This window comes from Pseudomonas sp. AP3_22 TE3818 (genome assembly GCF_053628995.1).
In genome coordinates this window covers 890607-946077 of record NZ_JBRJHL010000001.1, presented here as the reverse complement: position 1 = coordinate 946077, position 55471 = coordinate 890607, and the positions used below count along the sequence as shown (strand labels likewise).

Here is a 55471-nt window from a genome sequence, read left to right as displayed (position 1 = left end):
TGCCATCTAAAACCCATTGGGTTAGAATGCCCCCCTTTTCCGCCCCCGATCCTTGAGGACCGCCATGTTCAGCCGTGATTTGACTATTGCCAAGTACGACGCCGATCTCTTTGCCGCCATGGAGCAAGAAGCTCAGCGCCAGGAAGAGCACATTGAGCTGATCGCTTCGGAAAACTACACCAGCCCTGCTGTGATGGAAGCTCAAGGCTCGGTACTGACCAACAAGTACGCCGAAGGCTACCCGGGCAAGCGCTACTACGGTGGTTGCGAGTACGTCGACATCGTCGAGCAGCTTGCTATTGATCGAGCCAAAGAGCTGTTCGGTGCCGACTACGCCAACGTTCAGCCGCATGCCGGCTCGCAAGCCAACAGCGCCGTTTACCTGGCCCTGCTGTCCGCTGGCGACACCATCCTGGGCATGAGCCTGGCCCATGGCGGTCACCTGACCCACGGTGCCAGCGTTTCGTCCTCGGGCAAGCTGTACAACGCCATCCAGTACGGCATCGACGCCAATGGCCTGATCGACTACGACGAAGTCGAGCGCCTGGCCGTTGAGCACAAGCCGAAAATGATCGTGGCCGGTTTCTCTGCCTACTCGCAGATCCTCGACTTCCCGCGCTTCCGTGCAATCGCCGACAAGGTTGGCGCGTACCTGTTCGTCGACATGGCCCACGTGGCCGGTCTGGTCGCCGCTGGCGTCTACCCGAACCCGGTTCCATTCGCTGACGTCGTGACCACCACCACCCACAAGACCCTGCGCGGTCCACGTGGTGGCCTGATCCTCGCTCGCGCCAACGCCGACATCGAGAAGAAACTGAACTCCGCGGTATTCCCGGGCGCCCAGGGCGGCCCGCTGGAGCACGTGATCGCAGCCAAGGCGATCTGCTTCAAGGAAGCGCTGCAGCCTGAGTTCAAGGCATACCAGCAACAAGTGGTGAAAAACGCCAAGGCCATGGCCAGCGTATTCATCGAGCGCGGTTTCGACGTGGTTTCCGGCGGTACTGAAAACCACCTGTTCCTGCTGTCGCTGATCAAGCAGGAAATCTCCGGTAAAGACGCCGACGCCGCTCTGGGCAAGGCGTTCATCACCGTGAACAAGAACTCCGTGCCAAACGATCCACGCTCCCCGTTCGTCACCTCCGGCCTGCGCTTCGGCACTCCGGCTGTGACCACTCGTGGCTTCAAGGAAGCAGAGTGCAAGGAACTGGCCGGCTGGATCTGCGACATCCTGGCTGACCTGAACAACGAAGCGGTGATCGACGCCGTACGTGAGAAGGTCAAGGCCATCTGCAAGAAGCTGCCGGTGTACGGCGCTTAATCAGCCCCGTTCCATCGCATTTAAAAAACCGGCACTTGTGCCGGTTTTTTTACGCCTGTCGTTTCAATTACCCCTATTATTTTGCAATACACATAACACATTAATTAAAAAACCCCATGATAATCTCCCCCTTGAGGCTATTTACGAAACAACCAACATCAAGGAAGAGATAAATCGTGAAAAATACAGATGAAACTCAATCATTCATCGCTCAACTTTTCGTCAACAACAACGCAGTAGCGCTAGCTGACGAAGTCATTCAACAAATGCTCAAGTCCCCAGACATCTCAGAAAAGGACAAGGAAGTTCTCCGAAAAAAATCAGAACTGTACGCAAGCACCCTGCTAAGTCATGGAGAGAATGCAGCTGCCGAAACATTCCTCTTCGCTTATCACGACGATGTCTACACCATCAAGATCAAAGATGAATACGGTCAATTCAGCAAAACCGCAAGCATGGAGGGTGAACTGCGAAACCTGTCCGTCTTCGAGGGGGATGATCCTACTTACTTCCGCATCATCAATAACATGGGTGAAAGCGTGAAACTGAATGACCTGCCGGAGGAAATCACCAACGTTCGTCTGCATACCGGGCCACAACGCCGGGAAGTTCACACCTACGGCAGCTGGCCCAATCTCCCTGTCCTTACCGACTACGAAAAGCGTGGTGGACGACTGGTGTTTTTCGATCTGAAAATCATCCAGCGCAATATCTCTGCTGCATCCTGAATACACTGCAAGTTAAACAACCTAACCAAAAATATCCAATAACGATAGAAATCAAACTCTCATGGAAGAGATTCAGACCATGCAAGACCCAGCCAAACAACAGTCCTTCACTGCTAAACTTTTTGTCGGTGGCAAACCAGTAGCAGAAGTCCGAAAGGTCATATATAAGCTGCTCGAAGACCCCGAAATTGGAAGTGAGTGGCACGAGCATCATGAAAATATACTTAACGACGACCCTCAATATCTGAGCTATAGGGAAGGTGTCATTCCCGAGATTTTCTTATTCACCTATCACGACGATGTGTACACCATCAGGATTAAAGGAGAAGACGGACAATTCACTAGAACTGCAAGCATGGAAGGGTCGCCTCGCAATTTAAGCATGTTCACAGGAGATGACCCAACTTACTTCCGTATCGTTAACAGTGACGGTGTTGTTGTGAAACTGGATGAAATTCCAGACGACGTCAGTGAAGTCTATCTCGAAACCGGGCCGCAACGCCGTCCGGTTCACACTTATGCCGGTCCGCCCACCTTTCCAGTTTTCACTGATGACCAAAACCGCGGCGGGAGTCTTGTATCTTTCAGACTGCAGATTATTGAGCGCAACGTTCCCGGTATACGTTGAGCAAACGTGCAATACGTCAGGCAATAAACCTCCCGCTGTGAACCCTCTCTCAAAGGTCCAGCAGTGACACCCGATGCCAGTCCGCCCAGCCGACTGGCATTTTTTCATATGAGAAGGCTCAGGGTCGGGGCTTTCCACGCAACTGGTAAGACCGGTAATGCCAGCCCTGTAATTTTCGCTTGCGAATTCCACAAAACAGCGCCTAGACTGCGCCTGCACTGGACATACCGGTAAGACCACAATAATTAAGTCCTGAATCTGATGTGCCCCGCACACGGCAGCCAGGACACCGACCAGGATTCCTCCCATGCTCAGATGGTGCTCGCGTTCAATCTTCCTCCAAGTGGTTCTCGGACTGGTGCTCGGCATCGTCTGCGGGCTGACCCTTCCCGAATACGCCGCCCAACTCAAACCCCTCGGCGACGGTTTCATCAAGCTGATCAAGATGCTCATCGGCTTGATCGTGTTCTGCGTGGTGGTCAGCGGCATCAGCGGTGCCGGCGACCTGAAAAAGGTCGGGCGCATCGGTCTGAAATCGGTGATCTACTTCGAAGTGCTGACCACCATCGCCCTGGTGATTGGCCTGGTGTTCGCCTTCAGCACCGGTATCGGCAGCGGCGCGAACATTCACCTGGAGCAGCTTTCCGCAGCCGACATGGGCGATATTGCCCAGCGCAGTCAGCACATGCACACCACTACGCAGTTCTTGATGGACCTGATCCCGACTTCGGTGATCGGTGCCTTTGCCGATAACAATATCCTGCAGGTCCTGCTGTTTTCAGTGTTGTTCGGCAGTGCCCTGAATCTGGTGGGCGAGGCGGCATCGGGTATTTCGCGGCTGATCAATGAACTCAGCCACGTGATCTTCCGCATCATGGGCATGATCGTGCGACTGGCACCGATCGGTGTATTCGGTGCGATCGCCTTCACCACCAGTAAATATGGCCTTGACTCGCTGCAACACCTGGGCAGTCTGGTCGGCCTCTTCTACCTGACCTGTGTTGTCTTCGTGGCCCTGATTCTCGGCCTGGTGATGCGCCTTTCCGGCTTGAAGATGTGGCCGTTGCTCAAGTACCTGCGCGAAGAACTGCTGATCGTCATGGGCACCGCTTCGTCCGACGCGGTGCTGCCACAAATCATGCGCAAGCTTGAGCACCTGGGCATCGGCAGTTCGACGGTCGGGTTGGTGATACCAACGGGTTACTCGTTCAACCTCGACGGCTTCTCGATCTACCTGACCCTGGCCATCGTGTTCATCGCCAACGCAACCGGTACGCCGTTAGCCATGACGGACCTGCTGACCATTTTGCTGGTGTCGCTGATCACATCCAAAGGCGCCCACGGCATTCCCGGCTCGGCGCTGGTGATTCTGGCGGCCACCCTGACAGCCATTCCGGCAATTCCGGTGGTGGGTCTGGTGCTGGTGCTGGCCGTGGACTGGTTCATGGGCATCGGCCGGGCGCTGACCAACCTGATTGGCAACTGCGTGGCGACCGTGGCCATCGCGCGCTGGGAAAAGGACATCGATGTGCAGCGGGCGAACAAGGTACTTTCCGGCCAGGCCGGTTATACCTTTCAGCCGAGAAAACCGGTTGCTCAAGCGGCAGCCAAAGAATTCTGAATGACCACCGTGCCTGCCGACCGCAGGCACGGCTCATGGAGCGAACAAGTGATTACCTCATCAACCGTCGTCAACTCTGTGGTAGAAAAACTTCGGGCCGCTTTGGCCCGAGGTCAGTGGCGCTCCGGCGAAATGTTGCCGGGCCAACGTGAACTGGCCGAACAACTGGGGATCAGCCGTCCGAGCCTGCGTGAAGCCGTCATCGTTCTGGAAACCCTCGGACTGGTGCGCTCGATGCCGGGCAAAGGCGTGGTGGTGCTCGAAGCCAATCTCGCCGACAGCCAGGCCCATGACAACGCGGTGGCCGCAGCGAGCCTGGAAGACGTGCTGCAACTGCGCTACACCCTTGAGCCATTCATCGTCGGCCTCGTTGCGCAGTCCATCAGCAGCAAGGAAGTCGGACAACTGCGCCTGACCCTGATGGACATGCGCGAGGCCCTGGAGGCCAATGACAGTGAAGCCGGCGTAAACGCCTACATCGCGTTCCACGAAGAACTGTTCACGCTGACGTCGAACCCGATCTTCCAGAGCGTGGTGCAGCAAACCAGCAATGCCCTCAAGCAAAGCGCCGAAGTGTTGCGCAACTCCCCGGAGCATCTGGCGGAGCGACTTGAAGAAAACGAAGCCGTGGTGCGCGCCATCCGCAGCAAGAACAGCGCCCAGGCCAGCGCCGAGATGCGCCGGCACATTCTGCGCGAAGGCCAACGCATGGGTATCGAACTGAACATCCCGGAAGACAACCTCGGCAGTTGAAACCTCTTCGAACTGGAGATCGGCCATGAACAGCCTCGCCTCGCCACAAACACTCGCCACCCTGCCCGTCCGCCCTTCAGTGGATGATCTGTATTCACAGGTCCTAGAGGCCATTTTCGAACAGCGCATCCATTCGGCCAGTCGCTTTACGGAAGAAAGCCTTGCACAGATGTTCGGTGCCCGGCGCAGCGACATGCGTGAGGTGCTGATGCGACTGTCCCATCAGCACATCATCCTCCTTCGCGCCAACCATCGTCCCCGGGTCACCGAGCCTGATGCCGAGCAGACTCGGCAGACACTGCATGCCCGTCGACTGGCCGAGATCATGCTGTTGCGGCTGGCCGCTCAGCGTGCGTGCGCGCAAGACTTGAAGCGCCTGCGGACACTGGTCGAAAACGAGCGTCAATGCGCCGAGCGTGGCCGGGCGATTCGTTTGTCGGGAGAGTTTCATTTGCAGTTGGCACAAATGGCGGGAAATGCACCGCTAGCGCATTTTCTTGAGAGCCTTGTCCCACTGACTTCGCTGGCGATTGCGCAGTGTGAGGAGCAGATGCACAGTTGTTGTGCCTGGCAGGATCATTTGGCGATTGTTGATGCTGTTGAACGTGGAAATACTGCGACAGCGACCATGCTGATTAACCGGCATCTGGATCATCTGGAACAGACACTGCTCAATACAACCCGTGAACATTGTGTTGCCGGCTAGATTGCATCGCGGGCAAGCCCGCTCCCACAGTGTTCGAGGATGAGCACAGACATTGTGTTCAACCAGAAACCTGTGGGAGCCGGGCTTGCCCGCGATGGCGTCCTCAAAGACGCCATAAAAACCTCAGACCGCCGCCACCCGTGCAAACCCCTCACGAATTTTCTCTTCCGGCAAATCGTCAGCAATGAACACGATCACGCTCTCGCGCACTTCGTCTTCAGCCCACTCGGTATCCCAGTCGAAACCATAAAGCTTCAGCACTCCCTGAAACACCATGCGCCGTGGTTCACCGAGGATGTTCAATACGCCTTTGTAACGCAGCAACTGCTTGCCATGCTCTTCCAGCAGTTCGTTCATGAACTCGCTGAGCTTGTCGATATCCAGCGGCTTTTCAGTGCGCAGGACCAGACTGGAAATACGATCGATGGACGGTGCCTGGCTGACCGGTCGCAAACTCACACCGCCACCGAGGTCGGCGTTGAGATTGAAACCGCGCACGTCAAGCAATTCGGCCAGGTCGATCTTGCCGTGGTCGACCACGCGGATCGGGGCGCGACGGTTGATGCGCGTCAGGCGCTCGCTCAACGCGGTGAATGTCGGCTCGTCTACCAGATCGCGCTTGCTCACCAGCAAGCGGTCGGCGAAACCGATCTGCGCCTGGGCGATGGTCTGGGTCAGGTGCGAGTCGGCATGTGCCGCGTCGACCAGCGTGATGATGCCGTCGAGGATGTAGCGCTCGCGCAGTTCCTCATCGATGAAGAAGGTTTGCGCCACGGGTGCAGGATCGGCCAGTCCGGTGCATTCGATCACCAGGCGGTCGAAGGCTATGTCGCCCTGGTCCAGACGCTCGAGCAACAGATAAAGCGCCTTGGTCAGGTCGGTATGGATGGTGCAGCAGACGCAGCCGTTGGAGAGTGTCATCACTTGGACCGGTTCATCACCCAACAATTGGGTGTCGATACCGGCGTCGCTGAATTCGTTCTCGATCACGGCGATTTTCAGGCCGTGCTCGGCCTTGAGCAGGTGGCGCAACAGGGTGGTCTTGCCGGCGCCGAGGAAGCCGCTGAGGATCGTGACCGGGATGGGGGAGGACAAACGGGATCTCCTTTTTCACAAGATGAAAACACAACACAGAACAAATGTGGGAGCGGGCTTGCTCGCGAAGGGGTTGTGTCAATCGACATGAATGTTGAATGACACACCGCTTTCGCGAGCAAGCCCGCTCCCACAGGGATTGCCGTTAATCCGAACGCCGGATCAACAGCACTTCGGCCCGCCCTTGCCACCGTAACGGGCTTCCTGACGTTCGCGGAAGAACATCTCGTAGCTCATCACCGGTTTGTCCGGGTGCTTGCTCTGCATGTGCTCGACGTAGTTGTCGTAGTCGGGCATGCCGACCATCAGGCGCGCGGCCTGACCGAGGTATTTACCCAGGCGACTCAAGTCATTGAACATGATGAAAATCCTCGATCACGCTTCCGGCAGAGCCTGGAATGGCGCTTCTTTATCCGTGCGCTCTTTGCTGCCCCAGGCGGAAATACCGACCTTGAGCGCATAGAACAGGATGCTGAACACCACGAACAGGAACAGCGCAGTCAGCGTTGCGTTGGTATAGGCGTTGAAGATCACGTGCTGCATCTGCGTGATGTCCTTGGCCGGGGCGAGGATCTGGCCGTTAGCCAATGCATCGCTGTATTTTTTCGCCAGAGACAGGAAGCCGATCGCCGGGTTGGCGTCGAACAGCTTGATGAAGCCGGCGGTGGTGGTGCAAATCAGCAACCACGTGGCTGGCACCAGGGTCACCCAAATGTAGCGCTGACGCTTCATCTTGATCAGCACCACGGTGCCGAGCATCAACGCAATACCGGCCAGCATCTGGTTGGAGATACCGAACAGCGGCCACAAGGTGTTGATGCCGCCCAGCGGATCGATCACGCCCTGGTACAGCAGATAACCCCACATGGCCACGCAACCGGCGGTGGCGATCAGGTTGGCGGTCCAGGATTCGGTGCGGCGCAGGGCCGGCACGAACGAGCCGAGCAGGTCCTGGAGCATGAAGCGTCCGGCACGGGTGCCAGCGTCGACCGCGGTCAGGATGAACAGCGCTTCGAACAGGATCGCGAAGTGGTACCAGAACGCCATGGTGTTCTCACCCGGCAGAACACTGTGCAGGATCTGCGCGATCCCCACCGCCAGGGTCGGCGCACCACCGGCACGGGCCAGGATGGTGGTTTCACCAATGTCATGGGCCACCGCTTGCAACGCTTCCGGGGTAATGGCGAAGCCCCAGTTACTGACGGCTGTCGCAACGGCCACCACATCACCGCCGACCACGGCCGCCGGACTGTTCATGGCGAAGTACACGCCCGGCTCGATCACCGACGCGGCGACTATTGCCATGATGGCCACGAAGGATTCCATCAGCATGCCGCCGTAACCGATGTAGCGGGCATTGGTTTCGTTATCCAGCAGTTTCGGTGTGGTCCCGGAGGAGATCAGCGCGTGGAACCCCGACACTGCGCCACAGGCGATGGTGATGAACAGGAACGGGAACAGACCGCCCTTCCACACCGGGCCGGTGCCGTCGATGAACTGGGTCAGGGCCGGCATTTTCAGCTCGGGCATGGTCACCAGGATGCCGATGGCCAGGGCGACGATGGTGCCGATTTTCAGGAAGGTCGACAGGTAGTCACGGGGCGCCAGGATCAGCCACACCGGCAACACCGCCGCGACAAAACCGTAACCGATCAGCATCCAGGTAATTTCTACACCAGTAAAGCTGAACGCCTTGGCCCACACCGGATCCGCGGCAATCTGCCCACCGAGCCAGATCGAACCGAGCAGCAACAGCACGCCGATCACCGAGATTTCACCGATGCGGCCCGGGCGGATGTAGCGCATGTAGATGCCCATGAACATCGCGATCGGGATGGTCGCCATTACCGTGAAAATGCCCCAAGGGCTCTCGGCCAGGGCCTTGACCACGATCAGCGCCAGCACCGCGAGGATGATGATCATGATCAGGAAGCAACCGAACAGCGCGATGGTGCCGGGGATGCGGCCCATCTCTTCACGGACCATGTCGCCCAGGGAGCGGCCGTTGCGGCGGGTGGACATGAACAGGACCATGAAATCCTGCACCGAGCCGGCCAGCACCACGCCGGCGATCAGCCACAGCGTACCGGGCAGGTAGCCCATCTGCGCCGCCAGCACCGGGCCGACCAACGGTCCCGCGCCAGCGATGGCCGCGAAGTGGTGACCGAAGAGGATGTGTTTATTGGTCGGAACGTAATCCAGACCGTCATTGTTGATCACGGCGGGAGTGGCCCGTCGCGCATCGAGTTGCATGACACTGTTGGCGATGAACAGACTGTAGTAGCGGTAGGCAACGAGGTAGATGGCCACGGCAGCGACCACAATCCACAAGGCATTGATTGCCTCGCCTCGGCGCAATGCCACGACACCCAGGGCGCACGCACCTACGATTGCCAGCACCAGCCAGGGCAGATGGCGTAGCGGGCTATTATTATTTTTCATTTTATTATTCCAGCCAGAGTGGACAAGAAAGACAGCCACCCCGAGTTTAGCGCTCCTGACGGCAAAGGCCATACCCCGACATAGGTCTGGACACCTGCCAGCGCTGGCAGCCTTGAAGAATGCAGGTCTATAGTCAGCGTACATCTACGAGGATCGTGCCATGAGCGAGCACCCTGCCGAACGTCGCCGCTTCAAACGTATTGCGTTCGATGCCCGAACCGACTTGAGTCAGGGCGAACTCACCTGGCCGGTGAAGTTGATTGACCTGTCGCTCAAGGGGTTGCTGATCGAGCGACCCGATCCGTGGCTGGGCAATCCGCAGCAGGATTTTCTGATCGACATTCATCTGAGCGAAGACGTCGACATCACCATGGATGCGCGACTGACCCACGATGACCATGGCCAACTCGGCTTTGTCTGCCTGCACATCAGTCTGGAATCCATAGAACGGCTGCGGCGGCTGATCGAGCTCAACCTGGCTGATCCAGAAGAGTTGGAGCGCGAACTGGGTGCCCTGATCGAAGTTTGACAGCCTGTCATCTATTCAATGTGGGTGCGGCGGTGTATTAACCCGAAACTATTCGAACAACGCATCGAGTGCCTGTTCCAGGCGAGTGACCGCAATAATCTGCAACCCTGCCGGCGCCTCTTTCGGCGCATTGCCCTTGGGCACGATGGCCCGCTTGAAGCCGTGCTTGGCAGCTTCTTTCAAACGCTCCTGACCGCTCGGCACCGGTCGCACCTCACCGGAAAGCCCCACTTCACCGAACACCAGCAGATCGTGAGGCAGCGGCCGGTTGCGCAAACTGGACATCACCGCTGCCATCAATGCCAGGTCGGACGCCGTTTCGAGCACCTTGACCCCGCCGACCACGTTGAGAAACACGTCCTGGTCGTGAGTCGGAATGCCACCATGACGGTGCAGCACCGCCAGCAACATCGCCAGCCGGTTTTGATCCAGCCCCAGCGTGACCCGCCGCGGGTTGGCCAAATGACTGTCGTCCACCAGCGCCTGTACCTCCACCAACATCGGCCGCGTGCCTTCCCATGTCGCCATGACCACACTGCCGGGCACTTCTTCCTGGGCGCGGGTCAGAAAAATCGCCGAAGGGTTGGAGACTTCTTTCAGGCCCTTGTCGGTCATGCCAAACACGCCCAGTTCATTGACTGCACCGAAACGGTTCTTCACCGCCCGCAGCAGACGCAGGCGCCCGTCGGACTCGCCTTCGAAATACAGCACAGTGTCGACCATGTGCTCCAGAACCCGAGGGCCCGCCAGCGCGCCTTCCTTGGTGACGTGACCCACCAGGAAAATCGCCGTACCGCTCTGCTTGGCATAACGCACCAGCAACGCCGCACTTTCACGCACCTGGGATACACCACCCGGTGCCGATTGCAGTTGCTCGGTAAAGATCGTCTGGATCGAGTCGATCACCATCACCCTGGGCTTTTCCTGACGGGCCGTGGCAATGATGGCTTCGATGCAGGTTTCGGTCATGACCCGCAGTTGATCCTGAGGCAACCCCAGGCGTCGTGCACGCATGGCCACTTGCTGCTGGGATTCTTCACCGGTGACGTACAGCGCCGGCATGCTCTTGGCGAGGTTGCACAATGTTTGCAACAGAATGGTCGACTTGCCGATGCCCGGATCGCCACCGATCAGCACCACCGAGCCATCCACCAGACCACCACCCAGAACCCGGTCGAGCTCGCTGGAAGCGGTGGAGAAGCGAGGAACTTCTTCGACACTGACTTCAGCCAGTGTCTTGATCTGCGCCTGCTGGCCGGCCCAGCCGGTACGACCGCTGGGGGCAGCTGCCCCGCCGCTTTCCACCATGGTTTCGGTGAGCGTGTTCCAGGCCCCGCATTCACCGCACTGGCCGGCCCATTTGGGGAAGGTTGAGCCGCACTCGGTGCAGCCGTACATGCGCTTGGCCTTGGCCATCGGAACTCCCGGAAAAAAACGCGATGATAGCTCAGCTGAGGCACGCGAGTGCGGCCAGATATTTTGCAGCCTCCTGGATGATTTCAAATAGCCATAATCCGTTCGTACTTTTTGAAGTACGACCGCGAAAAAAACCGTGTATAAGTTTTCACCCAGCACACTCAACAAACACTTGTAATGCGCTAACTACCCCCTTAAAAACCTATACAAGCTTTGTTCATTTATACACCCGATGCATAACTTCAAAAACGCCCAAACAAAACAGCCCCCAAACTAACGAAACAGTTAACAGCATTGCAACCTCAATCAATTTTCAATACAAATCTTTTTGTTAAAAAACCACTCGAACAATTTCAACACCCCAACTCAAGGATGGCCCTTCAATCTGATTCGCTCACACAGCGAAGTCATATTGCTTAAAAAAAGCCGAAAGCGAACCACCGCAGAAGGGCTGGCCGGCCCACAAATGAGATCAACCGATGAGTTCTCCATGACCACCCGGATCGATTGCTGGCAAGCACGACAGGCCGTTGATTCGAGCAGAATGCGATTGGCTGATTTACAATGCGTTCATCAACCTCATCTGTAACAAGGAAATAACCTATGGGCGTGCTAAACGAGTTCAAGGCCTTCGCGGTCAAAGGCAACGTGGTCGACATGGCCGTCGGCATCATCATCGGCGCAGCCTTCGGCAAGATCGTCACATCGTTTGTCGGTGACCTGGTCATGCCGCCAATCGGCATGCTGATCGGAGGCGTGGACTTCAGTGATCTGGCCATTACGCTCAAGGCAGCCGAGGGTGCGACTCCGCCGGTGGTGCTGGCCTATGGCAAATTCATCCAGACCATCATCGACTTCATCATCGTCGCCCTCGCGATCTTCGTGGGCGTCAAGGCCATCAACCGCCTGAAGCGCGAAGAGGCTGTGGCTCCGAGCCTGCCGCCGGTTCCCACCAAGGAAGAGGAGTTGCTGGGCGAGATCCGCGACTTGCTCAAGGCCCAGAACAACCGGCCTTGACCGCTCCCGCATAAAAACGGCGCCTTCGAGGCGCCGTTTTTTTTACCAGAAGTTTTCCACCGCCACCTGACCGGGTCGCCGGCTGAGGTTCAAGTGCATGTCCCGCTGTTTAAGCAGCTTGCGCGTGTCATCGATCATCTGCGGATTGCCGCACAGCATGACCCGTGAGTGTTCAGGCGTCAGCGCAACACCCGCGGTGCGCTCCAGTTCGCCGCTTTCAATCAGTGTGGTGATCCGCCCGTTCAATGAGCCAGGATGCTGTTCACGAGTGACCGTGGTGATGAATTGCAGTTTGTGCGCGTACTCGGCCAGATAGTCACGTTGCGTCAGCCCCGCGACCAGTTCCTGATAAGCCAGTTCCCGGGCTTCCCGAACGCTATAGACCAGGATAATCCGCTCGAATCGCTCCCAGACGTCGAAGTCCTGCAGTATCGACAGGAACGGCGCCACGCCGGTCCCGGTGGATAACAGCCATAGATCTCGCCCATCGATAAAACGGTCCGGCGTCAGGTAGCCAAAGGCCTGGCGGTCGACCAGCAATTTGTCTCCAACGACCAGCCGGCTGAGCTCGCTGGTGAACTCACCGCCCGGCACAACAATGGAAAAGAACTCGAGAAATTCGTCAAAGGGCGAGGACACCATGGAGTAGGCGCGCCATACCGTGCTGCCATCAGCCCTGGTGACGCCCAACCGGGCAAACTGCCCCGCCCGAAAACGAAACCCCGCATCCCGCGTGGCCCGCAGGGTAAACAGGTTCGGGGTCAACGGATGAACCTCGAGCAAGGTCTGACGGGTAAATTTTTCTTCGCTGACGGACATGGAAGGCTCCAATCAATAGATACCTCAGTGTCCCGCAAAGACGGCAGCATAAACACAGACATTTTGTAGTGTTATTGCATTTGTAACTTATTGATTATTCGATGTGAGAAACACCAGCCAACTTAAAATGACACATGGCATTTAATATTTCACACACGGTTTAAGAACCTGGCATACACTTTTTCAGCAGTCAAAAGAGCAAAATCGTCGAACTACAATTGTCGGATATGTCCTACACTCCGTCACGTGCCGGATCTCGGATCCAAAATCAGCCCCCTCCGAAAACACTGTTGGAGACCCCGTATATGGAAATCTGGAAGGAGTCACAGCTTCAACTGCTTTCTCAAACACAGGACATTAATACGGCCTATCGAATATCACTGAATTTCGTCAGGAACCTTGGATATAAATTTTGTGCCTTTTCAACCATTTCAGCCAACAGTCACACTGATTGCTGCCCCGTCAACCTGAACAACTATCCACACGACTGGAACACACAGTATGAACAAAACAATGCCCGCGAGATTGACCCCGTAGCGGCCTATTGCAATCACTCCATGCTACCCGTGCTCTGGAGCAAAGAGCTCTTCGGCGCAACCCCGTGGTTATGGCAACTGCTGCAACAGCAAGGCTTGGCGCATGGCTGGTCGCAAGCAATCCACGATGAAGAAAGCGGTCTGCGCAGCATTCTCAGCCTGGCCCGAAGTCATTGCCCGATTTCAGCCTATGAGCTGTACGAGAATCTTGGATTCTCGGTGTTCATCAGTCGCCACCTGCACGCGTTGGCGATCGGAATGCAACCGAAAAAACCGGCTCGCCTTCAGGTTCCCTCCTTGTCACGGCGGGAGCTCGAAGTCTTGAAACTGTCGGCCGATGGCAAGACGGCCTATGAAATTGCCAGGATCCTCAATTTGAGTGAACGCACGGTCAACTTTCATGTGCACAGGGCTATCGAAAAGCTCGGCGTCAACAACAAGATGGCGGCAGTCATGGCCGCGAACCGGTCCGGAGCCATCTGAAAGCGCCCGACTGCAGGAAAACCTGCGAGTAATCCGATCAAAAAAAACGTACCATTTGCGGTCCCTCCTGAGTGATGGCGTGTAGACCTTCACGACGCAGTACACTCGGACGGCTCCGCCCGCACCAACGCCTTAGGTCAGCGGGACATCCGTTGATTACCCAGAGCCCCGCCCCATGCCTTTGCTCGAAACATCCTTCGCCAGCCTCGACCTGATACGCCAGCCAGAACAGCAGAACGAACCGTTGCAAGCTTTCGACGCGGCTGATGAATACCTGCTCAATTATCTGGCCGAGCAGCAGCCAGCGGCCGAGATGCGGGTATTGGTGCTCAACGACAGTTTCGGCGCGTTGGCGGCCAGCCTGGCGGGCAAGGTGCGGGTGGTCAGCAGCGGTGATTCGTTCCTGGCCTTGCAGGGTCTGGAAAAGAACCTGGTGCGCAACGGCCTGGCGTTTGATGCGGTACCGAGCGTCCCCGCCAGCGAGGCCCCTGTCGGGCCATTCGACTGCGTGCTGATCCGCGTACCGAAAACCCTGGCATTGCTGGAAGAGCAACTGATCCGCCTGCAAGGGCAACTGGCACCTGGCGCCCAAGTGATTGCCGCGGCCATGATCAAGCACCTGCCCCGGGCGGCGGGCGACTTGCTGGAGCGCTACATCGGCCCCGTACAAGCCTCGCTGGCGGTGAAGAAGGCGCGTTTATTGATTGCCGCGGCAGAAGACAAAACCCCGGTTGTGTCGCCTTACCCGACGCGGTACAGACTCGACGAACCGGCTATCGAACTGCTCAACCACGCCAATGTGTTTTGCCGCGAAGGCCTGGACATCGGTACCCGGGCGTTTTTGCCACACCTGCCGAAAAACCTTGGCTCGGCGCGGGTCGCCGATCTCGGTTGCGGCAACGGTGTCCTGGCCATCGCCAGCGCTCTGCAAAACCCCGAGGCCCACTACACGCTGGTGGACGAATCGTTCATGGCCGTGCAATCGGCCGCCGAGAACTGGCACGCAGCGTTGGGTGAACGGGAAGTGATCGTGCGTGCCGGCGATGGCCTAGCCGGCCAGGAACCGCAATCGCTTGACGTGGTGCTGTGCAATCCGCCATTTCACCAGCAACAGGTCGTGGGCGACTTCCTGGCCTGGCGGATGTTCCAGCAAGCACGCGAAGCGCTGGTTGTGGGCGGCGCGCTGTACATCGTCGGCAATCGTCACCTGGGTTACCACAGCAAGCTGGCGCGTTTGTTCCGTGGCGTCGAGCAAGTGGCAGCCAATCCGAAATTCGTGATTCTCAAGGCGCGAAAGTAACAGGCAAAAAAAAACCCTCCGGTCGGAGGGTTGTAAATCCGCGCCTTGAGGCTGCGGGGGAGATGTCAGTGCGTCGTCAGGCCGGCCGCGTTCATGAACAGACGCATCAAGCTGGCGACGATGAACAAGGCGCCCACGCTGCCGACCCAGATCAGGGCCAACCAGCCAAGCCGCTGCCACAGCGGTTTTTTTTCGGCTTCTTCAATGTCGTGCAGGGAATGTTTGGCAGCCATAACGTCAATCCTCTTCAAGATTGATGGCGTCGCATCCGACGCCATCGCGAGCAAGCCCGCTCCCACAACAGGGCTAGTGGTAACCGTCTTCATGGGTGACCTTGCCGCGGAACACGTAGTAGCTCCAGAAGGTGTAGCCCAGGATGAACGGGATGATGAACAGCGTGCCCACCAGCATGAAACCCTGGCTTTGCGGCGGCGCGGCGGCATCCCAGATCGAGATCGACGGCGGGATGATGTTCGGCCACAGGCTGATGCCCAAGCCGCTGTAACCGAGGAAGATCAGCACCAGGGTCAACAGGAACGGCGTGTAGTGCGCGTTGCGGGCCACGGCGCGGATCAAGCCGTACATCGTCACCAGCACCAGAATCGGCACCGGCATGAACCAGAACAGATTCGGCATGCTGAACCAGCGTGCGGCAATTTCCGCGTGGGCCAACGGAGTCCAGATGCTGACGATGCCGATCACCGCCAGCAGTACAAAGGCCAATGGCCGTGCCAGGTCATGCATCTGCTCCTGCAACTTGCCTTCGGTCTTCATGATCAGCCAGGTGCAACCGAGCAACGCATAGGCCACCACCAGCGCCGCGCCACAGAACATCGTGAACGGTGTCAGCCAGTCCAGTGATCCACCGGCGAACTGCCGATTGACCACCGGCAGCCCATCGATGAACGCGCCGAGTGCTACACCCTGGAAGAACGTCGCGGTGACCGAGCCACCGATGAACGCCTTGTCCCACAGGTGGCGCTTGTCGTCCCTGGCCTTGAAGCGGAACTCGAAGGCTACGCCGCGGAAGATCAGCCCGATCAACATCAGGATCAGCGGCAGGTACAACGCCGAGAGCACCACCGAATAGGCCAGCGGAAATGCGCCGAACAACGCCGCGCCCCCCAACACCAGCCAGGTCTCGTTGCCGTCCCAGACCGGGGCGACGGTGTTCATCATCACATCGCGATCGGTCTTGCCCGGAATGAACGGGAAAAGAATGCCGATGCCCAGGTCAAAACCGTCCATGACCACGTACATCATGATGCCGAAGATGATGATCACGGCCCAGATCAGCGGAAGATCAATACCCATGATTCAAATCTCCTTGGTCAGGCTGTGGCCGGCATCGGTGTGATCATCGTCGGCGGCGGACAGCGGACGGGCCGGTGTGCGTTTCTGCCCGGGGCCACCGTCGTTGGTTTCCTTGCCTTCGTCGATCTTCGGCCCCTTGCGCACCAGGCGCATCATGTAGCCAAGTCCGGCGCCAAACAGGGCGAAATACACCACGACGAACAGGATCAGGGTGATGCTCATCTGCATGACGCTATGGTTGGACGACGCATCCGCCGTGCGCATCAGGCCGTAGACCACCCACGGCTGACGGCCGATTTCGGTGGTGAACCAGCCGGCGAGGATCGCAATCAGGCCTGACGGCCCCATCCACAACGCCAGGTACAGGAACGGCCGCGAGGTGTAGAGGGTGTCGCGCTTGCGCAGCCACAGGCTCCACAAGCCGGTGAAGACCATCAGCATGCCCAGGCCCACCATGATCCGGAACGACCAGAACACAATGCTCGAATTTGGCCGGTCTTCAGGCGGGAACTCCTTGAGCGCCGGGACTTGCTTGTCCAGCGAGTGAGTCAGGATCAGGCTGCCCAGGTACGGGATCTCGACGGCGAACTTGGTTTTTTCCTCCTTCATGTCCGGCCAACCGAACAGGATCAGCGGCGTTGCCTCGTTACCCTTGTTTTCCCAGTGCCCCTCGATCGCGGCGATTTTCGCCGGCTGATGCTCAAGTGTATTGAGGCCGTGGAAGTCGCCGATGACCGCCTGGATCGGCGCGACGATCAACGCCATCCACATCGCCATCGAGAGCATTTTGCGGATCGCCGGGTTGTCCTTGCCGCGCAGCAAATGCCAGGCCGCCGAGGCACCCACGAAGAAGGCCGTGGCTACGAACGCCGCCGTGGCCATGTGCATCAGGCGATACGGGAACGACGGGTTGAAGATCACTGCCAGCCAGTCGGTGGGTATGACTTGCCCGTTGACGATCTCGAAGCCCTGCGGGGTCTGCATCCAGCTGTTGGAGGCGAGAATCCAGAAGGTCGAGATCAACGTACCGATGGCCACCATCACGGTGGCGAAGAAGTGCAGGCCGCGCCCGACCTTGTTCCAGCCAAACAGCATAACCCCCAGGAACCCCGCCTCGAGGAAGAACGCCGTGAGCACTTCATAGGTCAGCAACGGCCCGGTAACCGATCCGGCGAAGTCCGAGAAGCGGCTCCAGTTAGTACCGAACTGATAGGCCATGACCAGGCCGGAAACCACGCCCATGCCGAAGTTGACGGCAAAGATCTTCGACCAGAAATGGTAGAGGTCACGGTAGGTGTCGTTATGGGTTTTCAACCACAGGCCTTCGAGTACCGCCAGGTAACTCGCCAGGCCGATGGTGATGGCCGGAAACAGGATGTGGAACGAGATGGTGAACGCGAACTGAATTCGGGCGAGATCAAGTGCCTCTAAACCGAACATAAGTCTTCCTCTGTCAGGTAGTACGGCTGCTGGCTGGAAGCCTGCACCCACGGCCCCCACGGATATGGAGTGTGGCGAATCTCTGTTTGTTCTTTTTTTGCACGCATCACAACGCAGGGAGTCTGGCCTTGCGGCCGCCGGATCAATTCCTTTTGTGGGTTTTGATCTGGATCAATCAACGTTGAAAGAGTAGTCCCAATTTCGGGGATGAACCGCGTGGTCTTTTGCCGCGTGACAAGTTGCCTCATGGCCTTGGTCACGAGCTGAAATACATTTCCTGTGGGAGCGGGCTTGCTCGCGAAGGCTGAGTGTCAGTCAACATTGATGTTGAAGCTGATGTCCCCTTCGCGAGCAAGCCCGCTCCCACAGGAAAATCGATGTCTGGCTAACTAAATTTTTTGTCATGGCAACCTTCTGTTACAGGTTGGTGATAATCTCGCTGCTCCCCTCTCCCCAGATTTCCCCGCAGATGCCCAGCCAAGAGCCCTTGCTGTTACGTCACCATCGCCCTTTTCTCGCGTTCTGGCTGGCCCGGATCTTTACCGCCAGCGGCTTCCAGATGCTCACCGTGGCCATCGGCTGGAACCTGTATCAATTGACCGGCAATGTGCTCGACCTGGGTCTGGTCGGCCTGGTCGAATTCGCCCCGCGCGTGCTGTTCATGCTGCACACCGGGCACGTCGCCGACCGCTATGACCGGCGCAAGGTCGCGGCGATCTGCCAGTCCCTGCAGGCATTGATCGCCCTGTCGCTGGCCATCGGCAGCGCGACCGACCATGTCACTCGGGAAATGATCTTTATCCTGGCCTTCCTGCTCGGTGCCGCGCGTTCCTTTGAAATGCCGACCACCCAGGCCCTGCTGCCCAGTATCGTGCCCAGCGCGCTGTTTCCCCGGGCCGTGGCCGCCGCACAATCGGCCCAGCAATCAGCCACCATCGTCGCCCCGGCCCTTGGCGGTTTGCTCTACGCCTTCGGCAGCGTCTGGGTGTATGGCCCGACGGTGCTGCTGTATGTCATCGCCTGTTCGCTGATGCTCAACCTGCCGGCCCGGCAGACGCCGCTGAACAAGGGCAAGGCCACGCTGGATTCACTGCTCGCAGGCATCCGCTTCATCCGCAGTCGTCCAGACATTCTCGGGGCGATCTCCCTCGATCTGTTCGCGGTGCTATTGGGGGGTGCCACGGCACTGCTGCCGGTGTTCGCCAAGGACATTCTGCTGACCGGACCGTGGGGGCTGGGCTTGTTGCGCTCCGCACCGGCAGTGGGTGCGCTGCTGATGTCGCTGTTCCTGGCGCGGTTTGCCGTGGAGCGCAACGTCGGGCGGGTGATGTTCACCGCCGTGGGCATCTTCGGCGTGGCAACCATCGCCTTCGGCCTGTCGACCTCGTTCTGGTTTTCCTTGGCGGTGTTGGTGGTGTTGGGCGCGGCAGACATGATCAGCATGGTGATCCGCGCCTCGTTCGTACAACTGGAAACCCCGGACGAAATGCGCGGCCGGGTCAGCGCCGTGAACGGTCTGTTCATCGGTGCCTCGAACCAGTTGGGCGAATTCGAATCGGGCCTGACGGCCCACTGGTTCGGCACCGTGCCAGCCGTGGTAATGGGCGGGATCGGCACGCTGGTGGTGACCGGGGTGTGGGTCAAACTGTTCCCGACCCTGGCCAGCCGCGATCGCATGCACGTGGCTAAAGATGAAGAGAAGCAAGAGGCGAAAGTCTAAGCGGGCTACACCAACAACTCCCCCGCCACCGCCGCACGTGTGGCTTTGCCGCAGAGTTGCTCCACCAGCGCCAGGGCAAATGCCAATGCGCCAGCCGAGCCCTGGGCGGTGATGCAGTTGCCATCGACCACTACCGGTTGATCGACGAAGTTACAGCCCAACAGTTGATGGCTGGCCGATGGCAGGCAGGTCATGCGCCTTTGACGCAAAACGCCAAAGGCTTGCAGCGCCACGGCGGGCGCTTCGGCGATGCCGGCGAACAAGCGACCGGCTGCCGCCTGATCCTTGATCAATTGTTGCAGGGGTTGGTGGGCGGCCAAGTGCTGCGCCCCCACCGCGCCACCCGGCAAGGCAATCAGGTCGAAAGGCTGCGCCAGCAAGTCCACCAGCATGGCATCGGACGTCAGCCGAGTGCCGCGGGCGCAAGTGAGCATGCGCCGCCCTTCGATACTGGCCACCACCACTTCTACCTTGGCGCGGCGCAGTACGTCGATCAGGGTCACGGTCTGCAGGTCATCGGTCCCCTCGGCGAGGGCAATCAAGGCTCTAAAGGTCATCGGGTACTGTCCACGGAGTGATCTTTTAAGCGTAGTCAGCTTTCCCGCGCCTTGTTCGAGACATGTGGCTACTGGATGTAAAGCTGTGTCGACATCGTATTGCCGGGCGCATTGATCGAGGTATTGCTGAAGGTCAGAGTGCCTTCCTGTTTGCCAGCCAGATCGAGTGCATACAAATAGCCGACGGTTTTTTCCCCGGGGGTGCAACTGGTCAGGTTGCCGTTCTTGAACGCGCAGACCGGCGTACGCGTACCGTTCACCTCAAAACCGTCGATGGCGACCTGGGCCTCACGCCCGTAACCCACTTCCAGCACGTACACCGTGATGTTCGGGCCATTGTGATCGCAGCGCGTCCGGGTTTGCCCTTCGTCGATGTTTTCAACGCCACAGGACGGCGAAGCGACTTTGAGCACTTTCAATTGACTCAATGGCGGGGCCGATGCCGCCGTGGCCGTTTGCGCCCCAAGAAGCAAGGCTATCAATACGCCGAACACGCTAACCAGACGCCTTTTCATGCAGTCCTTTCCCCCCCGAAAAACCAGCGCGCAGTATGGCGTACTTGGCTTTGTCGCAAAACATCGACGACGATCACCGCCATAAGCAGCCATATGCCCAAGCTACTGGTATGATGCGCGGCTTTTTCCGGCCCACAGTAATTTCCAGGCGCGTTCTGCTGCCTGTGCTTTGCTGTTGAGGTCGATACATTCACGGCGCCCGGCGCGCCACGGGGAGCAGACATGCTGGAAAGGCTGTTTCAACTCAAGGCACACAACACCAACGTGCGGACCGAGATTCTGGCGGGCGTCACGACCTTTTTGGCCATGGCCTACATTCTGTTCGTCAACCCGAGCATCCTCGGCGAGACCGGTATGGACAAGGGCGCGGTGTTTGTCGCCACCTGTCTGGCAGCTGCCATCGGCTCGACGACCATGGGCCTGATCGCCAACTACCCGATCGCCCTCGCACCGGGCATGGGCCTGAACGCCTTCTTTACCTACACCGTGGTCCTGCACATGGGCCATACCTGGCAAGTGGCGCTCGGCGCGGTGTTCATCTCGGCAGTGTGCTTCTTCCTGCTGTCGATCTTCCGCATCCGTGAATGGATCATCAACAGCATCCCGTTGCCACTGCGTTCGGCCATTGCTGCCGGTATCGGCCTGTTCCTGGCGCTGATCGCCCTGCACAACGCCGGTATCGTGGTCAGCAACCCGGCGACCATGGTCGGCCTCGGTGACCTGAAACAACCGGCTCCGATCCTCGCCACCCTCGGTTTTGCCCTGATCGTCGCGCTTGAAGCCCTTGCCGTGCGCGGCGCGGTGCTGATCGGCATTCTGGTGGTGACCATCGTTTCGATCGTGATGGGCTTCACCCCGTTCGGCGGCGTGATGTCGATGCCACCGTCGCTGGCCCCGACCTTCCTGCAACTGGATATCAAGGGTGCACTGGACATCGGTCTGGTCAGCGTGATCTTCGCCTTCCTGTTCGTCGACCTGTTCGATAACTCCGGAACTTTGATCGGCGTCGCCAAGCGCGCCGGCCTGATGGGCAAGGACGGCCACATGCCGAAAATGGGCCGTGCGCTGATCGCTGACAGCACCGCGGCCATGGCCGGTTCCCTGCTGGGCACCTCGACCACCACCAGCTACATCGAATCCGCCGCTGGCGTGAGTGCCGGTGGCCGCACCGGCCTGACCGCCGTTGTTGTCGCGATCCTGTTCCTGCTGGCGCTGTTCTTCTCGCCACTGGCCGCCAGTGTTCCTGCCTTCGCCACTGCACCGGCCCTGCTGTTCGTCGCCGTGCTGATGACATCCGGCCTGGCCGAAATAGACTGGGACGACATCACCGTTGCCGCGCCCGTGGTGATCACCGCGCTGGCGATGCCGTTCACCTATTCCATCGCCAATGGCATCGCCTTCGGTTTCATTTCCTGGACCGCCATCAAGTTGATGTCCGGTCGTGGCCGTGAGCTGAACCCGGCGCTGGTAATCCTGTCGATTCTGTTCGTGATCAAGCTGGGTTGGTTCAACGCATGACTTTTGATTCCCAGGCCTATGCCGTTCAACTCGAAGAAAAGGTCACGCGTTTGCGTGACCTGCTGGCCCCGTTCGATGCACCCGAGCCGGCCGTTTTCGATTCGCCGCTGAAAAACTTCCGCCTGCGCGCCGAGTTCCGCCTGTGGCGCGAGGCCGGCGAACGGCATTACGCGATGTTTTCCCAGGAAGACAAACGCACGCCCATCCTGATCGAAGAGTTCCCGATCGCCAGCCTGCGCATCAACCAGTTGATGCCGCAGCTCAAGGCAGCGTGGCAAGCCAGTGCGCCTCTGAGCCACAAGCTGTTCCAGGTGGAATTCCTGACCACGTTGGCCGGCGACGCAATGATCACTCTGTGCTATCACCGCCCGCTGGACGAGCACTGGCACGCGGCGGCTGCGAAACTGGCGACGGACCTGAACGTCAGCATCATCGGCCGCTCCAAGGGCAAGCGCGAAGTCATCGGTCACGATTACGTGGTCGAGCGACTGGACGTCGGCGGCCGCACCTTCAGCTACCGCCAGCCGGAAGGCGCGTTCACCCAGCCCAACGGTACGGTGAACCAGAAGATGCTCAACTGGGCATACGATGCGCTTGGCGATCGCTCCGATGATTTGCTGGAACTGTATTGCGGCAACGGCAACTTCACCCTGCCGCTCGCCACCCGCGTGCGCAAAGTGCTGGCCACCGAAATCAGCAAGACCTCGGTCAACGCGGCGCTGAGCAATCTCAGCGAAAACGCGGTGGATAACGTCACCCTTGTGCGCTTGTCCGCCGAAGAGCTGACCGAAGCCCTGAACGAAGTGCGTCCGTTCCGCCGCCTGCACGGCATCGACCTCAAGAGCTACGAGTTCGGCAGCGTGTTCGTCGACCCGCCCCGCGCCGGCATGGACCCGGACACCTGCGAGTTGACCCGACGCTTCGACAACATCCTGTACATCTCCTGCAATCCGCAGACCCTGGCTGCCAACATCGCCCAACTGCACGACACCCACCGCATCAGCCGGTGTGCGATGTTCGACCAGTTCCCGTGGACCCATCACATGGAATCCGGGGTGATGTTGACCCGGCGTTGATGGCATCTGCCAGGCACAAAAAAGCCGTCTTCACGACGGCTTTTTTGTGGGTACTGTCCCGTCCTGAATAAGGTTTACACCTTCTGACTTCTTTTCAGGAAGGTGCAATGGATACGGGTACGAAACGCAGTCAGCGTGATTACACGCTGGCTTTTAAATTATCGGTCGTCGACCAGGTCGAAAAAGGCGAGTTGAGTTATAAAGAGGCTCAGCGGCGCTATGGGATTCAGGGTCGGTCGACGGTGTTGGTTTGGTTACGCAAGCATGGTCGCCAGGACTGGAGCCAAGGCGCCTCCATTCGCTCCCAGAGGATCAGACCTATGGACGAGCCAACCTTGCCATTGACTCCCGAGCAAAGAATCAAAGAACTTGAGGAGCAGTTGGCGCTGGCGAATCAGAAAGCCCAATTTTTTGAAGCCGTGGTTGATGTTCTGAAGAACGACTACGGCGTATCTGTCGTAAAAAAGCGACCCGGCAAGTCGTTGCGCAAACCCAAACCCTGAGTGTCAGCAGGGCTTGCCAATTTATGGGAATAAGCCGTCAGGCCTATTACAAACGTAACCGGGTCTACAGGGCTCGGGCCGACCAGGATCGGCAGCTCATAGCGTTTGTACAGAAAATCCGTGTCCGCCAACCTTGCATCGGTACCCGGAAGCTGCACTCGATGATGCATGAGCAGCGCGAGCAACGGGAGCTTCATGTTGGCCGGGATCGTTTATTCGCGGTTTTGCGTGAAAGCCGCCAGTTGGTCCACAGAAAGCGAGCGTATCACAAGACGACCGACAGTCATCATCGCTTCCGCCGGCACCCCAATTTGCTGAAACCAAGCCCGGAACAAATAATCGCTAACGGCCCGGAACAGGTCTGGGTGGCCGATATTACGTACCTGCCTACCCGTGATGGCGTGGCCTATTTGAGTTTGGTGACGGATGCCTTTTCGAGAAAAATAGTCGGCTATCACGTGCATGAGAATCTGCACACCAACTCCGTGGTGCAAGCCTTTCGAATGGCTTTGAAGCGGCGTCGAAGCGGTCAGAAACTAGTCCATCACTCGGATCGAGGCGCCCAGTACTGCTCGGCCCTTTACCAAGAAGTGCACGCAAAACATGGCATTACTTGCTCGATGACTGATGGCTACGACTGCTACCAGAACGCCTTGGCAGAGCGGGTCAACGGCATCTTGAAAACAGAGTTCTTGATCCATCGACCAGCGGATTTGGCGCAGGCCACACAGATGGTGCAAGAGGCGGTCACGATCTACAACCAGGAGCGGCCGCACCTGTCTTTAAAATACAAAACGCCCGATGCGGTGCATCGGGCGTTAGGGTGAAACAGGTGTAAACCTATTTCAGGACTAGACATACTTACACGACAACATCGACCTTGCGCGGGCGCCCGCCTTTCCTGCCGTTGGCCCGCGCGGCTTCAGACTTTGCGGCGCTGCTCTGGCGACCATTGCGCGAAGCGACGACCGAGGCCGCCATGGCCATCAGCGGCTTGCTCGCAGAAATCATCCCGGCGATAGACACATGCAGGTCCTTGCCTTCATGGCACAGTGCATTCCCCGCATAGCCGACAGTCAGACTGGCGTAGTCCTCCAGCTCAAAATCATCGAACTCCGAATAGTCGGCCACGGGCAACAACACGCCGCTGCCGTCTTCGAAGAGCACTGCCAGACAGGGAGCCAGGTAGCTAACCGCTGTCGCTTGCAGGCTGTTTTTTCTACGTAATTCGCCCCGTTCAATGGCTTTGTCCAGGCTACTTTCCGTTACGGGATTATCGGCCTGAGCCTTGGCTTTTATCGTTTTCATAACTCGATCTCCACACCTTCCTGTGCACCGATCAGGGACAGTAATGTCTTGTTCGATTCAGGTACGTAGCAAGCCGATCCAATCATATTGGTCGTGCTGACAACCCTTTTCACTACAACGACTTCGTTGCTTTGCCAGTCCCACAGTTGATTATCAAGACAGGCCGTTTGTAGTTTTCGCCACCAGATGCCGCGGGCGCGTCGCAAATGGGCAGGTTGCTTGAGCGATTGGCGCAAACCCTCAAGCACCGCCAATGGTGGCCGACGCGATAGCGGAACGACATCCCAGAGCTCGACACCGTTGTGCCAAAAGCTGAACCTGAATCTGGCACTCCACGTCCCCGCGTCCACATGCGCATGAGGCGGACAATGCTCGTCTCGCAACATGATCACTACCGACAGTCCTTTGAAACTGCATACCTTCATGCTAACCCATCCGTTAGGTTTTTGAATCCGAAGATCCGACACTCCCTGGAAAATCCGACCGCTGGCATTGGCCGCCGAATCATTTCTTCCGTCCTCAGGCTAGCGTTCTGGTGCTTCCCGGACCTGCGTAACACCGCGCGAATTGGTAAGAAATCCTTTCTTTACAGCGCTGTCACCTGATAAATACTGATCCAGCTTCTTCATCTGATCCCTGGTGTAATCAATCATGCAGCGACAATTCGACGATCTTCAGTTGGGCAGCATTGAGCTGTTTTGCCTGGCCGCCGAGGCTGGCAGTTTTACTGCCGCGGCGCTGGTGGCAGGTGTCACGCCCGCTGCCGTGAGCCGATCGGTGTCGCGCATGGAAGAACGCCTGGGTGTGCGCCTTTTCGCGCGCACCACGCGTAGCGTGAAGCTCACTGACAGTGGTCGCCGTTATTACGAAGAATGTCGCCAGGCCCTTGCGCAACTGGTCGAGGCCCAGCGCGAGGTCATGGGCCAGCAGCAAGTGCCGTCCGGTACTTTGCGCATCAGTATTCCGACCACCTACGCGCATCATCGAATCCTGCCGCTGCTGCCCGAATTTCGGGCGCGCTATCCCGCGGTGAAAGTCGAGTCGCATATCAGCAATCGCAACATCGATTTCGTTGGCGAAGGCTACGACATGGCGATTCGCGTGCGAGCCATCCCGGATTCCGGTCTGATCGCCCGACAGTTGGAAGATGCCGCCCTGGTGCTGATCGCCAGCCCTGATTACCTGAAACAGGCCGGCATTCCGCAAACCCTCGACGACCTCGAACACCACGAATGCATTCAGTATGAATTGCCCAGCAGCGGCCGGCGCATTGCCTGGTTGTTCAACGATGAAGGTGTGCCCCGGGAGATTCTGGCCGAGGGCAACCTCAGTTGTTCCGATGATGTACTGGGCGGGGTGACGCTGGCCAAGCATGGGGCAGGGTTGTTTCAGACCTATCGTTTTATCGTGGAAAAGGAGCTGGCCGACGGCTCACTGGTGGAAGTGCTCAAGCCCTATGGCGGGCGCTCGCGACCATTCACCCTGTTGTACCCGCAAAGTCGGCATGTGCCGCTGCGCTTGAGGGCGTTCATTGATTTTCTGGTGGAGCATTTGCCACGGTGAACACAGATAGTGTCCGATCATCGCCCACAAACCGCCAGTGTGCCCTCTCTTCAATTGACCGAATTAACTAGTTAGTACAATTTATCTCCACAGGCTGAGAACCTTGGCCGAGTCCAACAATAATAAGTGGAGAGATTCCGATGTCCCCTATCGTTCTGGTGCTCAACGGCCCGAACCTGAACCTGCTCGGCACCCGTGAACCGGCGACTTACGGCCACGAAACCCTGGCAGACATTTCGGCCCTGTGCGGACGCGCCGCCGAAGAGTTCGGCCTGGCGGTGGAGTTTCGCCAGACCAACCATGAGGGCGAATTGCTCGACTGGATTCACGCGGCCCGCGGTCGCTGCGCCGGGATAATCATTAATCCCGCCGCATGGACTCACACCTCGGTCGCCATCCGCGACGCCCTGGTCGCTAGCGAGCTGCCGGTCATCGAAGTCCACCTGTCCAACGTGCACGCCCGCGAGCCCTTCCGCCACCACTCGTTCGTATCCGCTATTGCCACGGCGGTGATGGCCGGTTTCGGCAGTCACGGCTATCGCCTGGCGCTGGAACACTTCAGTCATCGTTTGAAGGGGTGATCGCCGTGACTCAGAACAACGTGGTACTGGCCGGGCTGATCGGCGCCGGCATCCAGGCTTCCCGCACACCGGCCTTGCACGAGCATGAAGGCGATGCCCAAGGGCTGCGCTACCTCTACCGCCTGATTGATCTTGATCAGTTGAAACTCGACAGCAACGCCCTGCCCGACCTGTTGATGGCCGCCGAGCGCATGAACTTCACCGGCTTGAACATCACCTTTCCCTGCAAGCAGGCAATCATCCCGCTGCTGGACGAACTCTCGCCGGAGGCCCGCGGTATCGGTGCAGTCAACACGGTGGTGCTCAAGGATGGCAAACGCATCGGCCACAACACCGATTGCCTGGGCTTTGCCGAAGGCTTCCGACGGGGTCTGAAAGGCGTTGCCGTTGAACGTGTCGTCCAGATGGGCGCCGGCGGCGCAGGGGCGGCGGTGGCCCACGCCTTGTTGAGCGAAGGCGTACAGCAATTGAGCATTTTTGACGTGGACATCCGCCGCGCCCAGGATCTGGCCGACAACCTCAATCAGCATTTCGGTGTCGCTCTGGCGGTGGCCGGGTATGACCTGTCAAACGCCTTGGCCCAGGCTGACGGCCTGGTGAACACCACGCCAATGGGCATGAAAAAACTGCCGGGCATGCCGGTGCCGGTCGAGTTGCTTCGAGCCGAGTTGTGGGTGGCGGAGATCGTTTACTTCCCGCTGGAAACCGAACTGCTGCGCAACGCCCGCGCTCTCGGTTGCCGGACGCTGGACGGCGGCAACATGGCCGTGTTTCAGGCGGTGAAGGCATTCGAGTTGTTCAGCGGCGTGGTGCCGGATGCCCAGAGAATGCTCGAACATTTCCAGGGCATGAATGACTGAAGATCAAAAGATCGCAGCCTTCGGCAGCTCCTACAAATCAATGCGATTGACGTAGGAGCTGCCGAAGGCTGCGATCTTTTCAAGCCTGCAAATAGCGCAGCACCGACTCGCAAATCATCTCCCGATGACGCTGCTTGATGCGCTCATCCGGCAAGTCGATCTGGAAAATCTCACCCACGGTATGGCGGTTCGAGACGCGATAAAAGCAGAACGAACTGATCAGCAGATGCACATCCAGCGGCACCAGGCCGGCGCGGAATACCCCCTCTTCAACGCCCCTACGCAGGATCACATCGAGGGAATCGAGAACGGTGTTGTTCATCGCCCTGATCGCATCGGAGCGCTTCACGTACTCGGCGTTGTGAATGTTTTCGATGCTGACGATGCGCACGAAATCGACGTTGCGATCGTGGTGATCGAATGTGAATTCAACCAGCCGCCGAATCGCTTCCACCGGTGCCAGTTCGGTCAGGTGCAAACGGCTTTCAGTGCTGCGGATATCGCCGTAAAGTTTTTCCAGGACCTCGACGTAGAGCTGCTCCTTGCTGCCGAAGTAGTAGTAGATCATGCGCTTGGAGGTGTGGATGCGCTCGGCAATGGCATCGACGCGAGCCCCGGAAAGCCCCTGCTGGACGAATTCGACAATCGCCTCCTGCAGGATGTTTTCGCGGGTCTTTTCCGGGTTGTTCTTGCGACTCTTGCGCGGCTCGGTACCGGGTTCTACGGAGGCTGCGGGGAGTTCTGAAGTCATTGTCATTGCGGGCTCACGGCCATCACTGCACAGGCTGGCGATTATGGGCTGCGCGGCACGGTGAAGGAAGCCGCGCGGCCTACGTTTAATCCCGCGTTTACGAATTTCCTACAACTTGGCCTGACGGATGGCTCCGCTTCGGGATTTGGCCATGGCCGCCAGCCGCACCGCCACGTTGGCCGCGCCGTAGCCGGCATACCCGTTTTTGCGCTGGATGATTTCAAAGAAGAACCGCCCCTCGAACGGCTCGGTATACACGTGAAACAGCTCCCCGCCCTGGGCGTCGCGGTCGTACAACACGTTGTAGTAGGCCAGCTCGCTGAGGAACTCATCGTCGAAATCGAAGCGCGCCGCCAAGTCATCATAGTAGTTGAGCGGAATATCCAACAACGGCACACCCGCCTCTTTTGCACGGCTGACCTGGGCAAAGATGTCATCACAGTCAAAGGCTATGTGATGCACTCCGGAGCCGCGATAACTCGACAGCGCGTGTGAGATCGCGGTGTTGCGGTTCTCGGAAATGTTCAGCGGCAAGCGGATCGAACTGTCGCGACTGCGCAAGGCTCGGCTCTTCACCAGACCATAAGGATCCGGCAGCACCACTTCATCGTCCGCCTCGAAATCCAGCAGGCTCTTGTAGAACAGCACCCAACTGTCGAGGCTGTCGGCCGGCAGCGCCATGGCCATGTGGTCAATGCGCTTGAGGCCGCCGCTGACCGGTGCTTGCGGGTACAGATTGAAGTCCGTGCCATAAACATCGGCGTGTTGATCCACCAGATAAATCAGGCTGCCATCCGGTGCACGCACCGCCGCCAGCTCCAGTTCGTTGGGGCCGACCAGCCCGCGATAGGGCTGGCCCTTGTAGGCTACGGCGCGGGCCAGTGCGCTGGCGCTGTCCTTGACCCGCACGGCCGTAGCGCACAGCGAAGGGCCGTGGGCTTCGAAAAAGCTGTGGCCGAAGGAGTACGGTTCGGAGTTGAGGATCAGGTTGATATCGCCCTGACGCAGCAGGCTGACGCTCTTGGAGCGATGCTGCCCGGCCTTGACGAAACCCAGTCGCTCCAGCCAATGGGAGAGCTTGGCGCCGAGGCTTTCATCCACGGCGAATTCGAGAAATTCGATGCCGTTGTACTCGCTGGCCTTCGGTGTTTCGAACAGAATCTCAGGACTGGCCATTGGCTTGGCTTCCCGAGCCAGACGCTCGCGGGTCTTCTCTTCCAGATACAACAACGAGCGCAAGCCGTCGGCGGCATTGGCTCGTGGCGGCGCGGCGCGGAAGCCGTCGTTGAAGATCTCCAGCGACAATGGCCCGGTGTAGCCGCTCTGGATGATCGGCGCGAGGAACCCCGGCAAGTCGAACTCCCCCTGCCCCGGGAAGCAGCGAAAATGCCGGCTCCACTCCAGCACGTCCATGGCCAGGATCGGTGCGTCGGCCATTTGCACGAAGAAGATCTTGTCGCCGGGAATCTCGGCGATAGCGCTCGGATCGCCCTTGAGCGACAGGGTGTGAAAGCTGTCCAACAACACGCCAAGGCTTGGATGATCGGCCTGACGCACGATGTTCCACACCTGTTGATACGTGTTCACATGCCGGCCCCAGGCCAGCGCTTCGTAACCGATGCGTAGACCACGGGCCCCGGCGTGCTCAGCCAGCAGGCGCAAATCGTCGACCAGAATCTGTTCATCACCGATGGAGTCGGCCGAGGCGTTGCTGCACACCAGCACCAGGTCGGTGCCCAGTTCCTGCATCAGGTCGAATTTGCGCTCGGCGCGTTCCAGATTGCGCGACAACCGATCACGCCGGCAGCCTTCGAAATCACGGAAAGGTTGAAACAGGGTGATGGCGATCCCGAGATCGGCGCACATCTGTTTAATTTCCCGTGGGCTGCCGTCGTAGTAGAGAAGGTCGTTCTCGAAAATCTCCACACCGTCGAACCCGGCGGCGGCAATGGCTTCGAGTTTTTCCGGCAGGGTACCGCTCAAGGACACGGTGGCAATGGAACGCTGCATGTTTCGACTCCCGGTGGAGGCAATCTTGTTAGGGACATCGCACGCTTTTGTAGGAGCCAGGCTTACCGGCGATGACGATCTCGCGGACGCTATCGCCAGCAAGCCTGGCTCCTGCAGGGGGCGCGTTTAACTTTGAGTGAATTATTGGCTGCGCGATCCCACACAGCAATTCAAAGTGTACTATCCAGTTAGTTTTGCGTTCGATTATCGAACACAATGGTGGTTGGCGAATTGACGATTTTTTGTCCACTGCCCAACATCGACCCCCACATTGAATCCGGACTCGCAGCACCGGCTGCGATGTCCAAAACACCAAATAACAAATTCAAAAAAACGGGTGGTACATATGCTTCCTTCCCAAAGCTCACGCATGGCTCCGGCCATGAGCGTCACTGCCGGTGGTATCGGCGACAAGATCCGCGGCGCCATGGCGGTCGGCAAAACCCGTTGGGGCATGCTGGCGCTGGTGTTTTTCGCCACTACCCTGAACTACATCGACCGCGCCGCACTGGGTGTGATGCAGCCCATCCTGGCCAAGGAAATGAGCTGGACGGCGATGGATTACGCCAACATCAACTTCTGGTTCCAGGTCGGCTATGCCATTGGCTTCGTACTGCAGGGCCGGCTGATCGACCGGGTCGGCGTCAAACGCGTATTCTTCTGCGCGGTGTTGCTCTGGAGCCTGGCGACCGGCGCTCATGGCCTGGCCACTTCGGCGGCCGGCTTCATGGTCTGCCGTTTCATCCTCGGCCTGACCGAAGCCGCCAACTACCCGGCCTGCGTGAAAACCACCCGCCTGTGGTTCCCGGCCGGCGAGCGCGCCGTGGCCACCGGGATATTCAATGCCGGGACCAACGTCGGTGCGATGTTCACCCCGATGCTGCTGCCACTGATCCTCCACGCATGGGGCTGGCAGGCCGCGTTCCTGTGCATGTCGGCACTGGGCGGGATCTGGCTGGTGTGCTGGGCCTTGAAGTACTTCAACCCGGAAGAGCATCCGAGCGTCAAACAATCGGAACTGGACTACATCCAGAAAGAAGTCGAGCCGGAACAAACCCGCGTGCCGTTCTCGAAGATCCTGCGCATGCGCGGCACTTGGGCCTTCGCCCTCGCCTACTCGATGACCGCGCCGGTGTTCTGGTTCTACCTGTACTGGCTGCCGCCGTTCCTCAATCAGCAATACAACCTGGGCATCAACGTGACCCAGATGGGCATTCCGCTGATCATCATTTACCTCACCGCCGACTTCGGCAGCGTTGGCGGCGGCATCCTCTCCTCGTTCCTGATCGGTCGCGGGATCAACCCGATCAAGGCGCGGCTGATGTCGATGCTGCTGTTCGCCTGCTGCATCATCGGCGTGGTCATGGCTGCCGGCTCCAGCAATCTGTGGGTCGCCGTAGCCGCCATTTCCCTGGCCATCGGCGCACACCAGGCCTGGACCGCAAACATCTGGAGCCTGGTGATGGACTACACACCCAAGCACATGATGAGCACAGTATTCGGCTTCGGAGGTATGTGTGCTGCGATTGGCGGGATGTTCATGACCCAGTTGGTCGGCCATATCCTGACCGTCACCAACAACAACTACACCGTGCTGTTCACGCTGATTCCGGCGATGTACTTCATCGCGCTGACCTGGATGTACTTCATGGCACCGCGCAAGATTCCGACAGTAGAAGACTGATGTTCCCTCGGCGCAGGTCCGGTTTCGGGCCTGCGTTTTTTTTGGCCTTCACTGGTTTTTGGAGGTCACATCATTTTCGACGCGGACGCGGCCTTCTGTAGGAGCTGGCTTGCCAGCGATGGTCGTTAACGATTACGCGTGTGATCTGGATAAACGCGGCGCACTGGAGTCCATCGCCAGCAAGCCGGCTCCTACAGACGCGGTCTCCTGTAGGAGCTGGCTTGCCAGCGATGGTCGTTAACGATAACGCGTGTGATCTGGATGAACGCGGCGCACTGGAGTCCATCGCCAGCAAGCTGGCTCCTACAGACGCGGTCTCCTGTAGGAGCTGGCTTGCCAGCGATGGTCGTTAATGATTACGCGTGTGATCTGGATAAACGCGGCGCACTGGAGTCCATCGCCAGCAAGCTGGCTCCTACAGACGCGGTCTCCTGTAGGAGCTGGCTTGCCAGCGATGGTCGTTAACGATAACGCGTGTGATCTGGATAAACGCGGCGCATTTGAGTCCATCGCCAGCAAGCTGGCTCCTACAGACGCGGTCTCCTGTAGGAGCTGGCTTGCCAGCGATGGTCGTTAACGATTACGCGTGTGATCTGGATAAACGCGGCGCACTGGAGTCCATCGCCAGCAAGCTGGCTCCTACAGACGCGGTCTCCTGTAGGAGCTGGCTTGCCAGCGATGGTCGTTAACGATAACGCGTGTGATCTGGATGAACGCGGCGCATTTGAGTCCATCGCCAGCAAGCTGGCTCCTACAGACGCGGTCTCCTGTAGGAGCTGGCTTGCCAGCGATGGTCGTTAACGATAACGCGTGTGATCTGGATGAACGCGGCGCATTTGAGTCCATCGCCAGCAAGCTGGCTCCTACAATTCCCCGGGATTGCATGATGAAACCTTTGCCTAGCGGCGGCTTTGCTGCCACGCGGCCGCCAATCCGCTGCAACAGATCACGGCAATACCGAGCACGGTGGTCAGTGTCGGCGTATGGGAAAACAGCAGCCAGCCCAGCAGGCCGGCGAAGATGATCTGGCAATAGCTGAACGGCGCCAACAGTGCCGGTGCCGCGAGTCGGAACGCCTGGGTCAGGAACAGGTGAGCCGTCATCCCGCAGGCCCCCAGCGCCAGCATCATCGCGCCATGCACCAGGTTCGGCGTCTGCCAGAAGAACGGCACCAGCGCGCTCATCACCAGCGTGTTGCACAGGCCCGCGAAAAAGTTGCTGGTGGTCGGGCTGTCAATCTCGCTGAGCTTGCGCGTCAGCAGTTGATAGAAGCAGAAAAACAACGCCGAGCAGAACGGCAGCAACACCGCCGGGGTAAACAGATCTCCCCCTGGATGAACGATGATCAGCACCCCGCTGAAACCAAAAATCACCGCCAGCCATTGCCCCCGCGTCACACGCTCGCCAAGCAGCGGCACCGACAGCGCGGTGACCAGCACCGGCGCCAGGAAGTTGACCGACGTGGCCTCGGCCAACGGGATGTACATCAGCCCCGTGGTGAAAAACAAACTGGTGCCCAGCAGGCACAATGCCCGGGTCAGTTGCAGAAATGGCCGCTTGGTACGCAGCACCCGCAGCCCTGATTGCGGCAGGAAAATCCCGGCCATCAGCAAGGTGTGAACCACGTAACGCGCCCAGACCACCATGACAATGGGATAGAAACCGGAGAGGTATTTGGAAAAGGCGTCGTGGCTGGAAAACAGAAAAGTCGCGACAACGATCAGCAGGATCCCTTTGAAGGGCTGATTGACGCCGGAAAGCGGGGTGCTGCTGGGCGACGTCAAGACAAAGTCCTTTTATGGGTTGAGGCGAGACATGAATAATTTAGAACCTGGTTCCATTTTATGAAATCTACGACTCAAGAAAGTGGGCGAATACCGCACACTGTTTATTCAAGCAGACTTCAGGTTCAACTGAACAACTCTGATGCCTGGCTCGCCAGTGAAAGCTCATCGGCGTATTTCAACAAGGTCGGCGCCAATTCATGCAATCGCGCGCCGGGCATTCGCGCACTTGGCCCGGCAATACTGAGCACGCCGATGACCCGGCCATCCAGTGGATGACGCACCACGGCGGCAATCGCCGAGGTGCCCACCGCCGAACTTTCCTCGACCCAGGCATACCCCTGCTCCCGCGCCAGACGCAAGCGCTCCAGCAGTTCAATATTCGAACGCGGTGCATTAGGCCCGACGTCCCGAGGCAATTTCGTCCCTTGCCGCTCGACCAGCGACAACGCCTCGGCATCGCTCAGGCACGCCAGCCATGCGTGCCCGGAAGCCGTATAGAACAAAGGCGCATCGCGCCCCATGTCCGGGTCGTAGCGCAGACCGGAACGGGCACCCTGGGACTTGGCGATCCACACCTGGCGCTCCCCCTGGATCACCCCCAGACGCACCAGCTCACCGGTTTCCCCGGCCAGACGATCGAGCACCGGCTGGATAATATCCGCGCCGCTGCCAGACAAGTATCGAAAGCCCATGGCCACCAGCTTGGTCGACAGGTGATAGCGCAGGTTGTCCGGATTCTGCCGCACGTACCCCAGGCGAATCAGTTCAGCGAGCAAACGATGAGTCGCGCTTTTAGGGATTTCCAGTTGCTCGGCCAACGTCTGCATCGGCAAACCCTGCGGTTCACCGGTCAGGCTTTCCAGCACGCTGAAGACACGTTCGATCTGACTGCCAGCCATGGTATGTCCCAAACAAAATTTGGCTGATTCTAGAAGAGAAGCCCCACGAAGCAAAATGTGGAACCAGTCGCGCAACCGGCAGTCTGACGACCGGACTGGCGCGGCTCCCACTTGGCAGCAACACTCATCGCACGGCTCGTGACCCGGAACAGAAGAGGATTCGCACATGCTATGGAAAAAAGGCCGACGCAGCGACAACGTGGTCGATGCCCGTGGTGATGATGTCGGCAGTGGCGGCGGCGGGATGCGCTTCGGCGGTGGCAAGGGCCTGAGCCTGACGGCGATCCTGCTGATCGTCGGCATCGGCTGGATCACCGGCCAGGATCCACTGCAAATCCTCGGACAACTGACCGGGCAAATGGACCAGCAATCGGCGCCCGCCACCAACCAGAGCCGCAAGGCACCACCGGCCAATGACGAAGGCGCGGAGTTCGTGCGCTCGATCCTCGGCGACACCGAAGACACCTGGGGCGCGATATTCCAGCAGGCCGGCCGTCAATACAAAGAACCGACCCTGGTGCTGTTCAGCAACCGCGTGAATTCAGCCTGCGGTCTGGCCAGCTCGGCGACCGGGCCGTTCTATTGCCCGGCGGACCAGAAGGTCTACCTGGACATGGCGTTCTTCCAGGAAATGTCCCAACGTTTTTCCGCCGCGGGCGACTTCGCTCAGGCCTACGTCATCGCTCACGAAGTCGGACACCATGTGCAGACCCTGCTTGGGGTGTCCGCAAAGATCCAGGCGGCCCGCCAACAAGGCCGGCAGATGGAAGGCGACGGCGGTTTGCTGGTTCGTCAGGAACTGCAAGCCGATTGCCTGGCCGGTGTCTGGGCCAACAATGCGCAGAAGCGCCTGAACTGGCTGGAACCGGGCGACATCGAAGAAGCACTGAACGCAGCGAACGCCATCGGTGACGATCGTTTGCAGCAACAGGGTCAGGGCCGCGTGGTCCCGGACTCGTTCACCCACGGTACGTCGGCGCAACGGGTGCGCTGGTTCAAAACCGGTTTCGCCCAAGGCCAGGTAAGCCAGTGCGATACCTTTGCGACGAAAAATCTGTAAATGAAGAAGTGGTTGTTGGTTGTTCTGTTTACTTGCGCAACGTCCCAGGCCGCCGAGCATGAGGTCAAGGAACTCAGCCCCGGGCGCCTGCTGTTGAAATCAGGTGAAATCGCGGTGGGCATCAGCCCCGCCCCGACAAAAATCGAACGGGTGCTGATCATCCTCCACGGTCGCTTGCGCAACGCGCAAACCTATCTGCAGAGCGGTGAGCACGCGGCCGAACTGGCCGGACAAAGCGCAACGACCCTGGTGATTGCCCCGCAATTCCTCAATGAAACCGATGTGGCGGCTCATCCGGTGGCCGACACCGTTTTGCGCTGGCAAGGCAATGAATGGATGGCCGGCGGTGAATCCACGGCACCGTTTCGGCTGAGTTCCTACGCGGCGCTCGACGAAATCATTGCCCGCCTGGGAGATCGCCAGCAGTTTCCGGATGTGAAGCAAATCGTCATCGCTGGGCACTCCGGGGGCGCGCAGGTGGTTCAGCGCTATGCCTTGCTCGGTCATGATCAGCCAGCCCTCGAGGCGGCCGGCGTACAGGTTCGATACGTGATTGCCAACCCGTCGTCCTATGCCTATTTCGATGAGCGCCGGCCCGTGGCGTTCAGCCACGCCGGTTGCCCGCAATTCAATCGCTGGAAGTATGGGCTAGCGGATTTGCCCGCTTACGCCGAAGGACAAACGCCCACACAACTGCAGGAAAAGTACCTTAAGCGTGACATCGTTTACCTACTGGGCCAGCAGGACACAGACCCGAATCATCCGGCGCTGGACAAGAGCTGTGAGGCCATGGCGCAAGGGCCGTATCGGTTGGCGCGCGGGCGTTTTTACTTTGATTATCTGAAGCGGCTGCAACCGCGAGGGTTGAATCAGCAACTGATTGAGGTGCCCGGAGTCGGGCATAGCGGGGACGGGATGTTTACCTCGCCGGAGGGGCAGAAGGCGTTGTTTGGGGAATGACTCTTGTAGTGCCTGGGCCTGCCTCTTCGCGAGCAAGCCCGCTCCCACATTGGATCTGTGTCGTTCACAAATCCCTTATGGGAGCGGGCTTGCTCGCGAAGGCGTCAGATCAGACAGCCGATTCTTCAGGCAGAAAGCATCTGCCGCAACTCGACACAATCCGCCGCATGCCAATCGGACAATTCCGGCCAAGGATTATCCGGCAGATTCACCAACACAGTCCGCGCCCCCGCCGCTCGCCCGCAATCCAGATCAAAACGGTAATCACCGACCATCACCATCTCGCTTGCCGGCACCTTCCACGCTTCGGCCAGTTTCAGTAAACCGCCCGGATGCGGCTTCGGTGGTGCTTCATCACGACCCAGCACGTCCTCGACCGCAAAGCAGTCGGCCAGGCCAATGGCCTCCAGCGTGACATGCGCCAGCTCCCGTGCATTGCGCGTGAGAATGCCCAGGCGATAACCGCGCCCGGCCAGCTCGCGCACCAACTCCACCGCACCCGGCGCCGGCTTCGAACCGAGGGCCAGATCCCGTTCGTGCTCCAGCAGCCACGCATGCTTGGCGGCGGCTTCATCGGCCGGCAGTGCGGCGAGGTGGGTCAGGATGTCGGCTTCGGCAGGAATCGCCAAGGCTACGCGAATCGCCGCGAAGTCATGCACGGCCACGGTCAGGGTGCCGTCCATGTCGAACACCCAGTGACGCACGTCGGCCAGGCTCACGCCCAATCCTTGCGGTGACGGATCAAGCCTTCCTGGGTGACCGAGGCCACCAGTTGCCCGGCGCGATTGAACACGCTGCCTCGGGAGAATCCGCGCGAGTTGCCGGCCCACGGGCTGTCCATCGCGTAGAGCAGCCAATCATCGGCACGCAGATTCTGGTGGAACCACAGTGCGTGATCGAGGCTGGCGACTTGCATGTCCTTGTGCCAGACCGATTTGCCGTGGGGCTGCATCGAGGTGACCAGCAGACCGAAGTCCGATGCATAGGCCAGCAGGTATTTATGCAGCGCCGGCGAATCGGCCAAGGCCCCGTCGGCGCGGAACCAGACGTACTTGACCGGATCGGACGGCAGCGGGTTGTAGGGATCTTTTTCAGTCACCGGGCGGAATTCGATCGGCTTGGGGCACAACAGCTTTTCGCGCATTTTCTCGGGAATCAGGTGCGCGCGCTGCTGGGTCAGTTCCAGCTCCGAAGGCAGATTTTCCGGGCCAACCACAACCGGCATTTCGCTCTGGTGCTCAAAGCCTTCCTCGTCGTACTGGAACGACGCACTGCACGTAAAGATCGGGTGGCCCTTCTGGATCGCCGTCACCCGACGCGTGCTGAAACTGCCGCCGTCACGCACCCGGTCAACTTGATACACCACCGGCAAACCGGCATCACCCGGACGCAGGAAATAGCCGTGCATCGAATGCACATGGCGCGCCTCTTCTACCGTCTGACTCGCCGCCGACAGCGACTGACCAAGTACCTGGCCACCGAACAGCTGACGGAAACCCAGGTCCTGGCTACGGCCGCGGAACAGGTTTTCTTCGATCGGTTCCAGGGTCAGCAAGTCGACCAGATCTTCCAACACTTGGCTCATTCAGACTCTCCTCACGCAAAACATTGCCGCGCAGTCTTGGCTGCAACGGTCGATTCAGTTTCCGGCCCGGGCCAGCATGGGGCCATTGTAAACGTCCGTGCCAGCTTATCCATGCAAGGTTTGCAGCCATTGTTCGCGGCTGATGCGATACAGCACGTGCCGACGCAACGGATGATCGGCTTCGAGTCGCGGGTGATCGAAGTCATCCGCCGGGTCATGGTGCATGCCGATGGCCTGCATGACTTTCTCCGACGGCAGGTTGGTTTGCGTCGTGAAGGCCACCACCTCTTTCAGCGGCAAGCGGTCGAATCCGCAGCGCAGAGCGGTCCACGCCGCTTCACTGGCGTAACCGAGGCCCCAGTGCTCGCGGGCCAGGCGCCAGCCGATTTCCGTCGCGGGGGTGAATGGCGCGTCGAATCCGACCACATTGAGCCCGGTAAACCCGATGAACTGGCCAGAGTCCTTTCGCTGCAAGGCCCAGAGCCCATAACCATGCTCGGCGAAATGACCACGGATTCGCCCGATCAATGACGCGCTTTCCAGCCGGCTCAAGGTGCCTGGAAAATAGCGCATCACCTGCGGATCGGCACACATCGCCGCAAAGTCTGCCAAATCTTCATCGCGCCACTGGCGCAACAGCAGCCGAGCGCTTTCAAGCTCCAGTATTGGCTCCATCGTGCCCCGCCCCTCCATTTCAATGTCGCCAGTCTACAACGCTGGTAGGATCCCTCTCTCATTCCTACATGAAATGACCATGCCACTGCCGCTGATTTATCACGAAGACTACAGTCCCGAGTTTCCGGCGGATCACCGCTTCCCCATGGACAAGTTCCGCCTGCTGCGCGATCACCTGGTAGACAGCGGCCTGACCCGCGACGCCGACCTGCTACGCCCGGATCTGTGTCCGGCAGACATTCTCGCCCTCGCCCATGACCCTTCGTATATCGAACGCTACATGAGTGGCGAATTGCCCCGCGAAGACCAGCGCCGCCTTGGCCTGCCCTGGAGCGAAGCCCTGGCCCGGCGCACGGTGCGCGCAGTCGGCGGCTCGCTGCTGGCGGCCGAGCAGGCGCTGGAACATGGCCTGGCCTGTCACCTGGCGGGCGGCACCCATCATGCGCACTACGACTACCCGGCCGGGTTCTGCATCTTCAATGACCTGGCGGTGATCAGCCATTACCTGCTGGAAAGTGGTCGGGTGAACCGGGTGCTGATCTTCGATTGCGACGTGCATCAAGGCGACGGGACCGCACGAATCCTGCAGCACACCCCGGAAGCGGTAACCGTTTCCCTGCACTGCGAAAAGAACTTTCCTGCACGCAAAGCCGAAAGTGACTGGGACATTCCACTGCCCAACGGCATGGGCGATGCCGACTACCTGAAGGTGGTGGACGATGCGCTCAACTACCTGCTGCCGCTCTACCAACCGGACCTGGTGCTGTATGACGCCGGGGTCGATGTGCATAAGGACGACGCCCTGGGTTATCTGAAGCTGACAGACGAAGGCGTCGCCGCCCGCGATGAAAGCGTGATGCGCCATTGCCTGGGCCGCGACATCCCGGTGGTCGGGGTGATCGGTGGCGGCTACAGCAAGGACCGCCAGGCCCTGGCCCGTCGCCACGGCATCCTCCATCACAGCGCGCAGCGCGTCTGGCAGTCATCAGGCTGTCACTGAGTTGTGGATGCTTTACCCACAATGCCTGTGGAACTGCCTGTGGATAACCTGAGTGAAAGGGTCTGCAGCCCACACGGCGTATAGGGTACAGAACGGTGATTATTTTTTAACCACCCGCTGCAACCACCACAGTTCAAATGTGGGAGCGGGCTTGCTCGCGAAGGCGTCGGCACGCTCAACGCCTATGTATCTGACACTCCGCTTTCGCGAGCAAGCCCGCTCCCACAGGGATTTGGGCTGCTAGAATGCGCGGCTTATCCAGCCAGGCCGCAGCTCTCATCATGACCCAGCCCTCAACCGCCTCCCCTTCCCGCGTCGCCATCATCGGCGGCGGTCCTGCCGGTTTGATGGCAGCTGAAGTGCTGAGTCAGGCCGGGATCAGGGTCGACCTGTACGACGGCATGCCTTCGGTTGGACGAAAATTCCTCCTGGCCGGTGTCGGCGGCATGAACATCACTCACTCCGAAGCCTACCCGGCGTTTCTCTCGCGCTACGCCGAACGCGCCCCGCAAATCGCCCCACTGTTGCGCGGCTTCGGTGCCGATGCGTTGTGCCAGTGGATTCACAACCTGGGCATCGAAACCTTTATCGGCAGCTCCGGCCGGGTGTTCCCCACCGACATGAAAGCCGCTCCGCTTCTGCGCGCCTGGCTCAAGCGCCTGCGCGACAGCGGCGTAGTTATCCACACCCGCCACCGCTGGCTCGGCTGGGACGAGCGTGGCGGTTTGCGCATCGACAGCCCGGACGGCGAAAAAACCGTGCAAGCCGATGTCACCCTGCTCGCCCTCGGCGGCGGCAGTTGGTCGCGCCTGGGCTCGGACGGCGCCTGGATGCGGGCACTGGAGCAGCACGGCGTAGGAATGGCGCCGTTGCAACCGAGCAATTGCGGCTTCGAGGTGCAGGCCTGGAGCGAATTGATGGTCAGCAAATTCGCCGGCGCGCCACTGAAAAATATCGCCATCGGTCTCAATGATGATGTGCCCCGGCTCGGCGAATGTGTGATCACTGCCACCGGGATCGAGGGCAGTTTGATCTACGCCCTGTCGGCGCCTATTCGCGAAGCGATCAATCAGCACGGTACGGCGACGATTCATCTGGACCTGTTACCGGGCCGGCCTGTGGATAAAGTGCTGGCGGCGTTGAGCAAACCGCGAGGTTCACGCTCGATGGCCAAGCACCTGCACAGTCAGTTGGGCATCGATGGGGTAAAAGCAGCGCTTTTGCGTGAACTGACCAGCGCCGATTGCTTTGCCGATATGGCCTTGCTGGCCAAGGCAATCAAGGCCTTGCCCCTGACACTGGTGAAAACCCGTCCACTGGACGAGGCTATCAGCAGCGCGGGCGGTGTGTTGTTCGAGGCGATGGATGAGCGCTTGATGCTCAAGCAAATGCCTGGCGTGTTTTGCGCCGGGGAAATGCTTGATTGGGAAGCGCCGACGGGCGGTTACCTACTGACTGCGTGTTTTGCCAGTGGGCGAGCGGCTGGGTTGGGGATGGTGGAGTGGCTGAAGCGCCAGGCTTGAAGACCGAGGCGCGCCCTTCGCGAGCAAGCCCGCTCCCACAGGGGACTTGTGCACGACACAAATCCAGTGTGGGAGCGGGCTTGCTCGCGAAGGCGGCCTAACAGGCGCTGCGAGTAATCAAGGCTTACGCTTACGCGGCCCGGTATTGAACACCGGCACCTTGCGCACTGGCTTGATCGAAGGCTCCGCCGGTGCAACCTCTCCGCTATCTACCCACTTGCCAAGATTGCGTTTACCACCGCCACCGCCGGAAGCCTTGGGCTTCTTCGGTTTTTTCGGTTTCTTGATCACCTGACCGCTGGCATCGGTGTCCGGCACGCGGTGCTCCGGTTCGAAGTCCGGCTCATTCTGACGCTTCAGCGTCTGGCGGGTCAGCATCTCGATCGCCGACAGCAAATTCACTTCATCGGCGCACACCAGGGAAATCGCCTCGCCGGTCGAGCCCGCGCGGCCGGTACGACCGATGCGGTGGATGTAATCCTCGGCGACGATCGGCAAGTCGAAGTTGACTACCAGTGGCAGGTCTTCGATGTCCAGGCCGCGGGCCGCCACGTCGGTAGCGACCAGAATCTGCACTTCACTCGCCTTGAAGCGGTCGAGCGCGCGCTGGCGGGTCGCCTGGGGCTTGTCGCCATGGATGCCGTCGGCGTTGATGCCCAGGCCCTGGAGTTTTTCCACCAGCGCATCCACGCCGTTGCGGGTCTTGGCAAACACCAGCACCTGCTTCCACTTGCCCTTGCGCATCAGGTGCACGAACAGTTCCGGCTTGCGCTTCTTGTCCACCGTCACGATCCATTGCTTGACCGTATTGGCCGCCACGTTGCGCGGGCTGACTTCGATGCTCAGCGGGTCGTTGAGCATCTGCCCGGCCAGCAGGCGGATGTCATCGGAGAAGGTCGCGGAGAACAGCAGCGTCTGACGCTTCTTCGGCAGCGCGCGGTAAATGTTCGCCAGCTCCTCGGAAAAGCCCAGGTCGAGCATGCGGTCGGCTTCGTCCAGCACCAGGGTTTGCAGCTGGTTGAACTTCAATGCGTTCTGGCGGAACAGGTCGAGCAAGCGGCCCGGGGTCGCCACCAGCAGATCGACACCGCTGCGCAGCTTCATCATTTGCGGGTTGATGCTGACACCGCCGTACACCGCGTAAGTACGCAGCGGCAGGTTTTCGGCGTACTGGCGTACGGCTTCGTGAACCTGTTCGGCCAGCTCGCGGGTCGGTACCAGGATCAGCGCGCGGACCGAGTTGGCGGTGACTTTCGGCCCTTCCATGGCCAGCAGTTGCAACAGCGGCAGGGCGAAACCGGCGGTCTTGCCGGTGCCGGTCTGGGCGGCGGCCATCAGGTCACGACCGGCCAGCACCGCCGGAATGGCTTGCGCCTGAACCGGCGTCGGAGTCTGGTAGCCGAGCGTCTCGAGGGAGCGCAACAAGGGTTCGATCAGGCCAAGGGTGGCGAAAGTCATGGGAGTACCGTAGGAAAATTCAGCGCGGGTGGTTCAAAACCAGTGTGCAAAACAAGATGCAATGCCGCGCAGTTTACCCTAATTCACTCGGGATTCTGTCGGTACCACCGTCACCACAGGCTTAACCGGCGCCCGACGCCACTGCGGCAATCCGATCAACACCACAGCACTGATGATCACAGCCATCGCCAGTGCTTCTTCGATGCCGATGGTCTCGCCGACAAACACGATCCCCAGCAACACCGCCACCGCAGGATTGACGTAGGCATAACTGGTAGCCGCCGCCGGGCGCACGTGTTTCAACAGGTACATGTAGGCGTTGAAGGCGATGATCGAGCCGAACACGGTCAAGTACGCCAGGGCTGCCCAGCCTTCGATGGGCGGCACCTGTTCCAGGTGCTCACCGCTGACCGCACTGGCAATCAGCAGCACTACGCCACCGACCAGCATTTCCACGGCACTGGCCATTGCCCCTTGTGGCAATGGCAAGTGTTTGCTCCATACCGAGCCGAACGCCCAGGTCGCCGCTGCAAAAACCAGCAACGCCGCGCCCAACGGGCTGGATTGCAGGTTGGAACCCAGGTTGAGCATGGCAATGCCGATCAGCCCGAGCACAATCCCGGCCCACTCCAGACGAGTATTGCGCGCCCCCCAGAAATACCCACAGAGCAGGGTAAACAGCGGCACCGTCGCTACCGCCAATGCGGCGACGCCAGAAGCCACCCCGGTGTGCTCGGCGACACTGACTGCGCCATTGCCACAGGCGAGCAGCAACACGCCAATGACCCCGGCGGCTTTCCACTGAGCCCAGGTCGGTGCCGGCGCCCCGCGCCAGCGCAGGAAGGCGTACATCAAGGTCCCGGCAATGACGAAGCGGATGCCGGCGAGCAGCAGCGGTGGCCAATATTCCACACCGATGCGGATGACCAGGTAAGTCGAGCCCCAAATCACGTACAAGGCGAAAAAGGCAGCGATCAACGGTAAGGGAAAGCGACGAAGGCCGGACATGGGGGCAGCTCACAGGCAAGGACAAGTGAACGGCTATTCTAGAAAGGCTGGCGCCGGAAAATAAGTTACAAAACCTGTTTAAAGCGCCGGTACACTTTTCAAAACACGGAGTTCAGCGCTATAAACCGTGTTTTCGAAAGTCGACCACTTTCAGGAGTCGCCCCATGGACAAATACGACCGCATGCTGCTCAGCGCCCTGTTGGAAAACGGTCGCGCGTCGTACGCCGACCTGGCGCGCAAGGTCAACCTGTCCGCCCCGGCGGTGGCCGAGCGCGTGGCCAAGCTCGAAGCCAACGGCGTGATCACCGGCTATCAGGCGAAGGTCGACATGGCCAAGCTCGGCCTGCCGATCCAGTGCGTGATCGAACTGCGCCTGAACCAGCACGGCAACCAGAAGGCCTACGACGACCTGATCAAAATCCCGCAATTGACCGAATGCCATCGGGTGACCGGCGATCCGTGCGTGATCATGCAAGCCGCGGTGGGCTCGATGCCGGAGCTGGAAGAGCTGATCAACCGGATCGCCACGTTCGGGTTCAGCAAGACGTCGATCGTATTGTCCAGTGCGATAGAGAAGCGGGTGCCGTTGGGGCATATCGAAGGGAATGGCAAGCTTTGATCGAACGCGGAACCTGTAGGAGCGAGCCTGCTCGCGATGGTCGCCAACGATAACGCGGGAAACCTGACACCCCGCACTGCTCTCGGGTTCATCGCGAGCAAGCCCGCTCCCACAGGGGATTTGTGGTGAGTTCGGGATCAGCGATAGCGCTTGAGATGCTCGCCCACCTTCGCCGCCGGGACCTTCTGCAACTTGCACAGCAAGTCATGGGACAGCTCGCGCAGGCCATGCTTTTGGAGCAACTCTTCCTCCAGGTGCGCCGTCAGGTTTGCCGCCATTTCGGCATCGGCCATGGCCCGGTGAGCCTTGCCGGTGTGCGGCAGGTTGGCAAACGTGGTGAGGGTGCCGAGTTTGTGGTTCGGTGCGGCGGGCATCAGGCGGCGGGCCAACAGCAGCGAGCAGGCAAAGTTCTGCAAGCGGGTGCGCTTGATTCGCCCGAGTTCGAAGTCCCAGAACTTCTGGTCGAACGCGGCGTTGTGCGCGAGCAAGGGTGTGGTACCGACGAACTCATTCACTTCGTTCATCACCTGCTCCGCCGACGGCGCGGTGCGCAGCATGGCGTTGCTGATGCCGGTGAGCTGCTCGATGAAAGCCGGGACGCGCACGCCGGCATTCATCAGGCTTTGGTAACGCTCGACGATGCGCCCCTGTTCAAGGATCACCACGGCAATTTCCGTGGCCCGGCAGCTGCTGCTCGGGGAGATCCCGGTGGTTTCAAAGTCGATGACTGCGATGCGTTCCAAACCTGGTTCAACTCCGTAAAAATCAATTCTTGAGCAACAACGCGCCTTCGATCGGCACATAGCGGCTGGCGGCGCGGATCAGCGAGTTGGCCGTCAGCCCCGGTACGCCGTAGGCCACGGCTTGCACGCCATGCTTGCTGATGATGCGTTCGAGCAGCATGTCGAAATCGCCATCGCCAGAGGCCAGGACAATTTCATCGACATGGTCGGCGGCATCCATGATGTCGAGGGTGATGCCCACGTCCCAGTCACCCTTGGCCGAACCATCGCTGCGCTGGATGTACGGCTTGAGCTTCACGGTGAAACCAAGGTTACGCAGGATCTGCTGGAACTGCTGCTGTTTGCTGTCGCCACGGTCGATGGCGTAGGCGTAGGCTTCGACGATCTCGCCCTGCTGGCTGATGTCAGCCCACAGCGCGGCATAGTTGAAGTGACAACCATAAGCCTGACGCACGGTGTAGTAGAGGTTCTGGACATCGGCGAACACTGCGATTTTTTTCACCGGCTTTCCTCAAGGCTGAATCAGGCACCAGGCCCGAAAGGTCGCCCAGTATGCCAGCCCAAAGGATTGTTCCGCGAATAATCGGCTATGTGGCGAGGGAGCTTGCTCCCTCGCCACTGGATATCAGACGAAGGAATCGTCGTCGCCGCCCAAGAACGAGTCATCGCTGTAGTCAGCGTCACTGAAGCCGCCCTGATCGTTGCTCCAGGAATCATTGCCGGCCATGCGCTGGTCATCGCCCCAGCCATTGTTGCCCTGGTCGTTGACCTGGGCCGGCTCTTCCTTGATGACTTCGACGACTTCCGGTTGCTGATTGTGATGGAACAGGCTGCTGATGCCTTGTGCCAGCATCACGCCACCCGCCACACCAGCGGCGGTTTTCAGCGCACCGCCGAGGAAACTGCTGCCGGCCGCCGCCGGTGCTGGCTGCTGCGGGGCATAGCCCTGCTGTGGAAAGGCCTGTTGCGGAGCACCGAAGTTCTGCTGTGGCGCTGGCGATCCGAACGCCGAGCGCCCCGGTTCACGCCAGCCACCGCTCGATGGCACCGAGTTCTGGGTCGGTGCCGGTTGTGGATCACGGGAAGCGCCGCCAAAGATACTCGACAAAAAGCCACCGCTGCCCGACGCCGGAGCCGGGGTCGCCTGAGCCTTGGCCTGTTGCAGTTCGGCCTGCAATTGCTGGACTTGCCGGGTCAGTTGCTGGTTCTGCTCATCGAGGCTCTTGATCGCTGCCTCTTGCACCAGAATCGCCTGGGTCATGAAATATCCTGCCGCAGGCTGGCGCGTCAGGTGTTCCTTGATCCGCGCCTCGGCCTGGGCGTCGCGCGGGGCTGAGTCCGTTTCGGCCTGCTGCAGCCGGGAAAACAGTCCATCGATCAGGGTTTGTTCTTCGCTGTTCATGGCGACCTCGTAGATTGCCGGGAAAATCGTTGCCTTTATCCAATGAGGATAAGGTGCCCGACCTTAATGGAGGCTGAAACAAACTGTTTCAATGACCTTTACTGAACGTTTACGTTTGCGTCTCCCGGCACTTGATCGGTTAAAGTGGACCACTGCTTCCAACCTGCGATACCAACCGATGAATCCGTTAGATGTGCTGCGTGACTCCCTGTATTTCTTCAAGCGCAATCTGGGCCAGATCGCGCAGCTGTGCCTGCCGCTGGTGATCCTGGAGGCGTTGCTGCAACAAGTGGTCGACCACTCCACCGAGCCGGACAGTTTCCCCGGCATCAGCGTGATAGTCGGCTTGCTGGTGTATCCGTTGTACACCGCCGCGCTGATTCTGTTTCTCGATGCTCGCAGCCGGGGCGAGTCGCCGCGCAACCGCGACCTGCTGGCGATGGCGGCGAGCCTGTGGCCGCGCTTCGCCCTGCTGACGGCGCTCAATACCGTACTGATTCTGCTGGGCCTGTCGCTGTATTTCCTGCCGGGTATCTATCTGATGGTGACCCTGGCGTTTGGCGAATATCTGCTGGTGTTGCGCGGCATGGCGCCGCTGGCGGCCATGAAGGAAAGCCTGCGCATGACCCAAGGTCACTTCCTGCGCATCCTGCTGTGCATTCTGTGTGTGATGGGGCCGCTGTGGCTGCTCAAGGGGGCGACCCTGGCGGTGTACCCCGAACCGCAGAACCCGGTGATCTCGCTGCTGATCGACAGCGCCCACAGTTTCCTGCAGCTGTTTACCAGCGTGGTGCTGTTCCGTCTGTTCATGCTGATCAACCCGTTGCCTGAGAGCAATGACAGCTCGCTCTGACCTTGGGCGCGCCCATCGCTCTCGGGTATGCTCGAGAACAATTTTGCAACGCCAATAAGCTGAGCCATGACCCGTCTACTGCGCCACACCCTGCTGGGCCTGCTGATCGTGATCGGCCTGATCGCCGTGATGACCTACAGCCTGACCTGGCGCCCCGACGCCAAAGAAGAGTTGCCCGTCAGTTGCAGTGCCCAGGCACCCACCCTGGTCCCCGGGCAGGCACTGAAAGTGATGACCTGGAACGTCCAGTACCTGGCCGGTAAGCGTTACGTTTTCTGGAACGACCTGGCCGCCGGTACCGACGAACGTCCCACAACGGAAGACATGGCCTTCAGCCTCGACGAAGTGGCGCGGGTGATTCGCGACGAACAACCGGACATCGTGCTGTTGCAGGAACTGGACGACGGCGCCAAGGCCAGCGATTACCAGCAGCAGTTCAAACTGCTGCAAGAGCGGCTCGCCGATTTGTACCCATGCAGCGTCAGCGCCTTCGACTGGAAGGCCGATTTCGTACCGGACCCGCATATCTTCGGCAGCGTCGGCCGGCAACTGGCAACCCTGAGCCGTTACCAGATCGAACATGCCCAACGCCTGCAACTGCCCGTCATCTCGGGCAATCCGCTCAGCCGCCAATTCAAACCCAGAAACGCCTTGCTGGTGAGCTACTTGCCGTTGAGTGACGGTGGGCAGATGGCGGTGCTCAATACCCATCTGGAGCGTGCGACCCAAGCCGACAACACCTTGCAAAACCAGGTGAACGCCGTGGCCAGGACCCTCGATAAACTCGAAGGCCGTGGCACGCCGTGGTTGATCGGCGGGGATTTCAACCTGTTACCGCTGGGTCAGTATCGACGCCTGTCCGATGCGCAACGCGCCCCCTACTCCGCCGACAGCCCGTTGCACCTGCTGTGGGACAAGTACCCGATGATCCCGACCAACAACGAAGCCAGCGGGATCGCCCGCGAGCGCTGGCTGACCCACTACCCGAACGACCCCGGGCTGAACGGCCCGGACCGGACCGTCGACTATCTGTTCTACAGTCCGCGGATCAAGCGGGTGGAGGCGACGGTGCGGCAGGACGATACGTTGCGCATCTCCGATCACTTGCCGGTGATTGCCCGCTTCCTGTTGCCGGTTGCGCCCTGATTCCGAATCCCCCCTGTAGGAGCTGGCTTGCCAGCGATGGCGGCCTGCCTGACACACCGCGTCGCCTGGATCGCCGGCAAGCCGGCTCCTACAAGGGGTGTGCATTTGCGGCTTAATGCACCTCCTCCAGATCATCATGCAGCAGCCCGAAGATCTCGCGCTTCATCTCGATGAATGAGCGCTCCATGACCATGTCCAGGTTGCGCGGACGTTCGATCGGCACATCGAGGATCTGTTTGATCCGCCCCGGCCTGGCGCCCATGACGTAGACCCGGTCGCCGAGCAGAATCGCCTCGTCGATGTCGTGAGTCACGAACAACACGGTCTTCTTGCTGTTGCCCCACACCCGCAGCAACAACTGCTGCATTTGCAGGCGCGTCTGGCTGTCGAGGGCGCCGAAGGGTTCGTCCATCAGCAGGATCTGCGGGTCGTTGGCCAAGGCGCGGGCGATGGCGACGCGCTGCATCATCCCGCCGGACAACTGCTTGGCGTAGTTGTCGGCAAAGCCGCTCAGGCCCACTTCATTGACGTAGTAGTCGACAATATCCTTGCGCTGCGCCGCCGGCATGCCGCGCCGCTTGAGGCCGAACTCGACGTTCTGCCGCACGGTCAGCCACGGGAACAGCGTGTAGCTCTGGAACACCATGCCGCGATCCGCGCCGGGGCCTTCCACCTGTTGGCCACCGACGTAGATCTCCCCCGACGTCGGTTCAGCCAGGCCGGCAGTGAGGTACAGCAGACTCGATTTGCCGCAACCCGACGGCCCCACCAGTACAGCAAATTGCTGATCGGGCACCTCAAACGACACTTCTTCCAACGCGGTAAAGGTTCCGCCATCCGGCTTCTTGTAACGCAGGCTGACCCTGTCCACTTGCAGGCGGGGCGCGTTCACCGGGGCAGCCTGAGGGGCGACAAAACGATGAGTGGCGGCGGTTACTGAGCCCATGCGGTAATCCTCAGACGTAGGAAACGGAACAGTTGATCGGTGACCAGGCCCAGCAGGCCGATGATCGCGATGGCGAGGAAAATCACATCCACCTGAAAGCCGCGCATGGCCTTGAGGCTCAGGTAACCCAGGCCACTGGAGGCGGCGACCAGTTCGGCCACCACCAGGTAAGTCCAGGCCCAGCCCATGGTCACCCGCAGGGTGTCGAGCACGCCTGGCAGCGAAGCCGGGGCGATCACATGCAGCACCGCGTCACGACGGTTCGAGCCGAGGGTATAGGAGGCGTTGATCAGGTCCTTGGAGATGCCTTTGGACACGTCCGCGATCATCACCAATTGCTGGAAGAACACGCCGAAAATGATCACCGAGACCCGTTGCTCCAGGCCGATGCCGATCCACAGGATGAACAGCGGTACGAACGAGGTCACCGGCAGGTAGCGAATGAAATTGACCATCGGCTCCAGGAACGCCTGGACGATACGGAAACTGCCCATCAACAGTCCCAGCGGCACGGCGACCAGGGACGACACGATGAAACCGACCATCACCACTTCGACGCTGGCCCACACATGCTGGCCGAGGGTGCCATCGCGACCCAGGCGCACAGCGGCCTCGACCACCGCGCCCGGCGTCGGCAGGAACATACCCGGCACCACACCGCCGTAGGACAACCCGGCCCACAGGCCGACCAACAGCACCCAGGCCAGGCCGCTCGCGCTCCAGATCACCGAGACCGGCAAACCGGTCTTGGGCGTGATGCAGCGGCTCAGCCACGAATTGCGCTTGAACATGCAGCCTCCTAGAGCGGGGTGACGAAACGGTTGTCGATCAGGTCGTCATTGCTGACGTTGTAGGGCTTGCCTTGCAGCTCGCTGGCGGTCTCGTTGGCCAGTTTGATCAGCGGTGCGCTGTCACCCGGCTTGCCCGGCGCGCCCAGCAGTTTTTCGCTCATGGCCTGATCGTAGAAACGCACGCCCTGGGCGGCCGCTTCGAGCTCCTTCGGATCGGCCAGGTAACCGCCGACGCCCTTGGCCATGATTTTGTAGGCTTCCTGCGGATGATCCTTGGTGTACTGCACGGCTTTGTACAAACCGGCCACCAGTGCCTTGACGTCTTCCGGCTGTTTTTCGATGACGGTGCAGTTCAGCGCCACCACGTCGACGATCACCCCCGGTGTACTGCTGCTGTCGACCAGCACCTTGCCCTGCTGCTTGTCGCGCACCATCGACAGGTGCGGCTCCCAGGTCACGGCAGCGGGTACCCGACCGGCGATGAACGCGGTGGCGGCATCGTCAGCCGTCATGTTCTGCACGGTGATGTCGCTCATTTTCATGCCGTTCTTTTTCAGCAGATACGACAACCAGAACTGCGAGGTCGACCCTTCGTTCACCGCCACGGCCTTGCCCTTGAGTTCTTGCAGGCTCTTGACGTCCTTGCCCACCAGCACGCCGTCGCCACCATGGCTGTCGTCCAGCGCGGCCACGGCCTTGAAGCAGAATTGCGGACGGTACTTGAGCACCTCGTCGATGGTTGACGCCGAGCCGGACAATTCGCCGGACGCTTGTGCGGCCATGTACATCGCCGCCTCTTCGACCACCGGCAACTCGACGGTCAAACCGTTTTCCTTGAAGTAGCCCAGGTCCTGGGCCAGGTACAGGGTGCCGTAGCCGACCCAGGTGGTATGGCCGATGGACAGGGTGCCGGCCTGGGCGCTGGTGGCGACCGTCGCGGCGATGGCGGTGACCGCCAGTGGATGGACAACGCGCGTAAGCAAGGACTTGATCATGGAGCACTCCCAAAGCTGTTGATTTAGTTTTGTCATGGGCAGTACGGCGAGCCCTGAATCGGCTGCTGCCTGTGGTCTCTAAGGGACTCTTCGGCGGGCAGCATTCGGCGGGCTGGCGAGATCGATGTTGGCCCAAGGGCGGGATTAGGAAAATGAGGAAATATGTGGATGCGAACGATGAAAAAACTCGTTAGCGCGCACTGCGAAAAGGCGCCAGTGGCGAGGATGCACAAGGTTAGTGCAAGGCATGAAAAATGTGTTGAATGAGCAATAGCTATCGCGGGCAAGCCCGCTCCCACAGGGATTTTCTGTGAACACAAAATTTGTGAACAACAGAGACACGGTGGGAGCGGGCTTGCCCGCGATTAAGGTCCGCAGGACCTTCAGGTGATGTCAGATCCGGCCGTATTCCTGCGCCGTACGATCCACCGCTTTCAAGGTCTTGGCGATCAGTTCGTCAATCTCTTCACGGCTGGCAATCAACGCCGGCGCCATGATCATCCGGCCCAAGGTCGAGCGAATGATCACCCCTTCCTCGAAGCCAATCGTACGGCAGCGCCAGGCGATGTCGTTCTCATTGGCAAAGCGCTTGCGCGTGGATTTGTCTTCGGCCAGTTGCAGCGCCGCGACCATGCCGGTGCCCTGGATATCACCCACCAACGGGTGCTTGCCGAACACTTCGCGCAGGCACTGTTGCAGGTACGGGCCGATGTCGTCCTTGACCCGCGTCACCACGCCTTCATCGCGCAGGGCCTTGAGGTTGGCAATCGCCACCGCCGCCGCCACCGGGTGCCCGGAATAGGTCAGGCCGTGGGCAAACACGCCGCCCTGCTCCACCAGCACCGAAGCCATTTTCTTCGACAGGATCAAGCCGCCCATGGGGATGTAGCCCGAGGTCAGGCCCTTGGCGATGGACAGGGTGTCCGGCTCGAAACCGAAGTACTCGTGGGCGAACCATTCGCCGGTGCGACCGAAGCCGCCGATCACTTCATCGGCGCACAGCAGCACATCGTATTTGCGGCAGATGCGCTGGATTTCCGGCCAGTAGCTTTCCGGTGGGAAGATCATCCCGCCGGCACCCTGGAAGGGTTCGGCGATGAAGCCTGCGACCTTGTCCGCACCCAGTTCGAGAATCTTCGCTTCCAGTTGCTGTGCCGCGCGCAGACCGAATTCGGCCGGCGTCAGGTTGCCTTCGTGAGCGAAGAAGTACGGCTCGTCGATGTGCTCGATGTCCGGAATCATGCCGCCCATTTCGTGCATGAACTTCATGCCGCCCAGCGCCGTCGCGGCCAGGGTCGAACCGTGGTAACCGTTCCAGCGGCCGATCATGATTTTCTTTTCGGGCTTGCCGAGCACCTGCCAGTAACGCCGCACCGTGCGGATCAACACCTCGTTGGCCTCGGAGCCGGAGTTGGTGTATATCGCGTGGCTGTAGTGTCCCGGCAGCAGGCTGAACAGCAGCTCGGACAGCTCGATCACCTGCGGGTGGGTGGTGTGGAAAAACATGTTGTAGTACGGCAGCTGCTCCAGTTGCTGGCTCGCCGCAGCCGCCAGGTCCTTGCGCCCGTAACCGAGGTTGGTGCACCACAGCCCGGACATGCCGTCGAGGTAACGGCGGCCATCGTTGTCCCACAGGTGCAGGCGCTCGCCACGGACCATCACCCGTGGCCCCTCGTCGTTGAGGGCTTTCTGATCGACGAACGCATGGATGTGGTGCGCAGCGTCGGCGGCCTGGTAGTCGCGGGTTTCACGTGGTGTGGTCATCGCCAGTTCTCCGTTTTGTTATCAGCGCAATTGAAACCAGGTGGTCTTCAACTGGGTGTATTTATCGAATGAATGCAGGGACAGGTCGCGGCCGAAACCGGACTGCTTGCCGCCGCCAAAAGGTACGGTCACGTCCAGTGCATCGACGCTGTTGACCGACACCGTGCCCGCTCGCAATTGTCGCGCCACGCGGTGGGCACGGTTGAGGTCATCAGTCCACAGCGAAGCCGCCAGACCGTAGACGCTGTCGTTGGCCAATTGCAAGGCGTGGGCCTCGTCGTCGAACGCGGTGACGGCCAGAACCGGGCCGAATACTTCGTCGCGAAACAGCGGCATGTCCGGCGACACACCGGTGAAAATCGTCGGTTGGATGAAGTTATCCGAACCGTTGAAGATCGACTGCCGACCACCACAAACCTTGGTCGCACCTTGCTGTTCGGCCTGCTGGATGAACTTCATGATGCGCGCGGTCTGACGGCTGTCGACGATGGCACCGGCAGCGCTCGACGGGTCCAGCGGATCGCCCGGCAACCAGCGTTCGGCCTGGGCCTTGAGGCGTTCGACGAACGCGTCATGAATCGAGCGCTGCACCAGCAACCGCGAGTTGGCCGAGCAGACTTCGCCCTGATTGAAGAAGATGCCGAACGCGGCTTTTTGGGCGGCCAGGTCCAGATCCTGACAATCGGCGAACACCAGGTTGGCGCTCTTGCCGCCGCACTCCAGCCACACCTGCTTGAGGTTCGACTGGGCCGAATACTGCATGAAATATTTGCCGACTTCGGTGGAGCCGGTGAACACCAGACAATCGATGTCCGGGTGCAGGCCGAGGGCCTTGCCGGTTTGCTCGCCCAGGCCCGGCAGTACGTTCAACACACCCGCAGGCACACCAGCCTCAAGCGCCAGCTCCGCCAGACGCAAGGCCGAAAACGGCGACTGCTCGGCCGGCTTGAGAATCACCGAGTTACCAGCGGCCAGGGCCGGGGCGAGTTTCCACGCGGCCATGTCCAGCGGAAAATTCCACGGCACCACGGCAGCCACTACGCCGAGGGCTTCGCGGGTGATGGTCGCCAGCACGTTCTGCGCACTCGGTGCCACCTGGTCGTAGAGTTTGTCGAGGCTCTCGGCGTACCAGCGGAACACCCCGGCGGCACCCGGCACATCGATGTTGTAGGCGTCCGTGACGGGCTTGCCCATGTTCAGCGAATCGAGCAGCGCCAGTTCTTCACGGTTTTCGAGGATCAAGTCGGCCAGGCGCAGCAGCACTTGTTTGCGTTCGGTCGGCGAACGTGCCGACCAGGTGCCGGCTTCAAACACTTGCCGCGCATTGCGCACCGCCGCGTTCACATCTTCCTCGCCACAGGCCGCGACATTGGCCAGGCATTGCCCCGTGGCGGGGTTGATCGCGGCGAAAGTCTGCCCCGATTGTGCCGCTCGGCGCTGGCCGTCGATTACGGCCTGGTCAGGA

The 55471-nt window shown here is 59.7% G+C and carries 60 protein-coding genes (1 of these 60 running past the window's edge); 31 read left to right on the top strand and 29 right to left on the bottom strand.

All coding sequences use genetic code 11. The features are described from left to right. The first annotated feature begins 64 nt into the window (after positions 1-64). The 6 genes from glyA to AB7M25_RS04500 all read left to right on the top strand — a co-directional run bounded on the left by glyA (position 65) and on the right by AB7M25_RS04500 (position 5754). Positions 65-1318, top strand: a complete 1254-nt coding sequence (glyA, locus tag AB7M25_RS04525; RefSeq protein WP_429383796.1) for a serine hydroxymethyltransferase — start codon at positions 65-67, stop codon at positions 1316-1318. 176 nt (positions 1319-1494) lie between these two features. After that, positions 1495-2046, top strand: a complete 552-nt coding sequence (locus AB7M25_RS04520) for a hypothetical protein (RefSeq protein ID WP_429383798.1) — start codon at positions 1495-1497, stop codon at positions 2044-2046. Between the two features lie 61 nt (positions 2047-2107). Next, positions 2108-2674, top strand: a complete 567-nt coding sequence (locus AB7M25_RS04515) for a hypothetical protein (protein ID WP_429383800.1) — start codon at positions 2108-2110, stop codon at positions 2672-2674. Between the two features lie 307 nt (positions 2675-2981). Beyond that, positions 2982-4295: a C4-dicarboxylate transporter DctA gene (locus tag AB7M25_RS04510; RefSeq protein WP_454237021.1), complete on the top strand. Its 1314-nt coding sequence runs from the start codon at positions 2982-2984 to the stop codon at positions 4293-4295. 48 nt (positions 4296-4343) lie between these two features. Next, positions 4344-5048, top strand: a complete 705-nt coding sequence (locus AB7M25_RS04505) for a FadR/GntR family transcriptional regulator (protein WP_041475084.1) — start codon at positions 4344-4346, stop codon at positions 5046-5048. Positions 5049-5073: 25 nt separating this feature from the next. After that, a complete protein-coding gene (locus AB7M25_RS04500; RefSeq protein ID WP_454237020.1) occupies positions 5074-5754 on the top strand; it encodes a GntR family transcriptional regulator in 681 nt (226 codons plus the stop codon). A 123-nt stretch (positions 5755-5877) separates the two neighbouring features. Here AB7M25_RS04500 and yjiA read toward each other — a convergent pair whose 3' ends face one another. The 3 genes from yjiA to AB7M25_RS04485 form a co-directional block, all read right to left on the bottom strand. Continuing rightward, on the bottom strand, positions 5878-6849 hold the full coding sequence (gene yjiA / locus AB7M25_RS04495; RefSeq protein WP_429518994.1) for a GTPase: 972 nt from the start codon (positions 6847-6849) through the stop codon (positions 5878-5880). A gap of 162 nt (positions 6850-7011) precedes the next feature. Continuing rightward, complete coding sequence (locus AB7M25_RS04490) at positions 7012-7209, bottom strand: YbdD/YjiX family protein (RefSeq protein ID WP_008052036.1); 198 nt, start codon at positions 7207-7209, stop codon at positions 7012-7014. Positions 7210-7224: 15 nt separating this feature from the next. Beyond that, complete coding sequence (locus tag AB7M25_RS04485; protein WP_429561297.1) at positions 7225-9291, bottom strand: carbon starvation CstA family protein; 2067 nt, start codon at positions 9289-9291, stop codon at positions 7225-7227. A 160-nt stretch (positions 9292-9451) separates the two neighbouring features. On the opposite strand from AB7M25_RS04485, the gene AB7M25_RS04480 reads away from it, so the two are divergent. After that, positions 9452-9820, top strand: a complete 369-nt coding sequence (locus AB7M25_RS04480; RefSeq protein ID WP_429383810.1) for a PilZ domain-containing protein — start codon at positions 9452-9454, stop codon at positions 9818-9820. Positions 9821-9868: 48 nt separating this feature from the next. On the opposite strand, the gene radA is transcribed toward AB7M25_RS04480, so the two are convergent. Further along, entirely contained in the window at positions 9869-11236 is a 1368-nt protein-coding gene (gene radA, locus AB7M25_RS04475) for a DNA repair protein RadA (RefSeq protein WP_104451380.1), read from the bottom strand. 603 nt (positions 11237-11839) lie between these two features. On the opposite strand from radA, the gene mscL reads away from it, so the two are divergent. Then, positions 11840-12253, top strand: coding sequence for a large-conductance mechanosensitive channel protein MscL (mscL, locus tag AB7M25_RS04470; RefSeq protein WP_104451379.1), 414 nt, complete (start codon positions 11840-11842; stop codon positions 12251-12253). A gap of 42 nt (positions 12254-12295) precedes the next feature. Here the strand turns inward: mscL and AB7M25_RS04465 are convergent, their stop codons facing one another. Then, positions 12296-13072 carry a ferredoxin--NADP reductase gene (locus AB7M25_RS04465; protein WP_454237019.1) on the bottom strand — a complete coding sequence of 259 codons (777 nt, stop codon included), beginning with the start codon at positions 13070-13072 and terminating at the stop codon, positions 12296-12298. 305 nt (positions 13073-13377) lie between these two features. On the opposite strand from AB7M25_RS04465, the gene AB7M25_RS04460 reads away from it, so the two are divergent. Further along, positions 13378-14091: a LuxR C-terminal-related transcriptional regulator gene (locus AB7M25_RS04460; RefSeq protein WP_454237018.1), complete on the top strand. Its 714-nt coding sequence runs from the start codon at positions 13378-13380 to the stop codon at positions 14089-14091. Between the two features lie 175 nt (positions 14092-14266). Next, complete coding sequence (locus tag AB7M25_RS04455; RefSeq protein WP_429519629.1) at positions 14267-15391, top strand: methyltransferase; 1125 nt, start codon at positions 14267-14269, stop codon at positions 15389-15391. A 65-nt stretch (positions 15392-15456) separates the two neighbouring features. Here the strand turns inward: AB7M25_RS04455 and AB7M25_RS04450 are convergent, their stop codons facing one another. The 3 genes from AB7M25_RS04450 to AB7M25_RS04440 all read right to left on the bottom strand — a co-directional run bounded on the left by AB7M25_RS04450 (position 15457) and on the right by AB7M25_RS04440 (position 18145). Next, the gene (locus AB7M25_RS04450) at positions 15457-15624 is read right to left on the bottom strand and encodes a DUF2474 domain-containing protein (protein WP_007975773.1); all 168 of its coding nucleotides are present in this window, start codon (positions 15622-15624) and stop codon (positions 15457-15459) included. A 73-nt stretch (positions 15625-15697) separates the two neighbouring features. Then, positions 15698-16705, bottom strand: coding sequence for a cytochrome d ubiquinol oxidase subunit II (gene cydB / locus AB7M25_RS04445; RefSeq protein ID WP_429383818.1), 1008 nt, complete (start codon positions 16703-16705; stop codon positions 15698-15700). A 3-nt stretch (positions 16706-16708) separates the two neighbouring features. Further along, entirely contained in the window at positions 16709-18145 is a 1437-nt protein-coding gene (locus AB7M25_RS04440; protein ID WP_454237017.1) for a cytochrome ubiquinol oxidase subunit I, read from the bottom strand. 469 nt (positions 18146-18614) lie between these two features. Here AB7M25_RS04440 and AB7M25_RS04435 point away from each other — a divergent pair, with 469 nt between their 5' ends. After that, positions 18615-19865 (top strand): MFS transporter, encoded by a 1251-nt coding sequence (locus tag AB7M25_RS04435; protein ID WP_007975778.1) that lies wholly within the window; start codon positions 18615-18617, stop codon positions 19863-19865. Between the two features lie 5 nt (positions 19866-19870). Here the strand turns inward: AB7M25_RS04435 and AB7M25_RS04430 are convergent, their stop codons facing one another. Continuing rightward, positions 19871-20422, bottom strand: a complete 552-nt coding sequence (locus AB7M25_RS04430; RefSeq protein ID WP_429383824.1) for a DJ-1 family glyoxalase III — start codon at positions 20420-20422, stop codon at positions 19871-19873. Between the two features lie 68 nt (positions 20423-20490). Further along, positions 20491-20937 carry a DUF4879 domain-containing protein gene (locus AB7M25_RS04425; protein WP_454237016.1) on the bottom strand — a complete coding sequence of 149 codons (447 nt, stop codon included), beginning with the start codon at positions 20935-20937 and terminating at the stop codon, positions 20491-20493. Positions 20938-21159: 222 nt separating this feature from the next. Between AB7M25_RS04425 and AB7M25_RS04420 the strand changes: the two genes are divergently transcribed. The 3 genes from AB7M25_RS04420 (at position 21160) to AB7M25_RS04410 (ending at position 24861) form a co-directional block, all read left to right on the top strand. Next, positions 21160-22455, top strand: coding sequence for an NCS2 family permease (locus tag AB7M25_RS04420; RefSeq protein WP_046041744.1), 1296 nt, complete (start codon positions 21160-21162; stop codon positions 22453-22455). Further along, entirely contained in the window at positions 22452-23531 is a 1080-nt protein-coding gene (trmA, locus tag AB7M25_RS04415; protein ID WP_429383830.1) for a tRNA (uridine(54)-C5)-methyltransferase TrmA, read from the top strand. The genes AB7M25_RS04420 and trmA overlap by 4 nt, the downstream gene beginning before the upstream one ends. Positions 23532-23638: 107 nt before the next feature. Beyond that, a protein-coding gene (locus AB7M25_RS04410; RefSeq protein ID WP_454236982.1) for an IS3 family transposase occupies positions 23639-24861 on the top strand; the annotation gives its coding sequence in 2 pieces (ribosomal slippage) (positions 23639-23990 and positions 23990-24861; 1224 coding nt in all). A 34-nt stretch (positions 24862-24895) separates the two neighbouring features. Here AB7M25_RS04410 and AB7M25_RS04405 read toward each other — a convergent pair. Beyond that, entirely contained in the window at positions 24896-25342 is a 447-nt protein-coding gene (locus AB7M25_RS04405; protein ID WP_429519624.1) for a DUF2442 domain-containing protein, read from the bottom strand. Next, positions 25339-25767, bottom strand: a complete 429-nt coding sequence (locus AB7M25_RS04400; protein WP_429383834.1) for a DUF4160 domain-containing protein — start codon at positions 25765-25767, stop codon at positions 25339-25341. Before AB7M25_RS04400 ends, AB7M25_RS04405 begins: the two co-directional genes overlap by 4 nt. A gap of 226 nt (positions 25768-25993) precedes the next feature. On the opposite strand from AB7M25_RS04400, the gene AB7M25_RS04395 reads away from it, so the two are divergent. From AB7M25_RS04395 to AB7M25_RS04385, 3 genes are all read left to right on the top strand, one after another. Beyond that, positions 25994-26905, top strand: coding sequence for a LysR family transcriptional regulator (locus AB7M25_RS04395; protein ID WP_095965678.1), 912 nt, complete (start codon positions 25994-25996; stop codon positions 26903-26905). Between the two features lie 140 nt (positions 26906-27045). Beyond that, a complete protein-coding gene (aroQ, locus tag AB7M25_RS04390) occupies positions 27046-27486 on the top strand; it encodes a type II 3-dehydroquinate dehydratase (RefSeq protein WP_258682678.1) in 441 nt (146 codons plus the stop codon). A 5-nt stretch (positions 27487-27491) separates the two neighbouring features. After that, positions 27492-28346, top strand: a complete 855-nt coding sequence (locus AB7M25_RS04385; RefSeq protein ID WP_429519622.1) for a shikimate dehydrogenase — start codon at positions 27492-27494, stop codon at positions 28344-28346. A gap of 79 nt (positions 28347-28425) precedes the next feature. Here the strand turns inward: AB7M25_RS04385 and AB7M25_RS04380 are convergent, their stop codons facing one another. Both AB7M25_RS04380 and quiC read right to left on the bottom strand, forming a co-directional pair. Next, positions 28426-29103, bottom strand: coding sequence for a TetR/AcrR family transcriptional regulator (locus tag AB7M25_RS04380; RefSeq protein WP_015096928.1), 678 nt, complete (start codon positions 29101-29103; stop codon positions 28426-28428). A 102-nt stretch (positions 29104-29205) separates the two neighbouring features. After that, entirely contained in the window at positions 29206-31107 is a 1902-nt protein-coding gene (gene quiC, locus AB7M25_RS04375) for a 3-dehydroshikimate dehydratase QuiC (protein ID WP_454237015.1), read from the bottom strand. 346 nt (positions 31108-31453) lie between these two features. Between quiC and AB7M25_RS04370 the strand changes: the two genes are divergently transcribed. The 7 genes from AB7M25_RS04370 to AB7M25_RS04340 all read left to right on the top strand — a co-directional run bounded on the left by AB7M25_RS04370 (position 31454) and on the right by AB7M25_RS04340 (position 33592). Continuing rightward, a complete protein-coding gene (locus AB7M25_RS04370) occupies positions 31454-32791 on the top strand; it encodes an MFS transporter (RefSeq protein ID WP_429519619.1) in 1338 nt (445 codons plus the stop codon). Between the two features lie 118 nt (positions 32792-32909). Continuing rightward, positions 32910-33032 carry a hypothetical protein gene (locus tag AB7M25_RS04365; RefSeq protein WP_454237014.1) on the top strand — a complete coding sequence of 41 codons (123 nt, stop codon included), beginning with the start codon at positions 32910-32912 and terminating at the stop codon, positions 33030-33032. Then, positions 33022-33144, top strand: coding sequence for a hypothetical protein (locus tag AB7M25_RS04360; RefSeq protein WP_454237013.1), 123 nt, complete (start codon positions 33022-33024; stop codon positions 33142-33144). The genes AB7M25_RS04365 and AB7M25_RS04360 overlap by 11 nt, the downstream gene beginning before the upstream one ends. Further along, complete coding sequence (locus AB7M25_RS04355; RefSeq protein ID WP_454237011.1) at positions 33134-33256, top strand: hypothetical protein; 123 nt, start codon at positions 33134-33136, stop codon at positions 33254-33256. The genes AB7M25_RS04360 and AB7M25_RS04355 overlap by 11 nt, the downstream gene beginning before the upstream one ends. After that, positions 33246-33368 (top strand): hypothetical protein, encoded by a 123-nt coding sequence (locus tag AB7M25_RS04350; RefSeq protein WP_454237012.1) that lies wholly within the window; start codon positions 33246-33248, stop codon positions 33366-33368. The genes AB7M25_RS04355 and AB7M25_RS04350 overlap by 11 nt, the downstream gene beginning before the upstream one ends. Next, positions 33358-33480 carry a hypothetical protein gene (locus AB7M25_RS04345; RefSeq protein WP_454237011.1) on the top strand — a complete coding sequence of 41 codons (123 nt, stop codon included), beginning with the start codon at positions 33358-33360 and terminating at the stop codon, positions 33478-33480. The genes AB7M25_RS04350 and AB7M25_RS04345 overlap by 11 nt, the downstream gene beginning before the upstream one ends. Further along, positions 33470-33592 carry a hypothetical protein gene (locus AB7M25_RS04340; protein ID WP_454237010.1) on the top strand — a complete coding sequence of 41 codons (123 nt, stop codon included), beginning with the start codon at positions 33470-33472 and terminating at the stop codon, positions 33590-33592. Before AB7M25_RS04345 ends, AB7M25_RS04340 begins: the two co-directional genes overlap by 11 nt. A 98-nt stretch (positions 33593-33690) precedes the next feature. On the opposite strand, the gene AB7M25_RS04335 is transcribed toward AB7M25_RS04340, so the two are convergent. Further along, positions 33691-34575 carry a DMT family transporter gene (locus AB7M25_RS04335; protein ID WP_429518529.1) on the bottom strand — a complete coding sequence of 295 codons (885 nt, stop codon included), beginning with the start codon at positions 34573-34575 and terminating at the stop codon, positions 33691-33693. A 125-nt stretch (positions 34576-34700) separates the two neighbouring features. Then, positions 34701-35477 carry an IclR family transcriptional regulator gene (locus tag AB7M25_RS04330; protein ID WP_429518528.1) on the bottom strand — a complete coding sequence of 259 codons (777 nt, stop codon included), beginning with the start codon at positions 35475-35477 and terminating at the stop codon, positions 34701-34703. A 166-nt stretch (positions 35478-35643) separates the two neighbouring features. Here AB7M25_RS04330 and ypfJ point away from each other — a divergent pair, with 166 nt between their 5' ends. Both ypfJ and AB7M25_RS04320 read left to right on the top strand, forming a co-directional pair. Further along, on the top strand, positions 35644-36537 hold the full coding sequence (gene ypfJ, locus AB7M25_RS04325; RefSeq protein WP_429518527.1) for a KPN_02809 family neutral zinc metallopeptidase: 894 nt from the start codon (positions 35644-35646) through the stop codon (positions 36535-36537). After that, positions 36538-37497: an alpha/beta fold hydrolase gene (locus AB7M25_RS04320; protein ID WP_454237009.1), complete on the top strand. Its 960-nt coding sequence runs from the start codon at positions 36538-36540 to the stop codon at positions 37495-37497. Between the two features lie 125 nt (positions 37498-37622). Here the strand turns inward: AB7M25_RS04320 and AB7M25_RS04315 are convergent, their stop codons facing one another. From AB7M25_RS04315 to AB7M25_RS04305, 3 genes are all read right to left on the bottom strand, one after another. After that, positions 37623-38216, bottom strand: coding sequence for an HAD family hydrolase (locus tag AB7M25_RS04315; RefSeq protein ID WP_454237008.1), 594 nt, complete (start codon positions 38214-38216; stop codon positions 37623-37625). Further along, positions 38213-39082 (bottom strand): acyl-CoA thioesterase II, encoded by an 870-nt coding sequence (tesB, locus tag AB7M25_RS04310; RefSeq protein WP_104451364.1) that lies wholly within the window; start codon positions 39080-39082, stop codon positions 38213-38215. The genes AB7M25_RS04315 and tesB overlap by 4 nt, the downstream gene beginning before the upstream one ends. A gap of 105 nt (positions 39083-39187) precedes the next feature. Continuing rightward, the gene (locus AB7M25_RS04305) at positions 39188-39757 is read right to left on the bottom strand and encodes a GNAT family N-acetyltransferase (protein WP_102702085.1); all 570 of its coding nucleotides are present in this window, start codon (positions 39755-39757) and stop codon (positions 39188-39190) included. A 79-nt stretch (positions 39758-39836) separates the two neighbouring features. Between AB7M25_RS04305 and AB7M25_RS04300 the strand changes: the two genes are divergently transcribed. Next, positions 39837-40757: a histone deacetylase family protein gene (locus AB7M25_RS04300; protein ID WP_454237007.1), complete on the top strand. Its 921-nt coding sequence runs from the start codon at positions 39837-39839 to the stop codon at positions 40755-40757. A gap of 281 nt (positions 40758-41038) precedes the next feature. Beyond that, positions 41039-42280, top strand: a complete 1242-nt coding sequence (locus AB7M25_RS04295) for a TIGR03862 family flavoprotein (protein ID WP_454237006.1) — start codon at positions 41039-41041, stop codon at positions 42278-42280. Positions 42281-42397: 117 nt separating this feature from the next. On the opposite strand, the gene AB7M25_RS04290 is transcribed toward AB7M25_RS04295, so the two are convergent. Then, positions 42398-43738 (bottom strand): DEAD/DEAH box helicase, encoded by a 1341-nt coding sequence (locus AB7M25_RS04290; protein ID WP_007975800.1) that lies wholly within the window; start codon positions 43736-43738, stop codon positions 42398-42400. Positions 43739-43816: 78 nt separating this feature from the next. Further along, entirely contained in the window at positions 43817-44746 is a 930-nt protein-coding gene (yedA, locus tag AB7M25_RS04285; RefSeq protein ID WP_429383860.1) for a drug/metabolite exporter YedA, read from the bottom strand. Positions 44747-44910: 164 nt separating this feature from the next. Here yedA and AB7M25_RS04280 point away from each other — a divergent pair, with 164 nt between their 5' ends. Then, positions 44911-45366, top strand: coding sequence for an Lrp/AsnC family transcriptional regulator (locus AB7M25_RS04280; RefSeq protein ID WP_429518514.1), 456 nt, complete (start codon positions 44911-44913; stop codon positions 45364-45366). A gap of 137 nt (positions 45367-45503) precedes the next feature. Here the strand turns inward: AB7M25_RS04280 and AB7M25_RS04275 are convergent, their stop codons facing one another. The 3 genes from AB7M25_RS04275 to AB7M25_RS04265 form a co-directional block, all read right to left on the bottom strand. Continuing rightward, positions 45504-46109, bottom strand: coding sequence for a 3'-5' exonuclease (locus AB7M25_RS04275; protein ID WP_007975805.1), 606 nt, complete (start codon positions 46107-46109; stop codon positions 45504-45506). A gap of 22 nt (positions 46110-46131) precedes the next feature. Continuing rightward, positions 46132-46611, bottom strand: coding sequence for a LabA-like NYN domain-containing protein (locus tag AB7M25_RS04270; protein WP_015096943.1), 480 nt, complete (start codon positions 46609-46611; stop codon positions 46132-46134). Positions 46612-46734: 123 nt separating this feature from the next. Next, positions 46735-47511 (bottom strand): DUF2076 domain-containing protein, encoded by a 777-nt coding sequence (locus AB7M25_RS04265; protein WP_429518512.1) that lies wholly within the window; start codon positions 47509-47511, stop codon positions 46735-46737. A gap of 178 nt (positions 47512-47689) precedes the next feature. On the opposite strand from AB7M25_RS04265, the gene AB7M25_RS04260 reads away from it, so the two are divergent. Both AB7M25_RS04260 and AB7M25_RS04255 read left to right on the top strand, forming a co-directional pair. Further along, entirely contained in the window at positions 47690-48364 is a 675-nt protein-coding gene (locus AB7M25_RS04260) for a YciC family protein (protein ID WP_218502579.1), read from the top strand. Between the two features lie 66 nt (positions 48365-48430). Further along, positions 48431-49510 (top strand): endonuclease/exonuclease/phosphatase family protein, encoded by a 1080-nt coding sequence (locus AB7M25_RS04255; protein ID WP_429383865.1) that lies wholly within the window; start codon positions 48431-48433, stop codon positions 49508-49510. Between the two features lie 112 nt (positions 49511-49622). On the opposite strand, the gene AB7M25_RS04250 is transcribed toward AB7M25_RS04255, so the two are convergent. From AB7M25_RS04250 to AB7M25_RS04230, 5 genes are all read right to left on the bottom strand, one after another. After that, positions 49623-50456: an ABC transporter ATP-binding protein gene (locus AB7M25_RS04250; RefSeq protein WP_454237005.1), complete on the bottom strand. Its 834-nt coding sequence runs from the start codon at positions 50454-50456 to the stop codon at positions 49623-49625. After that, positions 50444-51247, bottom strand: a complete 804-nt coding sequence (locus AB7M25_RS04245; RefSeq protein WP_007975817.1) for an ABC transporter permease — start codon at positions 51245-51247, stop codon at positions 50444-50446. Before AB7M25_RS04245 ends, AB7M25_RS04250 begins: the two co-directional genes overlap by 13 nt. Before the next feature lie 8 nt (positions 51248-51255). Beyond that, positions 51256-52242, bottom strand: coding sequence for an ABC transporter substrate-binding protein (locus AB7M25_RS04240; RefSeq protein ID WP_007975819.1), 987 nt, complete (start codon positions 52240-52242; stop codon positions 51256-51258). A 393-nt stretch (positions 52243-52635) separates the two neighbouring features. Then, complete coding sequence (locus AB7M25_RS04235; protein ID WP_429383870.1) at positions 52636-54006, bottom strand: aspartate aminotransferase family protein; 1371 nt, start codon at positions 54004-54006, stop codon at positions 52636-52638. A 21-nt stretch (positions 54007-54027) separates the two neighbouring features. Beyond that, positions 54028-55471, bottom strand: the 3' portion of a protein-coding gene (locus AB7M25_RS04230; protein WP_429518505.1) for an aldehyde dehydrogenase. It continues 47 nt past the right edge of the window; the window shows 1444 of its 1491 coding nt (coding positions 48-1491); its start codon lies off the right edge, out of view — the gene reads right to left on this strand; the stop codon is at positions 54028-54030.

Bases quoted from the DNA above. Each gene is read 5' to 3' on its own strand.
- glyA (WP_429383796.1), top strand. From the start codon at position 65: ATGTTCAGCCGTGATTTGACTATTGCCAAGTACGACGCCGATCTCTTT.
- AB7M25_RS04515 (WP_429383800.1), top strand. From the start codon at position 2,108: ATGGAAGAGATTCAGACCATGCAAGACCCAGCCAAACAACAGTCCTTC.
- AB7M25_RS04510 (WP_454237021.1), top strand. From the start codon at position 2,982: ATGCTCAGATGGTGCTCGCGTTCAATCTTCCTCCAAGTGGTTCTCGGA.
- AB7M25_RS04500 (WP_454237020.1), top strand. From the start codon at position 5,074: ATGAACAGCCTCGCCTCGCCACAAACACTCGCCACCCTGCCCGTCCGC.
- AB7M25_RS04490 (WP_008052036.1), bottom strand. From the start codon at position 7,209: ATGTTCAATGACTTGAGTCGCCTGGGTAAATACCTCGGTCAGGCCGCG.
- AB7M25_RS04485 (WP_429561297.1), bottom strand. From the start codon at position 9,291: ATGAAAAATAATAATAGCCCGCTACGCCATCTGCCCTGGCTGGTGCTG.
- AB7M25_RS04480 (WP_429383810.1), top strand. From the start codon at position 9,452: ATGAGCGAGCACCCTGCCGAACGTCGCCGCTTCAAACGTATTGCGTTC.
- radA (WP_104451380.1), bottom strand. From the start codon at position 11,236: ATGGCCAAGGCCAAGCGCATGTACGGCTGCACCGAGTGCGGCTCAACC.
- mscL (WP_104451379.1), top strand. From the start codon at position 11,840: ATGGGCGTGCTAAACGAGTTCAAGGCCTTCGCGGTCAAAGGCAACGTG.
- AB7M25_RS04465 (WP_454237019.1), bottom strand. From the start codon at position 13,072: ATGTCCGTCAGCGAAGAAAAATTTACCCGTCAGACCTTGCTCGAGGTT.
- AB7M25_RS04460 (WP_454237018.1), top strand. From the start codon at position 13,378: ATGGAAATCTGGAAGGAGTCACAGCTTCAACTGCTTTCTCAAACACAG.
- AB7M25_RS04455 (WP_429519629.1), top strand. From the start codon at position 14,267: ATGCCTTTGCTCGAAACATCCTTCGCCAGCCTCGACCTGATACGCCAG.
- AB7M25_RS04450 (WP_007975773.1), bottom strand. From the start codon at position 15,624: ATGGCTGCCAAACATTCCCTGCACGACATTGAAGAAGCCGAAAAAAAA.
- cydB (WP_429383818.1), bottom strand. From the start codon at position 16,705: ATGGGTATTGATCTTCCGCTGATCTGGGCCGTGATCATCATCTTCGGC.
- AB7M25_RS04440 (WP_454237017.1), bottom strand. From the start codon at position 18,145: ATGTTCGGTTTAGAGGCACTTGATCTCGCCCGAATTCAGTTCGCGTTC.
- AB7M25_RS04435 (WP_007975778.1), top strand. From the start codon at position 18,615: ATGCCCAGCCAAGAGCCCTTGCTGTTACGTCACCATCGCCCTTTTCTC.
- AB7M25_RS04430 (WP_429383824.1), bottom strand. From the start codon at position 20,422: ATGACCTTTAGAGCCTTGATTGCCCTCGCCGAGGGGACCGATGACCTG.
- AB7M25_RS04425 (WP_454237016.1), bottom strand. From the start codon at position 20,937: ATGAAAAGGCGTCTGGTTAGCGTGTTCGGCGTATTGATAGCCTTGCTT.
- AB7M25_RS04420 (WP_046041744.1), top strand. From the start codon at position 21,160: ATGCTGGAAAGGCTGTTTCAACTCAAGGCACACAACACCAACGTGCGG.
- trmA (WP_429383830.1), top strand. From the start codon at position 22,452: ATGACTTTTGATTCCCAGGCCTATGCCGTTCAACTCGAAGAAAAGGTC.
- AB7M25_RS04405 (WP_429519624.1), bottom strand. From the start codon at position 25,342: ATGAAAACGATAAAAGCCAAGGCTCAGGCCGATAATCCCGTAACGGAA.
- AB7M25_RS04400 (WP_429383834.1), bottom strand. From the start codon at position 25,767: ATGAAGGTATGCAGTTTCAAAGGACTGTCGGTAGTGATCATGTTGCGA.
- AB7M25_RS04395 (WP_095965678.1), top strand. From the start codon at position 25,994: ATGCAGCGACAATTCGACGATCTTCAGTTGGGCAGCATTGAGCTGTTT.
- aroQ (WP_258682678.1), top strand. From the start codon at position 27,046: ATGTCCCCTATCGTTCTGGTGCTCAACGGCCCGAACCTGAACCTGCTC.
- AB7M25_RS04380 (WP_015096928.1), bottom strand. From the start codon at position 29,103: ATGACAATGACTTCAGAACTCCCCGCAGCCTCCGTAGAACCCGGTACC.
- quiC (WP_454237015.1), bottom strand. From the start codon at position 31,107: ATGCAGCGTTCCATTGCCACCGTGTCCTTGAGCGGTACCCTGCCGGAA.
- AB7M25_RS04370 (WP_429519619.1), top strand. From the start codon at position 31,454: ATGCTTCCTTCCCAAAGCTCACGCATGGCTCCGGCCATGAGCGTCACT.
- AB7M25_RS04365 (WP_454237014.1), top strand. From the start codon at position 32,910: ATGGTCGTTAACGATTACGCGTGTGATCTGGATAAACGCGGCGCACTG.
- AB7M25_RS04360 (WP_454237013.1), top strand. From the start codon at position 33,022: ATGGTCGTTAACGATAACGCGTGTGATCTGGATGAACGCGGCGCACTG.
- AB7M25_RS04355 (WP_454237011.1), top strand. From the start codon at position 33,134: ATGGTCGTTAATGATTACGCGTGTGATCTGGATAAACGCGGCGCACTG.
- AB7M25_RS04350 (WP_454237012.1), top strand. From the start codon at position 33,246: ATGGTCGTTAACGATAACGCGTGTGATCTGGATAAACGCGGCGCATTT.
- AB7M25_RS04345 (WP_454237011.1), top strand. From the start codon at position 33,358: ATGGTCGTTAACGATTACGCGTGTGATCTGGATAAACGCGGCGCACTG.
- AB7M25_RS04340 (WP_454237010.1), top strand. From the start codon at position 33,470: ATGGTCGTTAACGATAACGCGTGTGATCTGGATGAACGCGGCGCATTT.
- AB7M25_RS04330 (WP_429518528.1), bottom strand. From the start codon at position 35,477: ATGGCTGGCAGTCAGATCGAACGTGTCTTCAGCGTGCTGGAAAGCCTG.
- ypfJ (WP_429518527.1), top strand. From the start codon at position 35,644: ATGCTATGGAAAAAAGGCCGACGCAGCGACAACGTGGTCGATGCCCGT.
- AB7M25_RS04320 (WP_454237009.1), top strand. From the start codon at position 36,538: ATGAAGAAGTGGTTGTTGGTTGTTCTGTTTACTTGCGCAACGTCCCAG.
- tesB (WP_104451364.1), bottom strand. From the start codon at position 39,082: ATGAGCCAAGTGTTGGAAGATCTGGTCGACTTGCTGACCCTGGAACCG.
- AB7M25_RS04305 (WP_102702085.1), bottom strand. From the start codon at position 39,757: ATGGAGCCAATACTGGAGCTTGAAAGCGCTCGGCTGCTGTTGCGCCAG.
- AB7M25_RS04300 (WP_454237007.1), top strand. From the start codon at position 39,837: ATGCCACTGCCGCTGATTTATCACGAAGACTACAGTCCCGAGTTTCCG.
- AB7M25_RS04295 (WP_454237006.1), top strand. From the start codon at position 41,039: ATGACCCAGCCCTCAACCGCCTCCCCTTCCCGCGTCGCCATCATCGGC.
- AB7M25_RS04290 (WP_007975800.1), bottom strand. From the start codon at position 43,738: ATGACTTTCGCCACCCTTGGCCTGATCGAACCCTTGTTGCGCTCCCTC.
- yedA (WP_429383860.1), bottom strand. From the start codon at position 44,746: ATGTCCGGCCTTCGTCGCTTTCCCTTACCGTTGATCGCTGCCTTTTTC.
- AB7M25_RS04280 (WP_429518514.1), top strand. From the start codon at position 44,911: ATGGACAAATACGACCGCATGCTGCTCAGCGCCCTGTTGGAAAACGGT.
- AB7M25_RS04265 (WP_429518512.1), bottom strand. From the start codon at position 47,511: ATGAACAGCGAAGAACAAACCCTGATCGATGGACTGTTTTCCCGGCTG.
- AB7M25_RS04260 (WP_218502579.1), top strand. From the start codon at position 47,690: ATGAATCCGTTAGATGTGCTGCGTGACTCCCTGTATTTCTTCAAGCGC.
- AB7M25_RS04255 (WP_429383865.1), top strand. From the start codon at position 48,431: ATGACCCGTCTACTGCGCCACACCCTGCTGGGCCTGCTGATCGTGATC.
- AB7M25_RS04250 (WP_454237005.1), bottom strand. From the start codon at position 50,456: ATGGGCTCAGTAACCGCCGCCACTCATCGTTTTGTCGCCCCTCAGGCT.
- AB7M25_RS04245 (WP_007975817.1), bottom strand. From the start codon at position 51,247: ATGTTCAAGCGCAATTCGTGGCTGAGCCGCTGCATCACGCCCAAGACC.
- AB7M25_RS04240 (WP_007975819.1), bottom strand. From the start codon at position 52,242: ATGATCAAGTCCTTGCTTACGCGCGTTGTCCATCCACTGGCGGTCACC.
- AB7M25_RS04235 (WP_429383870.1), bottom strand. From the start codon at position 54,006: ATGACCACACCACGTGAAACCCGCGACTACCAGGCCGCCGACGCTGCG.